The organism is Streptomyces fragilis (assembly GCF_003112515.1).
GTDB classification, from domain to species: Bacteria; Actinomycetota; Actinomycetes; order Streptomycetales; family Streptomycetaceae; genus Streptomyces; species Streptomyces fragilis.
Map to the genome: position 1 here is coordinate 398719 of NZ_BEVZ01000005.1, position 57127 is coordinate 455845.

Annotated in this window: 51 protein-coding genes and 2 tRNA genes (2 of these 53 running past the window's edge); 33 read left to right on the plus strand and 20 right to left on the minus strand. The window is 73.3% G+C overall.

All coding sequences use genetic code 11. The features are described 5' to 3' along the window. Nucleotides 1-1164 carry the 3' portion of an SCO2583 family membrane protein gene (locus tag Sfr03f_RS20145; RefSeq protein WP_108955351.1) on the plus strand. 24 nt of this gene lie to the left of the window's left edge, so only the last 1164 of its 1188 coding nucleotides appear in the window; its start codon lies off the left edge, out of view; the stop codon is at nucleotides 1162-1164. A 108-nt stretch (nucleotides 1165-1272) separates the two neighbouring features. On the opposite strand, the gene Sfr03f_RS20150 is transcribed toward Sfr03f_RS20145, so the two are convergent. After that, nucleotides 1273-2286, minus strand: a complete 1014-nt coding sequence (locus tag Sfr03f_RS20150; RefSeq protein WP_108955352.1) for a M48 family metallopeptidase — start codon at nucleotides 2284-2286, stop codon at nucleotides 1273-1275. Nucleotides 2287-2447: 161 nt separating this feature from the next. Between Sfr03f_RS20150 and Sfr03f_RS30675 the strand changes: the two genes are divergently transcribed. The 16 genes from Sfr03f_RS30675 (at nucleotide 2448) to holA (ending at nucleotide 19445) form a co-directional block, all read left to right on the plus strand. Beyond that, nucleotides 2448-2609 carry a hypothetical protein gene (locus Sfr03f_RS30675; RefSeq protein WP_170145120.1) on the plus strand — a complete coding sequence of 54 codons (162 nt, stop codon included), beginning with the start codon at nucleotides 2448-2450 and terminating at the stop codon, nucleotides 2607-2609. Between the two features lie 86 nt (nucleotides 2610-2695). Next, nucleotides 2696-3349, plus strand: a complete 654-nt coding sequence (gene nadD / locus Sfr03f_RS20155) for a nicotinate-nucleotide adenylyltransferase (RefSeq protein ID WP_108955353.1) — start codon at nucleotides 2696-2698, stop codon at nucleotides 3347-3349. Between the two features lie 16 nt (nucleotides 3350-3365). Beyond that, complete coding sequence (locus Sfr03f_RS20160) at nucleotides 3366-5312, plus strand: LCP family protein (protein ID WP_108955354.1); 1947 nt, start codon at nucleotides 3366-3368, stop codon at nucleotides 5310-5312. 269 nt (nucleotides 5313-5581) lie between these two features. Next, nucleotides 5582-6034 (plus strand): ribosome silencing factor, encoded by a 453-nt coding sequence (gene rsfS, locus Sfr03f_RS20165; RefSeq protein WP_108955355.1) that lies wholly within the window; start codon nucleotides 5582-5584, stop codon nucleotides 6032-6034. Beyond that, nucleotides 6031-6705, plus strand: coding sequence for a histidine phosphatase family protein (locus tag Sfr03f_RS20170; RefSeq protein WP_108955356.1), 675 nt, complete (start codon nucleotides 6031-6033; stop codon nucleotides 6703-6705). Before rsfS ends, Sfr03f_RS20170 begins: the two co-directional genes overlap by 4 nt. A gap of 111 nt (nucleotides 6706-6816) precedes the next feature. Next, nucleotides 6817-6889 (plus strand) — tRNA-Ala (locus Sfr03f_RS20175). 262 nt (nucleotides 6890-7151) lie between these two features. Continuing rightward, nucleotides 7152-7385 carry a hypothetical protein gene (locus Sfr03f_RS20180; protein WP_108955357.1) on the plus strand — a complete coding sequence of 78 codons (234 nt, stop codon included), beginning with the start codon at nucleotides 7152-7154 and terminating at the stop codon, nucleotides 7383-7385. Between the two features lie 125 nt (nucleotides 7386-7510). Further along, nucleotides 7511-7583: transfer RNA gene (locus tag Sfr03f_RS20185), tRNA-Ala, on the plus strand. Between the two features lie 285 nt (nucleotides 7584-7868). After that, nucleotides 7869-10757 carry a leucine--tRNA ligase gene (gene leuS / locus Sfr03f_RS20195; RefSeq protein ID WP_108955358.1) on the plus strand — a complete coding sequence of 963 codons (2889 nt, stop codon included), beginning with the start codon at nucleotides 7869-7871 and terminating at the stop codon, nucleotides 10755-10757. Nucleotides 10758-10950: 193 nt separating this feature from the next. Next, nucleotides 10951-11706, plus strand: coding sequence for a hypothetical protein (locus Sfr03f_RS20200; RefSeq protein WP_108955359.1), 756 nt, complete (start codon nucleotides 10951-10953; stop codon nucleotides 11704-11706). Between the two features lie 78 nt (nucleotides 11707-11784). Continuing rightward, a complete protein-coding gene (locus Sfr03f_RS20205; RefSeq protein WP_108955360.1) occupies nucleotides 11785-12630 on the plus strand; it encodes a DegV family protein in 846 nt (281 codons plus the stop codon). A 575-nt stretch (nucleotides 12631-13205) separates the two neighbouring features. Then, a complete protein-coding gene (locus Sfr03f_RS20210; protein WP_435841963.1) occupies nucleotides 13206-14231 on the plus strand; it encodes a ComEA family DNA-binding protein in 1026 nt (341 codons plus the stop codon). After that, nucleotides 14228-17002 carry a ComEC/Rec2 family competence protein gene (locus Sfr03f_RS20215; RefSeq protein ID WP_108955361.1) on the plus strand — a complete coding sequence of 925 codons (2775 nt, stop codon included), beginning with the start codon at nucleotides 14228-14230 and terminating at the stop codon, nucleotides 17000-17002. Before Sfr03f_RS20210 ends, Sfr03f_RS20215 begins: the two co-directional genes overlap by 4 nt. Nucleotides 17003-17167: 165 nt before the next feature. Next, nucleotides 17168-18046, plus strand: a complete 879-nt coding sequence (locus Sfr03f_RS20220) for a YceI family protein (RefSeq protein WP_108955362.1) — start codon at nucleotides 17168-17170, stop codon at nucleotides 18044-18046. A 95-nt stretch (nucleotides 18047-18141) separates the two neighbouring features. After that, nucleotides 18142-18387 (plus strand): hypothetical protein, encoded by a 246-nt coding sequence (locus Sfr03f_RS20225; protein ID WP_108955363.1) that lies wholly within the window; start codon nucleotides 18142-18144, stop codon nucleotides 18385-18387. 62 nt (nucleotides 18388-18449) lie between these two features. Continuing rightward, nucleotides 18450-19445, plus strand: coding sequence for a DNA polymerase III subunit delta (gene holA, locus Sfr03f_RS20230; protein ID WP_108955504.1), 996 nt, complete (start codon nucleotides 18450-18452; stop codon nucleotides 19443-19445). 122 nt (nucleotides 19446-19567) lie between these two features. On the opposite strand, the gene Sfr03f_RS20235 is transcribed toward holA, so the two are convergent. Both Sfr03f_RS20235 and lepA read right to left on the minus strand, forming a co-directional pair. After that, nucleotides 19568-21439: an AMP-dependent synthetase/ligase gene (locus Sfr03f_RS20235; protein WP_108955364.1), complete on the minus strand. Its 1872-nt coding sequence runs from the start codon at nucleotides 21437-21439 to the stop codon at nucleotides 19568-19570. A 314-nt stretch (nucleotides 21440-21753) separates the two neighbouring features. Further along, nucleotides 21754-23628, minus strand: coding sequence for a translation elongation factor 4 (gene lepA, locus Sfr03f_RS20240; protein ID WP_108955365.1), 1875 nt, complete (start codon nucleotides 23626-23628; stop codon nucleotides 21754-21756). Nucleotides 23629-23851: 223 nt separating this feature from the next. Here lepA and rpsT point away from each other — a divergent pair, with 223 nt between their 5' ends. The 3 genes from rpsT (at nucleotide 23852) to Sfr03f_RS20255 (ending at nucleotide 26168) form a co-directional block, all read left to right on the plus strand. Next, entirely contained in the window at nucleotides 23852-24118 is a 267-nt protein-coding gene (rpsT, locus tag Sfr03f_RS20245) for a 30S ribosomal protein S20 (RefSeq protein ID WP_108955366.1), read from the plus strand. A gap of 335 nt (nucleotides 24119-24453) precedes the next feature. Then, nucleotides 24454-25686, plus strand: a complete 1233-nt coding sequence (gene hemW / locus Sfr03f_RS20250) for a radical SAM family heme chaperone HemW (RefSeq protein ID WP_108955367.1) — start codon at nucleotides 24454-24456, stop codon at nucleotides 25684-25686. 29 nt (nucleotides 25687-25715) lie between these two features. Next, nucleotides 25716-26168, plus strand: coding sequence for a Uma2 family endonuclease (locus Sfr03f_RS20255; protein WP_245967656.1), 453 nt, complete (start codon nucleotides 25716-25718; stop codon nucleotides 26166-26168). A 15-nt stretch (nucleotides 26169-26183) separates the two neighbouring features. On the opposite strand, the gene Sfr03f_RS20260 is transcribed toward Sfr03f_RS20255, so the two are convergent. Both Sfr03f_RS20260 and Sfr03f_RS20265 read right to left on the minus strand, forming a co-directional pair. Then, nucleotides 26184-26987: a DUF3097 domain-containing protein gene (locus Sfr03f_RS20260; RefSeq protein ID WP_108955368.1), complete on the minus strand. Its 804-nt coding sequence runs from the start codon at nucleotides 26985-26987 to the stop codon at nucleotides 26184-26186. Nucleotides 26988-27045: 58 nt separating this feature from the next. Beyond that, a complete protein-coding gene (locus Sfr03f_RS20265) occupies nucleotides 27046-27801 on the minus strand; it encodes an MBL fold metallo-hydrolase (RefSeq protein WP_108955369.1) in 756 nt (251 codons plus the stop codon). 159 nt (nucleotides 27802-27960) lie between these two features. On the opposite strand from Sfr03f_RS20265, the gene hrcA reads away from it, so the two are divergent. From hrcA to Sfr03f_RS20300, 7 genes are all read left to right on the plus strand, one after another. Continuing rightward, nucleotides 27961-28977, plus strand: coding sequence for a heat-inducible transcriptional repressor HrcA (hrcA, locus tag Sfr03f_RS20270; RefSeq protein WP_108955370.1), 1017 nt, complete (start codon nucleotides 27961-27963; stop codon nucleotides 28975-28977). Continuing rightward, nucleotides 28978-30120 (plus strand): molecular chaperone DnaJ, encoded by a 1143-nt coding sequence (gene dnaJ / locus Sfr03f_RS20275; protein WP_108955371.1) that lies wholly within the window; start codon nucleotides 28978-28980, stop codon nucleotides 30118-30120. A 154-nt stretch (nucleotides 30121-30274) separates the two neighbouring features. Beyond that, nucleotides 30275-31024 (plus strand): 16S rRNA (uracil(1498)-N(3))-methyltransferase, encoded by a 750-nt coding sequence (locus tag Sfr03f_RS20280; protein WP_108955372.1) that lies wholly within the window; start codon nucleotides 30275-30277, stop codon nucleotides 31022-31024. Nucleotides 31025-31107: 83 nt separating this feature from the next. Then, nucleotides 31108-34305, plus strand: coding sequence for a S41 family peptidase (locus tag Sfr03f_RS20285; RefSeq protein WP_108955373.1), 3198 nt, complete (start codon nucleotides 31108-31110; stop codon nucleotides 34303-34305). Nucleotides 34306-34423: 118 nt separating this feature from the next. After that, the gene (locus tag Sfr03f_RS20290) at nucleotides 34424-34777 is read left to right on the plus strand and encodes a histidine triad nucleotide-binding protein (protein ID WP_108955374.1); all 354 of its coding nucleotides are present in this window, start codon (nucleotides 34424-34426) and stop codon (nucleotides 34775-34777) included. 36 nt (nucleotides 34778-34813) lie between these two features. Then, complete coding sequence (locus Sfr03f_RS20295; RefSeq protein WP_108955375.1) at nucleotides 34814-35719, plus strand: ribonuclease Z; 906 nt, start codon at nucleotides 34814-34816, stop codon at nucleotides 35717-35719. Between the two features lie 97 nt (nucleotides 35720-35816). Beyond that, entirely contained in the window at nucleotides 35817-36815 is a 999-nt protein-coding gene (locus Sfr03f_RS20300) for an adenosine deaminase (protein WP_108955376.1), read from the plus strand. A 114-nt stretch (nucleotides 36816-36929) separates the two neighbouring features. Here the strand turns inward: Sfr03f_RS20300 and era are convergent, their stop codons facing one another. From era to Sfr03f_RS20360, 12 genes are all read right to left on the minus strand, one after another. Further along, entirely contained in the window at nucleotides 36930-37883 is a 954-nt protein-coding gene (gene era / locus Sfr03f_RS20305; protein ID WP_170145121.1) for a GTPase Era, read from the minus strand. A 139-nt stretch (nucleotides 37884-38022) separates the two neighbouring features. Beyond that, the gene (locus Sfr03f_RS20310) at nucleotides 38023-38376 is read right to left on the minus strand and encodes a cytidine deaminase-like protein (protein ID WP_108955378.1); all 354 of its coding nucleotides are present in this window, start codon (nucleotides 38374-38376) and stop codon (nucleotides 38023-38025) included. Between the two features lie 37 nt (nucleotides 38377-38413). After that, nucleotides 38414-39451, minus strand: a complete 1038-nt coding sequence (locus Sfr03f_RS20315; RefSeq protein WP_108955379.1) for a S66 family peptidase — start codon at nucleotides 39449-39451, stop codon at nucleotides 38414-38416. Nucleotides 39452-39494: 43 nt separating this feature from the next. Beyond that, a complete protein-coding gene (locus Sfr03f_RS20320; protein ID WP_108955380.1) occupies nucleotides 39495-39854 on the minus strand; it encodes an MmcQ/YjbR family DNA-binding protein in 360 nt (119 codons plus the stop codon). Then, nucleotides 39851-41161: a hemolysin family protein gene (locus tag Sfr03f_RS20325; protein WP_108955381.1), complete on the minus strand. Its 1311-nt coding sequence runs from the start codon at nucleotides 41159-41161 to the stop codon at nucleotides 39851-39853. Before Sfr03f_RS20325 ends, Sfr03f_RS20320 begins: the two co-directional genes overlap by 4 nt. After that, nucleotides 41158-41655, minus strand: coding sequence for an rRNA maturation RNase YbeY (gene ybeY, locus Sfr03f_RS20330; protein WP_108955382.1), 498 nt, complete (start codon nucleotides 41653-41655; stop codon nucleotides 41158-41160). The genes Sfr03f_RS20325 and ybeY overlap by 4 nt, the downstream gene beginning before the upstream one ends. 12 nt (nucleotides 41656-41667) lie before the next feature. Next, nucleotides 41668-42744, minus strand: coding sequence for a PhoH family protein (locus Sfr03f_RS20335; protein WP_108955383.1), 1077 nt, complete (start codon nucleotides 42742-42744; stop codon nucleotides 41668-41670). Between the two features lie 228 nt (nucleotides 42745-42972). After that, nucleotides 42973-44139, minus strand: coding sequence for a carbohydrate kinase family protein (locus tag Sfr03f_RS20340; protein WP_108955384.1), 1167 nt, complete (start codon nucleotides 44137-44139; stop codon nucleotides 42973-42975). Between the two features lie 76 nt (nucleotides 44140-44215). Then, on the minus strand, nucleotides 44216-45520 hold the full coding sequence (locus Sfr03f_RS20345) for an MFS transporter (protein ID WP_372514258.1): 1305 nt from the start codon (nucleotides 45518-45520) through the stop codon (nucleotides 44216-44218). Nucleotides 45521-45624: 104 nt separating this feature from the next. Then, entirely contained in the window at nucleotides 45625-46947 is a 1323-nt protein-coding gene (locus Sfr03f_RS20350; protein ID WP_108955385.1) for a family 1 glycosylhydrolase, read from the minus strand. Between the two features lie 92 nt (nucleotides 46948-47039). Then, on the minus strand, nucleotides 47040-47321 hold the full coding sequence (locus Sfr03f_RS20355) for a protealysin inhibitor emfourin (RefSeq protein ID WP_108955386.1): 282 nt from the start codon (nucleotides 47319-47321) through the stop codon (nucleotides 47040-47042). Nucleotides 47322-47520: 199 nt separating this feature from the next. Further along, nucleotides 47521-48585 (minus strand): M4 family metallopeptidase, encoded by a 1065-nt coding sequence (locus Sfr03f_RS20360; RefSeq protein ID WP_108955387.1) that lies wholly within the window; start codon nucleotides 48583-48585, stop codon nucleotides 47521-47523. A gap of 345 nt (nucleotides 48586-48930) precedes the next feature. On the opposite strand from Sfr03f_RS20360, the gene leuA reads away from it, so the two are divergent. Beyond that, nucleotides 48931-50652, plus strand: a complete 1722-nt coding sequence (leuA, locus tag Sfr03f_RS20365) for a 2-isopropylmalate synthase (RefSeq protein ID WP_108955388.1) — start codon at nucleotides 48931-48933, stop codon at nucleotides 50650-50652. A gap of 205 nt (nucleotides 50653-50857) precedes the next feature. Continuing rightward, complete coding sequence (locus tag Sfr03f_RS20370; protein WP_108955389.1) at nucleotides 50858-51562, plus strand: TerB family tellurite resistance protein; 705 nt, start codon at nucleotides 50858-50860, stop codon at nucleotides 51560-51562. A 10-nt stretch (nucleotides 51563-51572) separates the two neighbouring features. Here the strand turns inward: Sfr03f_RS20370 and Sfr03f_RS20375 are convergent, their stop codons facing one another. Continuing rightward, nucleotides 51573-52562 (minus strand): hypothetical protein, encoded by a 990-nt coding sequence (locus Sfr03f_RS20375; protein WP_108955390.1) that lies wholly within the window; start codon nucleotides 52560-52562, stop codon nucleotides 51573-51575. Next, a complete protein-coding gene (locus Sfr03f_RS20380; RefSeq protein ID WP_108955391.1) occupies nucleotides 52559-53116 on the minus strand; it encodes a SigE family RNA polymerase sigma factor in 558 nt (185 codons plus the stop codon). Before Sfr03f_RS20380 ends, Sfr03f_RS20375 begins: the two co-directional genes overlap by 4 nt. A 79-nt stretch (nucleotides 53117-53195) precedes the next feature. Between Sfr03f_RS20380 and Sfr03f_RS20385 the strand changes: the two genes are divergently transcribed. Next, nucleotides 53196-53651 (plus strand): protein-tyrosine phosphatase family protein, encoded by a 456-nt coding sequence (locus tag Sfr03f_RS20385; RefSeq protein WP_108955507.1) that lies wholly within the window; start codon nucleotides 53196-53198, stop codon nucleotides 53649-53651. Here the strand turns inward: Sfr03f_RS20385 and Sfr03f_RS20390 are convergent. Further along, nucleotides 53626-54144: a GNAT family N-acetyltransferase gene (locus tag Sfr03f_RS20390; protein ID WP_108955392.1), complete on the minus strand. Its 519-nt coding sequence runs from the start codon at nucleotides 54142-54144 to the stop codon at nucleotides 53626-53628. The two genes, Sfr03f_RS20385 and Sfr03f_RS20390, sit on opposite strands and share 26 nt — an antisense overlap. A gap of 203 nt (nucleotides 54145-54347) precedes the next feature. Between Sfr03f_RS20390 and Sfr03f_RS20395 the strand changes: the two genes are divergently transcribed. The 3 genes from Sfr03f_RS20395 to Sfr03f_RS20405 all read left to right on the plus strand — a co-directional run. Beyond that, nucleotides 54348-55094: an SCO2525 family SAM-dependent methyltransferase gene (locus Sfr03f_RS20395; RefSeq protein ID WP_108955393.1), complete on the plus strand. Its 747-nt coding sequence runs from the start codon at nucleotides 54348-54350 to the stop codon at nucleotides 55092-55094. A gap of 68 nt (nucleotides 55095-55162) precedes the next feature. After that, a complete protein-coding gene (locus Sfr03f_RS20400) occupies nucleotides 55163-57013 on the plus strand; it encodes an SCO2524 family protein (protein ID WP_108955394.1) in 1851 nt (616 codons plus the stop codon). A 3-nt stretch (nucleotides 57014-57016) separates the two neighbouring features. Further along, nucleotides 57017-57127, plus strand: partial view of an SCO2523 family variant P-loop protein gene (locus Sfr03f_RS20405; RefSeq protein ID WP_108955395.1) — the 5' portion only. Its footprint extends 807 nt past the window's final position; only the first 111 of its 918 coding nucleotides appear in the window; the start codon lies at nucleotides 57017-57019; its stop codon lies off the right edge, out of view.

Genomic DNA, 57127 nt, shown 5'->3' on the forward strand with positions numbered 1-57127 from the left:
GACGGCACACCCGACGGCGCCGCGGGCGGCAGCGATGACGAGTACCGATCCGTCGTCTTCGACGAATCGTTCGTCAAGGCTGCCCGCCTCCAGGAGTACAGCGCGCAGGAACGTCTCGCCGACCACTCGCCGCCGGTGCGGACCCGGCCCACCGGCATCCGCCGTCTCTCCCGGCAGGCCATGGTGCTGGCCCTGCTCGTCATGATCGCCTTCGTCACCGCCGTCTACCTGGGCGTGCGCACCCCCCACCTGCCGTCCTCCGCCCGGCGGGTCGCCGACCCGGTGCGGGTCACCGTCGTCCCGCTGGCCCCACCGCAGGCCGTGCCGGGCGCCGGCGACGCCGACCGGCTCTACGAGGCGAGCCCGGCACGCGCCTACGAGACCGGGGAGAAGGGCGTCACCATGCCGCCCGCCCGGCGCACCGAGCACTTCTCCGACGGCCAGGTCATCGCCGCGCTCGCCGCGGCCCGGGACTACGTCATCGGCTCGTCGCTCGACCCGAAGGTGCTGATGGGGGACGCCACCCGCTCGGTGCGGGTGCTGCTCGACCCCGACCAGTTCGACCAGTTCGACCGGAGCATGGGCGAGACCGCGAAGGGCGCGGCCGCAGAGGCCGGCCAGGCCGCCGCGGACGCCGGGGAGGCCGCCGCTGAGGCCTCCGCCCCGCTGGGCTGGCTGGTCCGCTTCGACCCCACCCGGGTGCGGCTGGCCGACCCGGGGATCCGGGTGCACGGCACCTTCAAGGTCGTCGAGCGGGGCGCGGCCACCCTGGAGGTGGTCGCCGACCACGTCTTCGTCTACGCCCTGACCAAGGCCGGCGACGACCGCGCCGCCCGGGCGGACGGCGCCGACCGGGCCCAGGGGCCGGGCAGCGCCGACGAGGGGAGGAAGAAGGGGGAGCGGGTCTCCCTGTTCACCGTGCGGCGCGAGGTGCGGATGCGGTTCGACCCGGACAACCTGCGGCTGCGGCAGGTGCGGGTGGTCGCCGCCTCCGTGCAGGCGGGACCGCTGTCCTGCACCGGGGACCCCGACCAGGTGCTGCGGCCGCTGCTGGCCGGTCAGCGGGCCGACGACGCCGCGCCGCCGGGCACCGACCCGTACCGGGCCGCCAGTCCGTCCGGGCTGTGCGGCGTGCTCTCCCCGGCGGCCATGCCCAGGCTCTGACCCGGCCGCCGCCCCGCCCGCGGCCCGGGGTGGGCCCGGCCCGCCGACCGGCGGTGGTGGGCGTCCACGGCCCGGTGAGCGTCGGGCGGTGGTGGGCGTCCGCGGGCGTCACTCCCCGCCGAAGCCCCGGCGTATGCGGTCGGTGGCGCCGCCGACCAGCTTCATCAGCGGGTCGGCGGAGGTGCGGACGGTCTCCGCGTAGCTGGCCGCCGACTCACGGAAGGCGTCCGTCACCGAGGCGTCCTTGTCCTCCTCGCGCCGCGGGTAGTGGCCGTCCATCAGCCGCTGGAAGTCCCGCGACTGTGACCAGCGCTTGAGCTCGGCGGCCCGCACCGTGGTGAACGGGTGGGAGCGCGGCAGCACGTTGAGGATCTTCAGCACCGAGTCGCGCAGGTCGCCGCCCGCCTCGTACTCCTCGGCCTGGCGCAGGAAGGCGTCCACGTTCATCTCGTGCAGGTGGTTGCCGCCGGCCAGCTTCATCAGGCCGCGCATCGACGCGTGGACGTCCTGGCCGACCAGCAGGCCCGCGCGGTCCGCGGACAGCTCGGACTTGCGGAACCACTCGCGCAGCGCCGTCACGATCGCCATCACCGCGACGCTGCCCAGCGGGATCCACGAGACGCGGACCGCCAGGGTGGTGAGGAAGAGCAGCACCGTGCGGTAGACCGCGTGGCCGGAGAGCGCGTGCCCGGCCTCGTGGCCGACGACCGCGCGCATCTCCTCCTCGTCGAGCAGCTCCACCAGGCCCGTGGTCAGCACGATGACCGGCTCGTCCAGACCCACGCACATCGCGTTGGGCTTCGGGTCCTGGGTCACGTACATCGCCGGGACCTTGGGCATGTCGAGGATGTAGCAGGCGTCCCGCAGCATGTCGTGCAGGTGGGGGAACTGCTCGTCGCTCACCCGGACGGAGTCGGACAGGAAGAGCAGGCGCAGGCTGCGCTCGGGGATCAGGCCGCTGAGGGCCTTGAAGACCGTGTCGAAGCCGCTGAGCTTGCGCAGCGCCACCAGGGCGGAGCGGTCCGCCGGGTGCTCGTAGGCCCGGGACGACAGCCCCGGGAAGCGCCGCCGGCTGCGCGCCGCCGTGTGCTGCTCCTGCTCGGTGTTCTCCTCGCCCGGCATCAGGCCCCCCGCCCGTGTCGCCCACCCCTACGCCACCGGCCGGTGCGGCCGGTGCTGCTGTGGGTAGGACGAGCGGGCGGGGCCGATGGTTCCCGCGACCGACCGGCGCATACGATGAGCCGACGTCCTTATCCAGCCCATACGGATTGGTCCAGCCGAAGATGAGCATTCAGCAGAGCGCCGCGCAGTTGGTCACCCTCGCCTCCGAAGGCGGCGAGGGCGGCCACCACATGAACCTCAACCCCCTGCTGCCGGGCCTCGGCGCCTTCGTGATCCTCATGCTGCTGCTCTTCATCACCGTGAGCTTCAACCGCGACCGGTGAACCGGAACGGCTGATCCCGTGACCCGCCCGCAGGCGGGAGAGGTCGAGGTCAAGGTTCCGCTACCGGGCCGGTAGGGTCTGCACGCATGGAAGAGCAGGACATGCCTGCCGGTCCGGGCGGCGTCCCGGCCGCCGGCCCGGCCGACACGGGAAGACGGCGCCGTCTGGGCGTGATGGGCGGCACGTTCGACCCGATCCACCACGGGCACCTGGTGGCGGCCAGCGAGGTCGCCGCCGCCTTCGGACTCGACGAGGTCGTGTTCGTGCCCACCGGCCGGCCCTGGCAGAAGAGCCACCGGACGGTCACGCCGGCGGAGGACCGCTATCTGATGACGGTCATCGCCACCGCCGAGAACCCGCAGTTCTCGGTGAGCCGCATCGACATCGACCGCGGCGGTCCGACCTACACCACGGACACGCTGCGCGACCTGCGCGAGCTCAACCCGGACACCGATCTCTTCTTCATCACGGGCGCGGACGCGCTCGCCCAGATCCTCACCTGGCGGGACGCGGACGAGCTCTTCTCCCTCGCGCACTTCATCGGCGTGACGCGACCGGGACACATACTGCACGACCCCGGGCTCCCCGAGGGCGGTGTCTCGCTCGTCGAGGTGCCCGCACTCGCCATCTCCTCCACGGACTGCCGTGCGAGAGTCGCCAAGGGCGCCCCCGTCTGGTATCTGGTGCCGGACGGAGTCGTGCGCTACATCGACAAGCGCCAGCTGTACCGCGGCGAGTGAGCCGAGAGGGGCACCGGTGAACGACCGATACGACGCGGGACACGCGGGACACGCGGACGGCCAGTACGAACTGGTCGGCTACGACGAGTACGGACAGCCCGTGTACCGGCAGGCTCCGCGCCAGGCCGGCCCGCAGGGCTACCCGCCCCCGCGGCAGGGCGGCCAGGAGCAGCAGCCGCAGGGCTACGGCTACGACCCGTACGCCTCCGGCGGCGGGCAGCAGCAGCCGCCCGCGACCGGGTACGACGCCTACGGGGCGGGCCCGGGCACCGGGCAGCAGGCCCCCGTGCCGCCGGCCGGCCCTGCCTACGGCGGTCACCGCGGCGGTCCGCCGCCCGGCCCCCGGCAGGCCCCGGGCCGTCCGGGCCCCGGCGCGCACCCCGGACAACAGGGGTACCCCGGACCGCAGGGGCAGCCTGGACCGCAGGGGCAGCCTGGACCGCAGGGGCAGGCTGGACAGCCGGGGCAGCCCGGGCAGCCCGGGCAGTCGGGGCAGTCAGGGCAGCAGATCCGGCAGGGACAGCAGGGGCAGGCGCAGCACGGGCAGCCCTACGGCGGCCCCGGCGGCCCCGGCGGCCCCGGCGCGCCCCTGGGCCGTCCGGGCGTCGCCGAGCAGGCCGCCCGCATCCCCCAGCAGGGACCTCCCGGCCGGCCCCCGCGCCGCGACCAGGAACCGGGCTACGACACCGAGCAGTTCGCCTTCGTCGAGGAGCAGGACGGCGAGTCCGAGGACGTCATCGACTGGCTGCAGTTCACCGAGAACCGCACCGAGCGCCGCGAGGAGGCCAAGCGCCGCGCCCGCGCCCGGATGACGGCCGTCCTGGTGGTGCTGGCACTGGTCGTGGTCTGCGGCGGCGGCTACCTCTGGTACGCGGGCAAGCTGCCCTTCCTGTCCTCCTCGGACACCGCCCAGGGCGCGAACGTCGCCGCGGGCGCGCAGAAGCGCGACGTGATCGTCGTCCACCTGCACAGCACCAAGGGGTCGGACACCTCCACCCTGCTGCTGGTGGACAACGCCACCACCGAGCAGGGCAGTGCCGTGCTGCTGCCCAACTCGCTGGCCCTGACCGACCAGGACGGCAACACCACCACGCTCGGCCAGTCCGTCGGCGACGACGGCTCCTCGGGCACCCGCGAGTCCCTGGACACCGTCCTGGGCACGCGGATCGAGGGCACCTGGCGACTGGACACCCCGTTCCTCCAGATCCTCGTCGACATGGTCGGCCACATCGAGGTGGACACCGACACCGACGTGCCTGACCCGAAGGCCCCGGACGAGGACCCGCTGGTGCACAAGGGCGAGCAGCAGACCCTCAGCGGCAGGATGGCCTCCGCGTACGCCACCTACCGGGGCGCCGGCGAGCCGCAGAGCGCGCAGCTCGAGCGGTTCGGCCAGGTGATGCAGGGCGTCCTGCGCAAGCTCTCCTCGGACAAGGAGGGCGCCACCCGCACCGTGCAGACGATGGGCCAGATCATCGAGCCGCCGCTGACCGACGAGGACCTCGGCAGCTTCCTCGCCGGGCTCGCCGACCGCGCCAAGGGCGGCGACTACCGCAGCACGGTGCTGCCGGTGGAGCCGGACGGCACGCTCGGCGAGAAGGCCGGACAGGAGATCGTCGGCAAGATCCTCGGCGGCCAGGCCAAGAGTCCCGCGGAGGAGGGCGACGGCGTCCGCGTCAGCGTGCGCAACGCCACCGGCGGCAAGACCGACGCCAAGAAGCACCCGCTGGCCGACCTGGCCCGCGTGGCGCTGGTCAACGGCGGTTACACCTACGTCGCCGCGGGCAGCGCCGGGACGGCCGCCACCTCCGAGGTGCGGTACGCCGAAGCCGGGGACAAGGACGAGGCGGTCGAGGTGGCCCGCACCCTGGGCCTGCCGGAGTCGGCCGTCGTCGAGGGGAAGACGGCCGCCAACGCCGATGTCACGGTGGTGCTGGGCCAGGACTACGCGCCGGCCTCCTGACCCGCGGCCGTGTTGTCGCACGGAGCCGGCCCCGCAGCACCGCGGGGCCGGCTCCGGCCGTTCGCGGCGGCGGCAGCGGCAGCGGCAGCGGCGGTGGCTGCGGGGGCGACAGCGGTGGCGGCGGCGGTCGGCGGTCCGCGACGGGCGGCGGACCCGGGCGGACGTGTGGCACGGGTGGTGTGGCCATGGCCTCGTGGTGATCCGTGGGGAGGCGTGGGCGGTCCGTGAGACCCTGGACGGGTAGAAGTCCGACGACGGAAAGTCAGGCAGTGACCGCCACCGACCGATCCATCGAGCTCATCACCACCGCCGCGCAGGCCGCGGCAGACAAGCTCGCGCACGACATCATCGCCTACGACGTCAGCGACGTGCTGTCGATCACGGATGCCTTCCTGCTCGCCTCCGCGCCCAACGACCGCCAGGTCAAGTCGATCGTCGACGAGATCGAGGAGCGGCTGAACAAGGAGCTCGGCGCCAAGCCGGTGCGCCGTGAGGGCGACCGCGACGCCCGCTGGATCCTGCTCGACTACGTCGACATCGTCGTGCACGTCCAGCACAGCGAGGAGCGCGTCTTCTACGCCCTGGAGCGGCTGTGGAAGGACTGCCCCGAGCTGGACCTCCCGGAGGACGCCAAGGCGACCCGCGGCAAGGGCGAGGAGCACGCCAAGGCGAAGGCCGCGCAGGAGGAGGCCGGCATCGACGACGACGGTGACCTCTGGTGACGGCGGGCGGGGGAGAGACCGCCGCGGGCAGGACCGGCCGCGGCCGGCGCCTGATCCTGTGGCGGCACGGCCAGACCTCGTGGAACCTGGAGCGCCGCTTCCAGGGCACCACGGACGTCGACCTCACCGACACCGGCCGCGCCCAGGCCAGGCGCGCCGCCAGGCTGCTCGCCGGGCTGGCGCCGGACGCGATCGTCGCCTCCGACCTGCGGCGCGCGGTGGACACCGCCTCCGAGCTGGCCGCGCTGACAGGCCTGGACGTCGTCCAGGAGGAGGGCCTGCGGGAGACCTACGCGGGCGTCTGGCAGGGCCTGACCCACGACGAGATCCTCGCCCGGCACGGTGAGGAGTACCTGGCGTGGAAGCGGGGCGAGCCCGTCCGGCGCGGCGGCGGCGAGCTGGAGACCGAGGTGGCCGACCGCGCAGCCCCGGTCGTGCTGCGGCACGCCGACAAGCTCCCGGCCGGCGGCACCCTGGTCGTCGTCAGCCACGGCGGCACGATCCGCACCACCATCGGCCGGCTGCTGGGCCTGGACGCCCACCTCTGGGAGGGCCTGGGCGGCCTGTCCAACTGCTCCTGGTCGGTGCTGGGCGAGGGCGCCCGCGGCTGGCGTCTGCTCGAGCACAACGCGGGCTCCCTGCCGGAGCCGGTGCTCGGCGACGACACCTGACCGCCTCCCCGGGCCCCGGCCGGGGCCCGGGACCGGCCGATTTCACTTTTCGGCTGGTCACAGGCTAGAGTTCTACTCGTTCGCCCCGCCGAGCGGCGGAGAGAACAGCAAGGGGCTATAGCTCAGTTGGTAGAGCGCCTGCATGGCATGCAGGAGGTCAGGAGTTCAATTCTCCTTAGCTCCACAGTCGGAGGATCCCGTCCGGTCGAGAGACCGGGCGGGATCTTCGTTTTACGAGCCGTCGGTTCGTCGACCTGGACCACGGTGAAGAAGGTCTACCGGGGCGTGCGGCAGGGAAGGGATCCCGTCCGGAAGGGCGGGATCTTTTCGTATCAGCATGGCCGTCTGCCCGCCGCCCCCGGCGTCGTCCCCGTCCGGCCACCGGCCCACGTGGCAGAATCGGACGGCCGGAAGGGGAGCACGGTCCGACGGGAGGGAGCTGGCGCGTGGGGGCACACCGCAGAAAGTGCGACTGGTGCGGCAGCGGCACGCCGATCGTGCGGGACATGGAGCCGGTCAACGAGGAGTACCAGTACTGGTGCGAGGAGTGCGCCAGGGCGCTGATCATAAAAGGCGACCCCATCGAGACCTACCGTGAGCTCGAGGGGGAGCCGATCTACGGCCGGCTGCTCGACGAGCTGTGCACGCTGAAGCGCTTCTACTCGTTCGAAACCGCCTGAGGGGCGCGACTTTCCGGGTGATCCGGACAGACCGGAAACGATTTGGTGTCCGACCCCCACGGTCATGTAATGTTCTCTGTGTCGCCGGGGGAACCGCAGAGGAAAGCCCGGACGGCACACCGCAAGGGGCTATAGCTCAGTTGGTAGAGCGCCTGCATGGCATGCAGGAGGTCAGGAGTTCAATTCTCCTTAGCTCCACAGTGAAGAGGGCGGGTCATCCGGAAGGATGGCCCGCCTTCGTCGTTCCCGGTCCGATTCCGGCCCGTTCCCGGGGGCCGGAAGTCCGTCGCAGCGTCTGTGAGGGCTGCGGTACCCTGACGCCATGCGTGCCGTACGCCTTCTGCTTAGCGAGCCGCGCTGATCAGTCCCGGCCACCACGAGATCGTGGCCGGCATCGGCGCGGCGCCCCCTCCTGTGCGAGGGGCTTTTTCATTTCCCGGCCACGCCAAGCAGAGACGACGTCGATCAGGAGCTTTGAGGATCATGAGCGAGACGAACCCCGCTTCCGCCGCCGAGTCGGCGGAGGTCGCGCCGCACCGCTACACGGCCGCCCTGGCGGCCGAGATCGAGGCACGCTGGCAGGACTTCTGGGACGCCGAGGGGACCTACGAGGCCCCCAACCCGTCCGGCGACCTGGCGGGCGATCCCGAGGTCGCCGCCCGCCCCAAGAAGTTCATCATGGACATGTTCCCGTACCCCTCGGGTGCGGGTCTGCACGTCGGCCACCCGCTGGGCTACATCGCCACCGACGTCTACGCCCGCCACCAGCGGATGACCGGGCACAACGTCCTGCACACCCTGGGCTTCGACGCGTTCGGCCTGCCGGCCGAGCAGTTCGCCGTACAGACCGGCACCCACCCGCGGGTCTCCACCGAGGCCAACATGGCCAACATGAAGGCGCAGCTGCGCCGCCTGGGCCTGGGGCACGACAAGCGCCGGTCGTTCGCCACGATCGACCCGGAGTACTACCGCTGGACCCAGTGGATCTTCCTGCAGATCTTCAACTCCTGGTACGACGCGGACGCCGGCAAGGCCCGCCCGGTCTCCGAGCTGGTCGCGCAGTTCGAGAGCGGTGAGCGCGAGGTCCCCGGCGGCCGCGCCTGGTCGGAGCTGTCCGCAGTCGAGCGCGCCGACCTGCTGAGCGAGTACCGCCTGGCCTACGCCTCGGACGCGCCGGTCAACTGGTGCCCCGGCCTGGGCACCGTGCTGGCCAACGAGGAGGTCACCGCCGACGGCCGTTCCGAGCGCGGCAACTTCCCCGTCTTCAAGGCCAAGCTGCGCCAGTGGAACATGCGCATCACCGCCTACGCGGACCGCCTGCTGGACGACCTGGACGGGCTGGACTGGCCCGAGGCGATCAAGCTGCAGCAGCGCAATTGGATCGGCCGCTCCGAGGGCGCCCGCGTCGACTTCCCCGTCTCCGCCGACGGTGAGGCCGACGCCATCACCGTCTTCACCACCCGCCAGGACACCCTGTTCGGTGCCACCTACATGGTGCTGGCCCCGGAGCACCCGCTGGTGGAGAAGTTCACCCCCGCCGCCTGGCCGGAGGGCACCCGCGAGGCCTGGACCGGCGGTCACGCCACCCCGGCCGAGGCGGTCGCCGCCTACCGTGCGCAGGCCGCGTCCAAGTCGGACGTCGAGCGCCAGGCCGAGGCGAAGGACAAGACCGGCGTCTTCACCGGCGTCTTCGCCACCAACCCGGTCAACGGCGAGCGGATCCCGGTCTTCATCGCCGACTACGTGCTGATGGGCTACGGCACCGGCGCCATCATGGCGGTGCCGGCCCACGACAGCCGCGACTTCGCCTTCGCCCGCGCCTTCGAGCTGCCCATGCGCTGCGTGGTCGAGCCCACCGACGGCCGGTCCACCGACCCGGCCGACTGGGACGAGGCCTTCGCCTCCTACGACGCGAAGCTGATCAACTCGGCGGGCGAGGACGTCTCCCTGGACGGCCTGGGCGTCGTCGAGGCCAAGGCCCGCGTCACCGCCTGGCTGGCGGAGCGGGGCATCGGCGAGGGCACCGTCAACTACCGCCTGCGCGACTGGCTGTTCAGCCGCCAGCGGTACTGGGGCGAGCCCTTCCCGATCGTCTACGACGAGGACGGCGTGGCGCACCCGCTGCCCGAGTCGATGCTGCCGCTGGAGCTGCCGGAGGTCGACGACTACTCGCCGCGCACCTTCGACCCGGACGACGCGGACACCCAGCCGGAGACCCCGCTGTCCCGCGACGAGGACTGGGTCAACGTCACCCTGGACCTGGGCGACGGGCCGAAGAAGTACCGCCGCGAGACCAACACCATGCCCAACTGGGCCGGCTCCTGCTGGTACGAGCTGCGCTACCTGGACCCGCACAACGACGAGAAGCTGGTCGACCCCGCGATCGAGCAGTACTGGATGGGTCCGCGCGAGGGCATGCCGCACGGCGGCGTCGACCTGTACGTGGGCGGTGCCGAGCACGCGGTGCTGCACCTGCTGTACGCGCGCTTCTGGTCGAAGGTCCTGTTCGACCTGGGCCACGTCTCCTCGGCCGAGCCGTTCCACAAGCTGTTCAACCAGGGCATGATCCAGGCCTTCGTCTACCGCGACAGCCGGGGCATCGCCGTGCCGGCCGCCGAGGTGGAGGAGCGCGACGGCGCCTACTGGTACCAGGGCGAGAAGGTCTCCCGGGTGCTGGGCAAGATGGGCAAGTCGCTGAAGAACGCCGTCACCCCCGACGAGATCTGCGCCGAGTACGGCGCCGACACCCTGCGCCTGTACGAGATGGCGATGGGTCCGCTGGACGTCTCCCGCCCGTGGGACACCCGCGCGGTCGTCGGCCAGTACCGCCTGCTGCAGCGGCTGTGGCGCAACGTCGTCGACGAGGCGACCGGCGAGGTCACCGTGGTCGACGCCGAGCCCGGTGAGGAGACTCTGCGGGCCCTGCACAAGGCCGTCGACGGCGTCCGGCAGGACCTGGAGGGCATGCGGTTCAACACCGCCATCGCCAAGATCACCGAGCTGAACAACCACCTGACCAAGTCCGGCGGCGCGCTGCCGCGGTCGGTGGCCGAGCCGCTGGTGCTGATGATCGCCCCGCTGGCCCCGCACATCGCCGAGGAGCTGTGGCGCCGTCTGGGCCACACCGACTCGGTCGTCCACCAGGACTTCCCGGTGGCCGACCCGGCCTACCTGGTCGACGAGACGGTGACCTGCGTCGTGCAGATCAAGGGCAAGGTCAAGGCCCGCCTGGAGGTCTCGCCGTCCGTCTCCGAGGCGGAGCTGGAGAAGATCGCCCTGGCCGACGAGAAGGTGGTCGCGGCGCTGGGCGGGGCCGGTGTGCGCAAGGTGATCGTCCGCGCTCCGAAGCTGGTGAACATCGTCCCGGCGTGACGGGTGCGACATGAAGCGGGCCCGGGCGGGCAAGCGGTCCCCTAGGGGACGCAGGGCCTGCGGAACCGGGGAACGATCAGGGGCAGGACCGGGGTTCCACGGAACTCGGGGCCTGCCTCTGGCGTTTACCGTGGGAGAGTGGTGGGAGGACGTACTCCCTCACCGGCCGGCCGGGCGCGAAGGAGGAACTGCGGTGGATGTGATCCTTGCCGTGATCGCGGTGATCTTCGTGCTGCTGGTCTCACTGACCGTCTGGGGCACGGTGAAGGCCGTCGGCGCCGCCCGGCGCGGCGTGGACCGCACCATCACCCAGGCGCGCCGCACGGTCGAGGACACCACCCTGCGGGCCCGCTCGCTGGGCCGTCCCGGGCCGGCGGGTGAGGTCGCCGAGCTGCGCCTGAAGCTGCGCACCTCGCTGCGCGCCACCCAGCAGGCGCTGGAGGCCGCCTCCCCGGAGGACGGCTCGCTGGCGGAATCGGTCGCTTTGTTCGACCGGCTGAGCGTCCACGGCCGCGAGCTGGACGCCGACCTCAAGCGGCTGGAGTCCGAGCCCGACCGCGCCACCCTCGCCGAGCGGCTGCCCGGCCTGCGGGAGCGCACCGACCGCATCGTGCGCTCCGCCGACTCCCTGCGCTGGGCCGCCCTGGACCGGGCGCACCGGTTCGCCGCCGACGACCTGGACACGCTGAGCGCCCAGATCGACGTCGAGGCCGGTGCCCTGCGGCACTGGGACCGGGCCGAGGCACCCGAGGCGGCCCCGGAGCCCTCCGCCGGCCGCGAGCGGAGGCAGGCTCCGAAGCCGGACCGTGAGGCGGCGCCGGATCCGCGGGCCGCCCGCCGGACGGCTCCCGACCCGCGGACCGGCCCGGCCGCGCTCGACCCGTCGCGGCCGCGCACCCCCAACCCGTGGGAGAAGCAGCCCCAGGCGCGTCCCGAGAGCACGGCCTGATCGCGACCGGAGCGCCGTAACGGCCGTGTCACCGGGGCGGCATGCCGGGTGGGGAGTACGGCAGGTAACCTCCAAGCCATGTCCCGCCATGTCGCGATCGTCACCGATTCCACGGCCTACCTGCCGCCCAGGACGACGGCCCGGCACGGCATCACCTCCGTCCCGCTGACCGTGGTCCTCGGCAACCGGGCGCTGGAGGAGGGCACCGAGATCTCCGCCCGCTCCCTCGCCGAGTCGCTGCGCAGGAAGCTTCCGGTCACCACCTCGCGGCCCAGCCCGGAGACCTTCGCCGAGACCTACCGGCGGATCGCGGAGACGGGCGTCTCGGCGATCGTCTCGCTCCACCTGTCCGCCGAGTTCTCCGGCACCTACGACGCCGCCGTGCTGGCCGCGCGGCAGGCGCCGGTGCCGGTGCGCGTGGTCGACACCGGGATGGTGGCGATGGCGCTGGGCTTCTGCGCCCTGGCGGCCGCCGAGACGGCGGAGGCGGGCGGCGACGCCGACGAGGTGGTCGCGGCCGCGGAGAAGCGCGCCGAGGCGACGTCGGCCTTCCTGTACGTCGACACACTGGAGTACCTGCGGCGCGGCGGCCGCATCGGCGCCGCCCAGGCCTTCTTCGGGTCGGCGCTGGCGGTCAAGCCGCTGCTGCAGCTGGCCGACGGGCGGATCGAGCCGCTGGAGAAGGTGCGCACGGCGTCCCGGGCCATCGGGCGGCTGGAGGAGATCGCCGCCGAGCGGGCGGGCGCCGCCGAGGTCGACATGGCGGTGCACCACCTGGCGGCCCCCGAGCGGGCCCTCGCCCTCGCCGACCGGCTCCGCGCACGGGTTCCGCGCCTCGCCGACCTGCACGTCAGCGAGGTGGGCGCGGTCATCGGCGCGCACACGGGTCCCGGGCTGCTGGCCGTGGTGATCTCCCCGCGGTGACGGGGTTGTCCACAGCCGGGGTGGTTGTCCACAGGTTTCGACCTTGATCATCGCGATGTGCGGTATCGGCGGATCCTGGGCCCATGAGCACGGGAACCTCACTCCACACGTCACCTTCTTCTCCGGCTTTTCCGGCTTCTCCGGTGCCTGGCGCCGCTTCCGCGGTGCCGCGTACCGCTTCCGCGGCGCCTCGCGCCGCCCGCGCGGTGCCGCGTCCGGGTGCGCCCTCGGCGCCTTCGGTTCACTCTGCGGTGCGACGCCTGTCGGCCCCGACCGATGGGGGACCGGCACCGGGGCCGGGAACCGCGCCGTACCGTGACCGGGGCACTTCACCGCCGCCCGGGCGACGCCCATCGCAGCGGAGGTCGGGAGCCGCCGCGCCTGGTCGCGGTCCTGGTCCCGGTCCCGGGCCCGCGATCGTGACCGCGCCGTCAGGAGCCGCGCCCGCGGGAGGGCCCGCGGCGGGGGCACCTCGGACGCCTTGGTGGGCAGCGCCTGAACCGGGAGCGGGGAGGGCTCCCCACCCGGCCCATGGCGCGCTGCCACCCGGGGGAGGGCATGCCGCCCTCCGTGCGATGCCGCGCACGCCCTCCTGGGCCGGGGCGGCCGGGGCGGTGGCCGGGCCCGCGGCCCCCAGGGTTCCGCCGTCCCCGAGGGCGGCGGCGGCCTCCGGTGTGGCACACGGGACGCCGGCCGGAAGCCCGGCGGGTGCGCGTGTGGTGCCGCTTACGCCCTCCCGCCCCGAGACCGTGGCGGTGGCGGGCGGGAGTCACGGACGGGGGCGGCACCGTCGGGCCCCCGAGGCGGCGGAGGCCACGCGGCATCGGGCGGCGGCGCTGTTCGCGACGGCTCCCGGGACGGTGCCGGTGCCGACTGCAGCGGAACCCCCGCGGGAGGCCGGACCCGAGGCGGGGCGGGCGTTCCCCGACCGGCTGGATGCGCTGCGGGACCGGCTGCCGCCGTGGCTGCGCGCGACCTGTGCGCTGCACCGGCGGGGCGTCGTCGCCCTCGCCGCGCTGCTCGCCCTGGCGGTGGCCCTCGCCCTCCAGCACCACCTGGCGGCCAGGCCACAGCCGGTGGCCGCGCCGGGCAGCGTCACGGGGGCCGAACCGAGCCCGTTCCGGCCCCGGCCCGCCGCAGTGTCCGGACCCACCACGGCCCCGCCGATCGTGGTGGACGTCGGGGGCAAGGTGCGTGACCCAGGGGTGCACAGCCTGCCGGCCGGATCCCGGGTGGCGGACGCGCTGCGGGCCGCCGGCGGGGTGCGGCCGGGAGCGGACACCGACGGGCTGAACCGGGCCCGGTTCTTGGTCGACGGCGAGCAGCTGCTGGTCGGGGTCGACCCGCCACCGGGGGCCGCGCCGCCCGCCGCTGGCCCGGGCCCCGCCGCGGGAGCCGGCGGTCCCACCGCCCCCGTGTCGCTGAACACCGCCACCGTGGAGCAGCTGGACGCGCTGCCCGGGGTGGGTCCCGTACTGGCCCAGCACATCGTCGACCACCGCGCCGGCTCCGGCGGGTTCCGCTCCGTGGAGGAACTGCGCGAGGTCAACGGCATCGGCGACCGGCGCTTCGCCGACCTGCGGGACCTGGTGAGGCCATGACCGGCACGGTCCGGGCGGCGGACCGCGCCCCCGCCCACGCCGAGGCCGGACCCCGGGGCGCCTCCCACCCGCGGCAGGAGGGCCCCGTGGACCTCCGGCTGGTCGGCCCGGCACTGGCCGCCTGGGGGACCGCCGCCGTCACCCTGCCCGCGCCGACGGCGGTCGCCGCGGCGGTCGCCCTGGCCGGACTGGTGACCGCCCTGACCCTGCTCCGCACCCGGGGCAGCCCTCGGACCGCCGCGCCGCGGTCCGCGCCGTCGTCGGCCGCGCGGACCGCGCAGGCGCGGGCCACGCGGTCCGGACAGTCGCGGGCCACGCGGTCCGGACAGTCGCGGGCCACGCGGTCCGGACAGTCGCGGGCCACGCGGTCCGGACAGTCGCGGGCCACGCGGTCCGGGCAGGCGCCGGCCACGGGGTGCGGGCAGGCGCCGGCCACGGGGTCCGGGCAGGCGTCGGCCACGGGGTTCGGGCAGGCCCCGGCCACGCGCACGGGGCAGCCGCCCACGCGGTCCGGCCCGCGGGTGACGCTGGCGGCGGTGCTGCTCTGCGCGGCCGGGGCCGCCGCCTCCGCGGGGCTGCACGGCGCGCAACTGCGCAGCGGCCCCGTCCCGGCCCTCGCTGCCCGCGAGGCCACCGTGACCGCCGAAGTGCTGCTCACCTCCGACCCGCGCCTCGCCCGCCCCCGGGTGACCGGGGACCGCTCGACGCCTCCCACCGTCCTCGTCGACGCGGAGATCCGCCGCCTGGACGGGCCGTCGGGGCAGGCGGCCCTGCACACCCCCGTGCTGCTGATCGCCGACCCGGGTGAGGCGCGCACCCGGTGGCTCGCCCTGCTGCCGTCCACCCGCCTGTCCGTCACCGGGCGCCTGGCACCCGCCCGCTCCGGCGGCGACCGGTTCGCGGCGGTGCTCAAGAGCCGCGGCGGTCGCGCCCCGCGCGTGGTCGCCGGCCCCGACCGGGCCCAGCGGACCGCCGGCCGCCTGCGGGCCGGGCTCCGGGAGGCGACCGACGGTCTCGAACCGGACGCCCGCGCCCTGCTGCCGGGTCTGGTCGTCGGGGACACCTCCCGCATCACCCCGGAGCTCGACCACGCCTTCCAGGAGACCGACCTCGCCCACGTCCTCGCCGTCAGCGGCTCCAACCTGACCATCCTGCTGGCCCTGTTGCTCGGTCCGCCCGGTACCGCCCAGCGCGCCGAACGCCGTGGACTGGCGCCCCGGCTGGGCCTCACCCTGCGGTCCACCGCCGTCCTCGGCGGCGCGCTCACCCTCGGGTTCGTCGTGGTCTGCCGTCCCGACCCCAGCGTGCTGCGGGCCGCCGCCTGCGGGGCGGTGGTGCTGCTCGCCCTGGCGACGGGGCGGCGCAGGGCGATGGTCCCGGCGCTGGCCGCGGCCGTGCTGCTGCTGGTGCTGTACGACCCCTGGCTCGCCCGCAGCCCGGGCTTCCTGCTGTCCGTGCTGGCCACCGGCTCGCTGCTGCTCCTAGCCCCCCGCTGGAGCCGGGCGCTGCGCCGCCGCGGCGTCCCGCCCCGGCTCGCCGAGGCGCTCGGCGCGGCCGCCGCCGCCCAGGCGGTGTGCGCCCCGGTGGTCGTGGTGTTCTCCGGGCGGGTCAGCCTGGTCGCGGTGCCCTGCAACCTGCTCTCCGAGTTCGCGATCGCCCCCGCCACCGTCCTCGGCTTCGCCACGCTGCTCACCGCGCCGTTCGCGATACCGGTGGCGCGGCTGCTGGCCCGGTGCGCGGGGTGGCCCGCCGGGTGGGTGGTGGACGTGGCGCGGGCCGGGGCGGGGCTGCCGGGCGCCGGGGTGGACTGGCCCGACGGCTGGGGCGGTGCCGCGCTGCTGGCCGCCGTCACCCTGGCCCTGCTGCCGGTGGCACGCCGGCTGCCCGGACGCCCGCTGCTGTGCGCGGGGTGCGGTCTGCTGCTGGTGCTCGCGGTGCTGCGGCCGCCCCAGGTGACCCGCCTGGTCACCGGATGGCCGCCGCCGCACTGGCGGATGGTGGTCTGCGACGTCGGGCAGGGCGACGCCCTGGTCCTGAACGCCGGCGCCGGCGACGCCGTGGTGGTCGACGCGGGCCCGGAGCCCGAACCGGTCGACCGGTGCCTGCGGACGCTCGGCGTGCGGCGGATCCCGCTGGTGGTGCTCACCCACTTCCACGCCGACCACGTGGCGGGCCTCCCGGGGGTGCTGCGCGGCCGTGCGGTGGGGGAGATCGCGGTCACCGGGCTCCCGGACCCCGTCGACCAGGCGGCCTTCGTCCACCGGACCGCCGGCCGGGCTGCGATCCCCGTCACACAGGCGGTCGCGGGTCAGGAACGGCATACGGGCCGGCTCAGGTGGCGAGTAGTCTGGCCCGCGGCCGCCCCCCACCCCTTGGCGGCGGACTCCGGGGCGCTCACCCCGAACGACGCCAGCGTCACCCTGCTGGTGCGGACCGCCGGCCTGCGACTGCTGCTGCTCGGGGACCTGGAACCCCCGGCCCAGCGCGCACTGGCCGACTCGCCCCTCCTCGCCGGAGGGGGCGGGGTGGACGTCCTCAAGGTCGCCCACCACGGATCACCGCATCAGGACGCCGGACTGATGAGCCGTCTGACGCCGCGCCTGGCCCTGATCAGCTGCGGCCGGGACAACTCCTACGGGCATCCCGCGCCGTCCACCGTGGCGGCGTTGCGTGCCCGCGGAGCCCTGGTGCTGCGGACCGACCGGGACGGGGCGCTGGCGGTCGTCGGCGGGAAGGGCGCCCTCCGCACCGCCACGTCCGGACCCGGCTGACCTCGGATCCGGACCGAGGTCCCCGCGCCATCCGCGGGAGTCCTCCGACCAGCACCGACCCGATCGGCACCGGCACCGACCCGATCGGCACCAGCCCGACCACCACAGGAGGAACCGCATGTTACCGAGAAGCACCCGCCCCGCAGCGCAGAGAGGCCGACGCCCATGATCCGCTGGCTGACCGGCAGGACCCACCGGACGACCGGCACCGGCGTCCTGTCCGCCCTGCGCATACCCTCCCGGGCCGGCGTCGTGGTCGGCCGGGTGATCGACCCGGTCAACGACGTGATCGCCGGCGCCGAGTTCACCCTCACCGACGCGCTCGGCCGCAAGGCGGTGGGCGGCGGCACCGACCCCTTCGGAAGCTTCCTCGCCGCGGTACCGCCGGGCGAATACCGGGTCGCCGTGTCCGCCGAGGGGTTCCTGCCCCACCGGTCGACGGTGCGGGTGCTCGAGGACCAGCTCGCCGCGCTGGGCGACATCCGGCTCGAGGTGGCCCCGCCCCCCGAGCTGCCGCACCCCGGCGAATGGGAGCTGGACCCGGGGCACAGCACGATCGCCTTCACCGCCCGCCACATCGGTCTGGCGCGGGTGCACGGCCGCTTCGACTCCTTCGCCGGAGCGCTGCGGATCGGCGAGACCATGGACACGTCGGCCATGCACGTCGTGATCAACGCGGCCTCCATCAACACCGCGGTGCGGATGCGCGACGACCACCTGCGTTCGGCGGACTTCCTGGACGTGGCCAACTACCCGACGATGGAGTTCTACAGCGACCGGTTCGTCCACCGGGGCGGTTCCCGGTGGCACGTGACCGGGGCCCTGTCGCTGCACGGCGTCACCCGCACCGTCACCCTCGACACCGAGTACCTGGGCGTCGGGACCGGGGTGGAGGGCGAGACCCGGGCCGCCTGCCGGGCCACCACCGAGCTGCACCGGGACGACTTCACGATCACCTGGCAGGCCATGCTGGCCCGGGGCATCGCGGCGGTCGGCCCGAGCATCCGGATCGAGATGGACATCCAGGTCGTCCCCAAGGGCTGAGTCGCGGGCGCGGAGCCGGGCCGGGCGCGGAGCGGGGCCGCGCCAGGGCCGGGGGCGGGAGCGGGGGGCGGCGGGGCATGTCGCAAAATGTCCGTGTGAGCGATGTGAGACACGTGCTGGTGCTGCCCGACCGTGACGCGGCACAGGAGGCGGCCGAGGCCCTCGTCGACCGCTTCGGGGTCGACGAGGAACCGCGCATGGTGCGGGATGCCCTGGCCGGCGAGGACGACGCCGAGGACGCCCAGTGGCTGCTCGTGCTGGCCGACGAGAACGAGGAGCTGGACCCCGCCGCCCTCGACGAGTTCGCCGCCGAGTGGGACGGCTGGCGCGAGGAACCCTGACCGGACGGGCGGCCACGGCCGCCCGGCCCGGGCTGTCGGCGGCGCGTGGGATGCTGGAGCCGATGGCCAGGAAAACAGCTCACAACGATCTCCTCGCGCCGGTCACCCTGGCCGTGGGCCAGGAGGATCTCCTCCTCGACCGCGCCGTGCGGGAGGTGGTCGCCGCGGCCCGCGCCGCCGACGAGGACACCGACGTCCGCGACCTCACCCCGGACCAGCTCCAGCCCGGCACCCTCGCCGAGCTGACCAGCCCTTCGCTGTTCGCCGAGCGCAAGGTCGTGGTGGTCCGCAACTCCCAGGACCTGTCCGCGGACACCGTCAAGGACGTCAAGGCGTACATCTCCTCGCCCGCCGAGGAGATCACCCTGGTGCTGGTCCACGCGGGCGGCGCCAAGGGCAAGGGCCTGCTCGACGCGGCCCGCAAGGCGGGGGCCCGCGAGGTCGCCTGCCCCAAGATGACCAAGGCGGCCGACCGGCTCTCCTTCGTCCGTGGTGAGTTCCGCGCCGCCGGGCGCTCCGCCACCCCCGAGGCATGCCAGGCGTTGGTCGACGCGCTCGGCAGCGACCTGCGGGAGCTGGCCTCCGCCGTCTCCCAGCTGGTCGCCGACATCGACGGCCCCGTGGACGAGGAGGTCGTGGGCCGCTACTACACGGGCCGCGCCGAGGCCTCCAGCTTCACCGTGGCCGACCGCGCCGTCGAGGGGCGGGCCGCCGAGGCGCTGGAGGCGCTGCGGTGGTCGCTGTCCACCGGCGTCGCGCCCGTGCTCATCACCAGCGCGCTGGCCCAGGGCGTGCGGGGCATCGGGCGGTTCCTCGGCGCTCCGCGCGGCGCCCGCCCGAACGACCTCGCGCGGGAACTGGGCATGCCGCCGTGGAAGGTCGACGTGGTGAAGCGGCAGGCCCGGACCTGGTCCCAGGACGGGGTGTCGGTGGCGCTGCGCGCCGTCGCCGAGGCGGACGCCGCCGTGAAGGGGGCGGGGGACGATCCGGCGTACGCCCTGGAGAAGGCGGTGCGCGTCATCGCCCGCGCGGCGCGGCCGCAGGGTCCCCGGCCGTAGCGCCGGCCCGGCCGGTCGTGGGCCGACAGGGCGGAAACGGCGGCGGGCCACTGCGACGCGAACGGCGGCGGGCCACCGGGAGGAGATCCCGGTGGCCCGCCGCCGTTCGCGCGTCACGTGCGTCACGCCTCGCGCGCGCCCTCGTACATCTCCTCGATGAGGTGCGCGTACTCCCGCTCCACCACCGGGCGCTTCAGCTTCAGGCTCGGGGTGATCTCGCCGTGCTCCACGTCGAGGTCACGCGGCAGGAGCCGGAACTGCTTGACGGTCTGCCAGCGCTGCAGGCCCGCGTTGAGCTGCTTGACGTAGCCCTCGACCATGGCGACGGTCTCCGGCGCGGCGACGACCTCCGCGTAGGACTTGCCGGCCAGCCCGTTCTCCGCGGCCCAGCCCATCAGGGCGGCCTCCTCCAGGGCGATCAGCGCCGTGCAGTAGTTCCGCGAGGCGCCGTGGACCAGGATGTTGGAGACGTACGGGCAGATCGCCTTGAACTGGCCCTCGATCTCGGCCGGGGCGACGTACTTGCCGCCCGAAGTCTTGATCAGGTCCTTCTTGCGGTCGGTGATCCGCAGGTACCCGTCGGTGGACAGCTCGCCGATGTCGCCGGTGTGGAACCAGCCGTCCTCCTCCAGGACCTCGGCGGTCTTGTCCGGCAGGTTGTGGTAGCCCTGCATGATGCCCGGGCCGCGCAGCAGGATCTCGCCGTCGTCGGCGATGCGCACCTCGGTGCCGGGCAGCGGCTTGCCCACCGTGCCGGTGCGGTAGGCCTCGCCCGGGTTCACGAAGGAGGCCGCGGAGGACTCGGTGAGGCCGTAACCCTCCAGGATGTGCACGCCGGCGCCGGAGAAGAAGTAGCCGATCTCCGGGGCGAGCGCCGCCGAGCCGGAGATGCAGGCGCGCAGGTTGCCGCCGAAGGCCTCGCGGATCTTCTTGTAGACCAGCAGGTCGGCGAGCTCGTGCTTGAGGGAGAGGCCGAACGGGGCGGTCGCGTTGCCGGTGCGGCGGTAGTTCTCCTGGGTGACCTTGCCGTACTCGCGGGCGATCCCGGCCGCCCACTGGAAGATCTTGTACTTGGCGCCGCCGCCCGCGCGGGCCTTGGCGGCCACGCCGTTGTAGACCTTCTCGAAGATGCGGGGGACGGCCGCCATGTAGGTCGGCCGCACCACCGGCAGGTTCTCGATGATCTTGTCGACCCGGCCGTCGACCGCGGTGACGTGACCGACCTCGATCTGGCTGGACAGCAGCACCTTGCCGAAGACGTGCGCCAGCGGCAGCCACAGGTACTGCACGTCCTCCGTGGAGACCAGGCCGGTGGCGGAGATCGCCTTCGCCATGTACGCCCAGCAGTCGTGCGGCAGGCGCACGCCCTTGGGGCGGCCGGTGGTGCCGGAGGTGTAGATCAGCGTGGCCAGCTGGTCCTTGGTGATCGCGGAGACCCGCTCCTTGACCAGCTCGGGGGACTTCTCCAGACGGGCCGCGCCGCGCCGCTCGAGCTCCTCCAGGGTCAGGACGGTGTCGTTCGTCTCCACGCCCGCCGGGTCGACCACCACGATGTGGGTGAGCGAGGGCAGCTCGTCCCTCTTCTCCAGCGCCTTGGCGACCTGCGAGGCGTCCTCGGCGATCAGCACCCTGCTGCCGGAGTCGGAGAGGATGAACGCCGACTCCTCGGCGTTGGTCGAGGGGTAGACCGTCGTGGTGGCCGCGCCCGCACAGAGGATGCCGAGGTCGGCGAGGATCCACTCGACCCGGGTCGACGCCGCCAGCGCCACCCGCTCCTCCGGGGCCACGCCCAGGTCGATCAGGCCCGCCGCGATGGCGAACACGCGGTCGGCGGACTGCTTCCAGCTGAGCGACTTCCACTCGTCGGGGCCCTGCCCGGAGGACGGCACCGGGTAGCGGTACGCCTCGGTGTCGGGCGTCGCCTCCACGCGCTCCAGGAACAGGTTCGCCACACTCGGCGGACGGCTATCGATCAGGGTCTGTGTGTCGCTCACGACAATCCTCCGGGGCCCGCCCGCAGTACGTGCGGCCGGCTCGGCCACTACTGACGGCTGCTGGTGCGGCTGGCTGGTTTGCTGCTGGCTGATGAACGGCTGAACGGCCTCGCGTGTCCCTGCTTAACTCGCGAGTAACTGAGGAGCAGGCATCAGGGTAAGGGCCGACCCTGCGGTATGTAAGAGGCTACGGGCAGGCATTTGCGCAGTTCTTCCGGCCGCGCGACGCCGAAGGGCCCGCCGCGGCGACGCGACGGGCCCTTCCGGCGGACGCCGGGATCCGCAACTCGGCGGACTCCCGGTCTACTTCCGGCCTACTTCTTCCCCTTGCCGGACGACGCGCTCTCGTCGCTGGAGAGCACGGCGATGAAGGCCTCCTGGGGGACCTCCACGGAACCCACCATCTTCATCCGCTTCTTGCCCTCCTTCTGCTTCTCCAGCAGCTTCCGCTTCCGGGAGATGTCACCGCCGTAGCACTTGGCGAGGACGTCCTTGCGGATGGCGCGGATGGTCTCGCGGGCGATCACCCGGGAGCCGACGGCGGCCTGGATCGGCACCTCGAAGGCCTGCCGGGGGATGAGCTCGCGCAGCTTGGCGACCAGCCGCACGCCGTAGGCGTACGCCGCGTCCTTGTGGGTGATCGCCGAGAAGGCGTCCACCTTGTCGCCGTGCAGCAGGATGTCCACCTTGACCAGGCTGGACGTCTGCTCGCCGGTGGGCTCGTAGTCCAGCGAGGCGTAGCCGCGGGTCTTGGACTTCAGCTGGTCGAAGAAGTCGAAGACGATCTCGGCGAGCGGCAGCGTGTACCGGATCTCCACGCGGTCCTCGGACAGGTAGTCCATGCCCAGCAGCGTGCCGCGACGCGTCTGGCACAGCTCCATGATCGCGCCGATGAACTCCGACGGCGCGAGGATCGTGGCGCGCACGACCGGCTCGTACACGTCGTTGATCTTGCCCTCGGGGAACTCGCTCGGGTTGGTGACGACGTGCTCGCTGCCGTCCTCCATGACCACGCGGTAGACCACGTTGGGGGCGGTGGCGATCAGGTCGAGGCCGAACTCGCGCTCCAGGCGCTCGCGGATCACGTCGAGGTGGAGCAGCCCGAGGAAGCCGACGCGGAAGCCGAAGCCCAGGGCCGCGGACGTCTCCGGCTCGTAGACCAGCGCCGCGTCGTTGAGCTGCAGCTTGTCCAGCGCGTCGCGCAGCAGCGGGTAGTCCGAGCCGTCCAGCGGGTACAGGCCCGAGAACACCATCGGCTTGGGGTCCTTGTAGCCGCCCAGCGCCTCGGTGGCGCCCTTGTTCAGGGTGGTGACCGTGTCACCGACCTTGGACTGGCGGACGTCCTTCACGCCGGTGATCAGGTAGCCCACCTCGCCGACGCCCAGGCCGTCGGCCGGCAGCATCTCGGGCGAGTTGGTGCCGATCTCCAGCAGCTCGTGCGTGGCGCCGGTCGACATCATCCGGATGCGCTCGCGCTTGGTGAGCTGGCCGTCGATCACCCGGACGTAGGTGACCACGCCGCGGTACGAGTCGTAGACCGAGTCGAAGATCATCGCGCGGGCCGGGGCGTCCTTGACGCCGACCGGGGCCGGGATGCGCTCGACCACGCGGTCCAGCAGGTCCTCGACGCCGATGCCGGTCTTCGCCGAGACCTTCAGCACGTCGGAGGGGTCGCAGCCGATCAGGTTGGCGAGCTCCTCGGAGAACTTCTCGGGCTGCGCGGCCGGCAGGTCGATCTTGTTCAGCACCGGGATGATCGCGAGGTCGTTCTCCATCGCCAGGTACAGGTTGGCGAGCGTCTGCGCCTCGATGCCCTGGGCGGCGTCGACGAGCAGGATGGTGCCCTCGCAGGCCGCCAGGGACCGGGACACCTCGTAGGTGAAGTCGACGTGCCCGGGGGTGTCGATCATGTTCAGGATGTGCGTGGTGCCCTGCTGGTCCCCGGTGTTCGGGGCCCACGGCAGACGCACCGCCTGGGACTTGATCGTGATGCCGCGCTCACGCTCGATGTCCATGCGGTCGAGGTACTGGGCGCGCATCTGCCGCTGCTCGACGACGCCGGTCAGCTGGAGCATCCGGTCGGCGAGCGTGGACTTGCCGTGGTCGATGTGCGCGATGATGCAGAAGTTGCGGATCAGAGCCGGGTCGGTACGGCTCGGCTCGGGCACATTGTTAGGGGTCGCGGGCACGCAGGGTCCTGTCTCTTGAGGCGCCTTATGCCTCGGGTCGGATCTGTACGCAGCCTCCATCGTCCCATGGCCCGGCCCCTGTGACGGGTTTGGGCCGCTCGTCGGGCGACTGGTAGCCTGGGTGGCTGTGTCTCCACGCCCTGTGTGCGGAGGCTCACCCAAGAAAATCACACGGCCCGCGAGGCCTCGCCCTCGTGTGCCAAGAACCTGAAAAGGCTCCTTCGTGGCGAACATCAAGTCCCAGATCAAGCGGAACAAGACCAACGAGAAGGCCCGGCTGCGCAACAAGGCCGTCAAGTCCTCTCTGAAGACCGCGATCCGCAAGGCCCGCGAGGCCGCCGCCGCGGGTGACGTCGAGAAGGCGACCGAGTACCAGCGCGCCGCTGCGCGTCAGCTGGACAAGGCCGTCTCCAAGGGCGTCATCCACAAGAACCAGGCCGCCAACAAGAAGTCGGCGCTTGCTTCCAAGGTCGCCGGCCTCCAGGGCTGAATCGCCTCGGTCCGTCTGTGATCTGAACGACTGAACGACCGCCGGAAGGACCCAGAGCGGGCCCTCTCTCATCCGCTCCCGACCGGCACCAAGGGTCCGTACGCGGCCTGCGTTCGCCACGCGGGTACGGACCCGGCACCCTTTTCAGCGCCCCGGCCCCCGTGCCGCCTTCCCCAGGCGGTCCGGAGGCCGGGGCGTCGGTGTTTCCGGGGCGGTCCTCCAAGGCGCCGGTGCTCCCTGTCCGCCCTCCCCGGGGCGCCGGTGTTCCCGGGCCGCGGTCCTCCGGGTCCGGCCGTCCTCCCGGGCAACGGCGCGGGTGGGGGACAATGGTCCCCATGCCTTCCGCACTCCCCGACGGCGAGCCCGTCCCCGCCGACGGCGCGCTGCCGGCCTCCGCCCTCGAGGGCGCCCCGGAGCGCCCCCTCGGGTTCTACCTGCACGTCCCGTACTGCGCGACCCGCTGCGGGTACTGCGACTTCAACACCTACACCGCCACCGAGCTGCGCGGCAGCGGCGGCGTGCTCGCCTCCCGCGACAACTACGCGGACACCCTCGCCGAGGAGGTCCGCCTGGCCCGCAAGGTGCTGGGCGACGACCCCCGCCCGGTGCGCACCGTCTTCGTCGGCGGCGGCACCCCCACCCTGCTGGCCGCCGGCGACCTGGTGCGGATGCTGGACGCGGTCCGCCAGGAGTTCGGCCTCGCCGAGGACGCGGAGGTCACCACCGAGGCCAACCCGGAGACCGTGGACCCGGCCTACCTCGCCGAGCTGCGCGAGGGCGGCTACAACCGGATCTCCTTCGGCATGCAGTCCGCCCGCCCCCACGTGCTGCGGATCCTCGACCGCACCCACACCCCCGGCCGCCCCGAGCAGTGCGTCGCCGAGGCGCGCGCCGCCGGGTTCGAACACGTCAACCTGGACCTGATCTACGGCACGCCGGGGGAGTCCGACGACGACTGGCGCGCCTCGCTGGAGGCCGCGCTGGGCGCCGGTCCCGACCACGTCTCGGCGTACGCGCTGATCGTCGAGGAGGGCACCGGGCTGGCCCGCCGGATCAAGCGCGGCGAGGTCCCCATGACCGACGACGACGTGCACGCCGACCGCTACCTGATCGCCGAGGAGATGCTCACGGCGGCCGGGCTCGACTGGTACGAGGTCTCCAACTGGGCCGCCTCCGACGCGGCCCGCTGCCTGCACAACGAGCTGTACTGGCGCGGCGCCGACTGGTGGGGCGCCGGACCGGGCGCGCACAGCCACGTCGGGGGCGTGCGGTGGTGGAACGTCAAGCACCCCGGCGCCTACGCGGCGGCCCTCGCCGAGGGGCGCTCCCCGGGCGCGGGGCGCGAACTGCTCTCCGTAGAGGACCGGCGCGTCGAGCGGATCCTGCTGGAGCTGCGGCTGGTGGACGGCGTCCCCCTGGACCTCCTGCTCCCGGCCGGCCGCGCCGCCGCCGACCGCGCCCTCGCCGACGGCCTGCTGCGCCCCGAGTCCTTCACCGCCGGCCGCGCCGCGCTGACCCTCCGCGGCCGCCTGCTGGCCGACGCCGTGGTCCGGGACCTGGTGGACTGATCACACGAACCACCCCCACAGGTGAACCCGTGCGGAACGAGGCGGTGCAGGATCAGATCCCCCGCAGTCGCTGGCGCCGTCTTCAGACGCAGAACGTCACGATCCTCGCGGAGGCAAGTCAGCCGCAGCCCGACCTGGTCGTGATCGAGCGCGGCATCGGGCCGCGGCACGGCAGCCTGATGCCCTGCGAGATCATCACGATGGTCGTGGAAGTCGTCTCACGAACGAGCGTGGAGCGCGACTGCGGGGTCAAACGATCCGTCTACGCCGCCGCGCGCATCCCGGCCTACTTCGTCATCGATCCGATCATGGGGCGGTGCGTGCTGCTCACCGAGCCGACCGGTGATGCCGAGCGGGCGGACTACCGCGGCCAGCGGATCACCAAGTTCGGAGACCGCACGCCCTTGGACCCGCTCGGCCTCGAGCTGGAGACGGAGGAGTTCGAGGTCTACGGGACCGCCCGGCCGCATCGCTTGCCGTGAACGCGGTCAGGTGCGTCAGGGTGCCGTGACGAAGTCGATCAGTTCCTCGACGCGGCCCAGCAGCTCCGGCTCCAGATCCTTCCAGTCGCGGACGCGGGAGAGGATGTGGCGCCAGGCGGCGCCGGTGTTGTCGGGCCAGCCGAGGGCGCGGCAGACGCCGGTCTTCCAGTCCTGGCCGCGGGGGATCACCGGCCAGGCCTCGATGCCCAGGGCGGCGGGCTTCACGGCCTGCCAGATGTCGATGTAGGGGTGGCCGACCGCCAGGGCGTGGTCGCTGGTGACCGCCTCGGCGATGCGCCACTCCTTGGAGCCGGGCACCAGGTGGTCGACCAGGACGCCCAGCCGGGCGTCGGGGCCGGGGGCGAACTCCTCGACCACGGCCGGCAGGTCGTCCACGCCCTCCAGGTACTCCACGACCACGCCCTCGATGCGCAGGTCGTCGCCCCACACCTTCTCGACCAGCTCCGCGTCGTGCCGTCCCTCGACGTAGATGCGCCCCGCGCGGGCCACCCGCGCCCGCGCGCCGGGGACCGCGACCGAGCCCGAGGCGGTGCGCGAGGGGCGCTTCGGGGCGGCCGCGGCGGCGCGGACCAGGGTCACCGGGCGGCCCTCCAGCAGGAAGGCGGCCGGGGCCAGCGGGAAGACGCGGTGCTTGCCGTGCCGGTCCTCCAGGGTGACCGTGCCGGCCTCGCAGCCCACCACGGCCCCGCAGAACCCGGTGGCGGGGTCCTCCACGACCAGGCCGGGCTCCGCGGGGACCTCGGGCACCGGCTTGGGCTTCTTCCACGGCGGCGTGAGGTCGGGGGAGTACTGGCGCATTCGGCTGACGATAGGAGAAACGGCGACCCGTGTGGAGGCGACACGCCCTCGCGCCGCCTCACCAGGCCGTGCCGAACCTCCGGGACAGCTCCTCGCGCTGCCGCCGCACGAAGGCGGCGTCGACCACCGCTCCGTGCCCCGGCACGTAGAGCGCGTCCTCGCCGCCCAGCTCCAGCAGCCGGGTGAGGGCCGCCGCCCAGCGCGAGGGCACCGCGTCCTGACCGGCCTGGGGTTCACCGGACTCCTCGACCAGGTCGCCGCAGAACACCACCGGGCGCGCCCCCGGCACCAGGACCGCCAGGTCGTGCGCGGTGTGACCCGGCCCCATCGCGGCGAGCACCGGGCGGACGCCGCCGCCCAGCTCCAGCACGTGGTCGTCGTGCACCTCGTGCCGCGGCACGGTCAGCGCCTCCAGCGCCGTGTCCGCGGCCCCGGCGGTCAGCCCGTTCGCCACCGCGTCGGCCCGCAGGGCCTCCCGTCCCTCGGCGGAGGCCAGCAGCGCGCCGCAGCCGACCGCGGCGTGCGCCTCCGCGCCGGCGAACACACCGGCGCCGAACACGTGGTCGAAGTGAGGATGGGTGAGGGCCACGTGTGTGATCCTCCTCCCCGCCCCCAGCAGCTCCTCGGCCTCCTGGCGGATCCGTGTTCCCTCCGCCACACTCGAGCCCGCGTCCACCAGCAACGCACCGTCGGGGCCGGTCACCAGGCCCACCGTGCAGTCCCAGACGGGCAGCCGCAGCCGCCGCACGCCGGGGGCCAGGGCCTCCCAGCCGAGACTTTCCCCTCCACCAGGGGCTTCCCAGGTCACGCTCATGGGGCGACGCTATCGGGACCGCACGGCGACCGCCCTTGCCCGCGCCGTACCCTCCGGCCGTACACTGACAGGTGATGACTGGCACTCGCGCAAGCAGAGTGCCAGTCGACGCAAGGGGCAGAAGCGGTGAGGCCGAGCCGACATCCGGAGGTGTGCGCGATGCTGAGTGAACGCAGGCTGCAGGTGTTGCGCGCCATCGTCCAGGACTACGTCGGGACCGAGGAGCCGGTGGGCTCCAAGGCCCTCACCGAGCGGCACAACCTCGGTGTGTCCCCCGCGACGGTGCGCAACGACATGTCCGCGCTGGAGGAGGAGGGCTACATCGCCCAGCCCCACACCAGCGCGGGGCGGATCCCCACCGACAAGGGGTACCGGCTCTTCGTCGACCGGCTGGCCGACGTGAAGCCGATGACCCAGCCCGAGCGGCGGGCCATCCAGAACTTCCTGGACGGCGCCGTCGACCTCGACGACGTGGTGGCCCGCACGGTGCGGCTGCTGGCGCAGCTGACCCGGCAGGTCGCGGTCGTCCAGTATCCGTCGCTCACGCGTTCGGCGGTGCGGCACGTGGAGCTGCTGGCGCTCGCGCCGGCCCGGGTGATGCTGGTGCTGATCACCGACACCGGCCGGGTCGAGCAGCGCCTGATCGACTGCCCCGCCCCGATCGGTGAGAACACCCTCGCCGACCTCCGCGCCCGGCTCAACAGCCGGGTCACCGGACGCCGGTTCACCGACGTGCCGCTGCTGGTGCAGGACCTGCCGGAGGCCTTCGAGCAGGAGGACCGCTCCACGGTGGCCTCGGTGCTCTCCACCCTGCTGGAGACGCTCGTCGAGCGGACCGAGGAGCGGCTGATGATCGGCGGCACCGCCAACCTGACCCGCTTCACACATGATTTTCCCCTCACCATCCAGCCCGTCCTGGAGGCGCTCGAGGAGCAGGTCGTGCTCCTCAAACTCCTTGGGGAGGCGCAGGATTCGGCCATGACCGTCCGTATCGGTCATGAGAACGAGTACGAGGGGCTCAACTCCACGTCCGTCGTGTCGGTGGGCTACGGTTCGGGCGGCGAGGCAGTCGCCAAGCTCGGCGTGGTCGGACCGACCCGCATGGATTACCCGGGAACGATGGGAGCAGTACGCGCAGTGGCACGGTACGTCGGACAGATCCTGGCGGAGTCGTAAGTGGCCACGGACTACTACGCCGTACTCGGCGTGCGCCGCGACGCGTCCCAGGACGAGATCAAGAAGGCGTTCCGGAGGCTCGCGCGCGAGCTGCACCCGGACGTCAATCCCGATCCGAAGACGCAGGAGCGGTTCAAGGAGATCAACGCCGCCTACGAGGTGCTCTCGGATCCGCAGAAGAAGCAGGTCTACGACCTCGGCGGCGACCCGCTCTCCCAGGCCGGCGGCGCCGGCGCGGGTGCGGGCGGCTTCGGGGCCGGCGGCTTCGGCAACTTCTCCGACATCATGGACGCCTTCTTCGGCACGGCCTCCCAGCGCGGACCGCGCTCGCGGACCCGCCGCGGCCAGGACGCCATGATCCGGCTGGACGTCGAGCTGACCGAGGCGGCCTTCGGGACCACCAAGGAACTCCAGGTCGACACGGCCGTGGTCTGCAAGACCTGTCACGGCGAGGGCGCCGCCCCCGGCACCTCCGCGCAGACCTGTGACATGTGCCGCGGCCGCGGCGAGGTGTCCCAGGTGACGCGGTCCTTCCTCGGCCAGGTCATGACCTCCAGGCCCTGCCCCCAGTGCCAGGGCTTCGGCACCGTCGTGCCCAATCCGTGCCCCGAGTGCGCGGGCGACGGCCGGGTGCGCTCGCGCCGGACGCTGACCGTGAAGATCCCCGCCGGCGTCGACAACGGCACCCGGATCCAGCTGGCCGGCGAGGGCGAGGTCGGCCCGGGCGGAGGGCCGGCCGGCGACCTGTACGTCGAGATCCACGAGCTGCCGCACGAGACGTTCCAGCGGCGCGGGGACGACCTGCACTGCACGGTGACGATCCCGATGACGGCGGCGGCGCTCGGCACCAAGGTGCCGCTGGAGACGCTCGACGGCAGCGAGGAGGTCGACATCCGCCCCGGCACGCAGTCCGGGCAGTCGATCCCGCTGCACGGGCGCGGCGTCACCCACCTGCGCGGCGGCGGTCGCGGCGACCTCATCGTGCACGTCGAGGTGCTGACGCCGACGAAGCTGGACCCGGAGCAGGAGCGGGTGCTGCGCGAACTGGCCAAGCTGCGCGGGGAGGAGCGGCCCACCGGGCAGTTCCAGCCCGGTCAGCAGGGGCTGTTCTCCCGGCTGAAGGACGCCTTCAACGGGCGCTGAGGCGCCCGCGGGAGCCGCCCCGGGCCCTGCCGGGTCCGGGGCGGCTCCCGTTTTCCCGTTCCCGAGCCGCCGCCGTTGCGCACCGCCGCTGTTCCCGGACCACCGCTGTTCCCGCACCATCGCCGTTTCCGAACCACCGCGCCAGGAGGCGTAGTTGACCGCCCCCGTCTTCGTCGTCGACGAGCTCGTGCCGCACGGGTCCACGTACCTCCTGGAGGGTCCGGAGGGCCGGCACGCGGTGTCGGTCAAGCGGCTCCAGCCGGGTGAGGCGGTGGTGCTCACCGACGGCCGGGGCCACTGGGCCGAGGGCGTCGTCGAGGCCGCCGAGGGCAAGGACCGGCTCGTCGTCGGCGGGCTCGCGGAGGTCCGCGAGGAGCCCGTGCCGAACCCGCGCATCACGGTGGTGCAGGCGCTGCCCAAGGGCGACCGGGGCGAGCTGGCGGTGGAGACCATGACCGAGACCGGGGTGGACGCGATCGTCCCCTGGTCCGCGGCGCGGTGCATCACGCAGTGGAAGGGCGAGCGGGGGGCCAAGGCGCTGGCCAAGTGGCGGGCCACCGCGCGGGAGGCGGGCAAGCAGTCGCGGCGGACGCGGTTCCCCGAGGTCGCGGAGCTCGCGAGCGGCAAGCAGGTCGCGGCGCTGCTGGCGCGGGCGGACTTCGCGGCGGTGCTGCACGAGGACCGTGACTTCCCCGGTGAGGCGCTGGCCACCTGCGAGCTGCCGCCGTCGGGGGAGATCGTGCTGGTCGTGGGGCCCGAGGGCGGAGTCGCGCCGCAGGAGCTGGAGCTGTTCGCCCAGGCGGGGGCGGGGGCGTACCGGCTGGGGCGGAGCGTGCTGCGGACCTCCACGGCGGGGACGGCGGCCGTCGCGCTCCTGCTCGGCCGCACGGGCCGCTGGTCGTGACCGGGCTCGCGCCCCGGTGGACCCCGTGCCGTGATCGGTGGAAAGGCTGTTGGGGGACGGGGGTCGCTGCTTAGGCTGACCGGGTGACGAAGTCTGCCTCGACGCTCGCTCCCGCGTATCTCCGCTTCCCGCACCTGCACGGCGACCTGATCGCCTTCACCGCCGAGGACGACGTCTGGGTCGCCCCGGTCGACGGCGGCCGAGCCTGGCGGGTCAGCGCGGACAACATGCCGGTCAACCACCCCCGCATCTCCCCGGACGGCACCCACGTCGCCTGGACCTCGGTCCGCGACGGCGCCCCCGAGGCGTACGCCGCCCCCGTGGACGGCGGGCCCGCGCGGCGCCTGACGCACTGGGGCGCGCCCACCACCCGGGTCCGCGGCTGGACCCCGGACGGGCGGGTCCTGGTGACCTCCGCCCACGGTGAGGCCACCCTGCGCCGGTCCTGGGCCCGTGCCGTGCCGCTGGACGGCGGACCCGCCGAGCGGCTGCCGTACGGCCCGGTCGGCGACGTGGCCTTCGGCCCGCGCACCGTGCTGCTGTCCGCGCCGATGGGCCGCGAGGCGGCCTGGTGGAAGCGCTACCGGGGCGGCACCGCGGGCAAGCTGTGGATCGAGTCCGAGGAGACGCCCGGCGAGTTCGCCCGCCTCCACGCCGGCCTCGACGGGAACATCGAGTACCCGCTGTGGGTGGGGGACCGCATCGCCTTCCTCTCCGACCACGAGGGCGTCGGCGCGCTCCACTCCTCCCTCGCCGACGGCTCCGACCTGCGCCGCCACACCCCCGTCGAGGACGACGCCTTCTACGCCCGGCACGCCGCCACCGACGGCGGGCGCGTCGTGTACAGCTCGGCCGGCGAGCTGTGGCTGCTCGACGACCTGGACGGCGCCGAGCCGCGCCGCCTGGAGGTCCGCCTCGGCGGCCAGCGGGCCGACCTGCAGCCCTACCCCGTGACCCCCTCGCGGTGGCTCGGCGGCTTCTCGCCCGACCACACCGCCCGCGGCAGCGCCGTCACCGTCCGCGGCGGCGTCCACTGGGTCACCCACCGCTCCGGCCCGGCGCGCGCCCTGGCCGCCGAGCCGGGCGTGCGCAACCGGCTGGCCCGCGCCTTCCGGGTGGACGGCGAGGAATGGGCGGTCTGGGTCACCGACGCCGAGGGCGAGGACGCCCTGGAGTTCGCCCCGGCGACCGGCCCCGCCGCGGGCGGCGGCCCGCGCCGGATCGCCGCCGGACGGCTCGGCCGGGTGCTCGGCCTGACCGTGGCGCCCGACGGCGGACGGTTCGCCGTCGCCTCCCACGACGGGCGGGTGCTGCTCGTCGAGCGGGAGAGCGGCGAGCTCCGCGAGGTGGACCGCAGCGAGAACGGCGACTGCTCCGGGCTGGTCTTCTCGCCCGACTCGGCCTGGCTGGCCTGGTCCCACCCGGGCGTCGGCGAGCTCGCCCAGCTGAAGCTGGCGCACACCGCCGACGGGTCGGTGGTCGAGGCGACCCCGCTGCGGTTCCGGGACTTCTCGCCCGCCTTCACCCCCGACGGCAAGCACCTCGCCTTCCTGTCGGCGCGCGCCTTCGACCCGGTCTACGACGAGCACTCCTTCGACCTGGCCTTCGTCGGCGCCAACCGCCCCTACCTGATCACCCTCGCCGCCACCACGCCCTCCCCGTTCGGCCCGCAGCGGCACGGGCGGCCGGTGGACGCCCCCGACAAGGACGAGACGCCGGAGAGCGAGGGCACCCCCGCCACCCGCATCGACCCCGAGGGCCTCGCCGACCGGATCGTGCCCTTCCCGGTGGAGGCCGCCCGCTACACCACGCTGCGCACCGCGAAGGACGGCGTGCTGTGGCTGCGGCACCCCGTCGAGGGCGTGCTCGGCGCCTCGCGGGCCACCCCCGACGACTCCGGTCCCAAGAGCGACCTCGAGCGCTACGACCTGGCCCAGCTGCGGCTGGACACCCTGGGTGAGGACGTCGACGCCTACGCGGTCAGCGGCGACGGCAAGCGGCTGGCGGTGTGGGGCGGCGGCCGGCTCCGGGTGGTGCCGAGCGACCGGCGGGCCTCCGGCGACGACGAGGTCGCCGTGGACCTCGGCCGGATCCACCACCTCGTCGACCCGGCCGCCGAGTGGCGGCAGATGTTCGACGAGGCCGGCCGCCTGATGCGGGACAACTTCTGGCGCCCCGACCTCGGCGGCGTCGACTGGCAGGCCGTCCTGGACCGCTACCGCCCGGTCGTCGACCGGCTCGCCACCCACGACGACCTGGTCGACCTGCTCTGGGAGGTGCAGGGCGAACTCGGCACCTCGCACGCCTACGTCACGCCCGCCGGCCACGGCGCCGACGAGCGGCAGGGGCTGCTCGGCGCGGACGTCTCCCGGCACGAGGACGGGGCCTGGCGGGTCGACCGGGTGCTGCCCTCGGAGACCTCCGACCCCAAGGCCCGCTCCCCGCTGGCCGCCCCGGGCGTCGCGGTCCGGCCCGGCGACGCGATCGTCGCCGTCGGCGGGCGGCCCGTCGACCCGGTGCGCGGCCCCTGGCCGCTGCTGGCCGGCACGGCGGGCAAGCCGGTCGAGCTGACGGTGGCCCCGGCGGCCGGCGGCGACCCCCGGCACACCGTGGTGGTGCCCACCGACGACGAGGAGGCGCTGCGCTACCACGCCTGGGTCGCCGACCGCCGGGCCCACGTGCACGAACTGAGCGGCGGCCGGCTCGGCTACCTGCACGTGCCCGACATGATGGGCGCCGGCTGGGCGCAGATCCACCGCGACCTGGTCGTCGAGGTGGCCCGGGAGGGGCTGATCGTCGACGTCCGGGAGAACCGGGGCGGCCACACCTCGCAGCTGGTCGTGGAGAAGCTGGCCCGGCGGATCGTCGGCTGGGACGTGCCGCGCGGCAAGCGCCCCATGAGCTACCCGCTGGACGCGCCGCGGGGCCCGGTGGTCGCGGTGGCCAACGAGTTCTCCGGCTCCGACGGCGACATCGTCAACGCCGCGGTCAAGGCGCTGGGCATCGGCCCGGTGGTCGGCACCCGCACCTGGGGCGGCGTCGTCGGCATCGACAGCCGGTACCGGCTGGTCGACGGCACCCTGGTGACCCAGCCGAAGTACGCCTTCTGGTTCGAGGAGCTCGGCTGGGGCGTCGAGAACCACGGCGTCGACCCGGACGTCGAGGTGGTGCAGACCCCGCAGGACCACGCCGCCGGCCGCGACCCGCAGCTGGACGAGGCGGTCCGGATCGCCCTGGAGGCCCTGTCCCGCACGCCCGCGAAGACGCCGCCGTCGCTGTGAGGCGACCGCTTCCGGCGCGGTCCCGCCCCGTGCGGGGCCGCGCCGGAAGCACCGTCCCCGCCGTCGGTGCGGGGCGCTACGATGACCGGGCGTGAACGATCACGAACGAGGAGGGCCCATGGCAGGGGAGCCGCAGGACGACTGCCTGTTCTGCAAGATCGTCGCGGGAGAGATCCCGGCCACCGTCGTGCGCGAGACGGACACCACGCTCGCGTTCCGGGACATAAACCCGCAGGCCCCCACCCACGTCCTGGTGATCCCCAAGGCCCACCACGCGGACGCCGCCACGCTCGCCGCCGAGGCGCCCGAGCTCGCCGCCGACGTGCTGCGCGAGACCCGGGCCGTCGCCGAGGAGGAGAAGCTGGACAGCTACCGCACGATCTTCAACACCGGCTCCGGCGCCGGGCAGACGGTCTTCCACGCGCACGCCCACGTCCTCGGCGGGCGCGGCCTGCAGTGGCCGCCCGGCTGACGCGGCCGCAGCGGCGAGGGAAGGGCGAGAGCGAGCGTGTCCGTGCGTGAACTGGTGGTGCTCGGCACCGCCAGCCAGGTTCCGACCCGGCACCGCAACCACAACGGCTACCTGCTGCGGTGGGACGGCGAGGGCATCCTGTTCGACCCCGGTGAGGGGACGCAGCGGCAGATGCTTCGCGCCGGGGTGGCCGCGCACGACCTCAACCGGCTCTGCGTCACCCACTTCCACGGAGACCACTCGCTGGGGCTGGCCGGCGTCATCCAGCGGATCAACCTGGACCGCGTCCCGCACCCGGTCACCGCCCACTACCCGCGTTCCGGGCAGCGCTTCTTCGACCGGCTGCGGTACGCCACCGCCTACCGCGAGACGGTGAAGCTGGCCGAGGAGCCGGTCGACTCCGACGGGCCGGTCGGCCGGGTGGCCGGCTGCACGCTGGAGGCCCACCGGCTCGACCACCCCGTCGAGTCCTACGGCTACCGGCTGGTGGAGCCCGACGGCCGCCGGATACTCCCCGAGCGGCTGGCCGCGCACGGCATCCAGGGCCCCGACGTCGGCCGTCTCCAGCGCGACGGCGAGCTGAACGGCGTCACCCTGGACGAGGTCAGCGAGGTGCGGCGCGGACAGCGGTTCGCGTTCGTCATGGACACCCGGCTCTGCGACGGCGTCCACCGCCTCGCCGAGGGCTGCGACCTGCTGACCGTCGAGTCCACCTTCCTCGACGAGGACGTCGCCCTGGCCGAGGATCACGGCCACCTCACCGCCGGCCAGGCGGCCCGCGTGGCCCGCGACGCGGGCGTGCGCCACCTGGTGCTCACCCACTTCAGCCAGCGCTACTCCGACCCGGAGGAGTTCGCCCGGCAGGCCCGCGCGGCCGGCTTCGAGGGCGAGCTGACCATCGCCCGCGACCTGCAGCGGATCCCCGTCCCGCGGCGGGTCTGACCAGGGCCGGAGCCGGGCCCGGAGCGGGTTCGCAGCCGCGCCCGCAGCCGGCCCGGCCCATTTCGGGCAGGACGGGGCGTATGCGTATCATCTTCTGATGCCCCTCCCGAAAGCAGAACTGCACCTCCACATAGAAGGCACCCTGGAGCCGGAGCTCGCCTTCGAGCTCGCCGCGCGCAACGGCGTGACGCTGCCGTACGCGTCCGTCGACGAGCTGCGCGCCGCCCAGGCCTTCGAGGACCTGCAGTCCTTCCTCGACCTGTACTACGCCTGCATGGCAGTGCTGCGCACCGAGCGGGACTTCGAGGACCTCGCCGACGCCTACCTGCGCCGGGCCGCCGCCCAGGGCGTGCGGCACGCCGAGATCTTCTTCGACCCGCAGGCCCACCTGGCCCGCGGCGTGGAGATGGGCACCGTGGTGGAGGGCCTGGGGCGGGCACTGGCCGCGAGCGAGGAGAACCACGGCGTCTCCACCCGGCTGATCATGTGCTTCCTGCGCGACGAGTCCGCCGGGTCCGCCATGGAGACCCTGGAGCTCGCCCGGCCGTACCTGGACCGGATCACCGGGATCGGGCTGGACTCTGCCGAGGTGGGCCACCCGCCGGTGAAGTTTCGGGAGGTCTACGAAGCGGCCGCCGCCCTCGGCCTGCGCCGCGTCGCCCACGCCGGCGAGGAGGGCCCCGCCTCCTACGTCACCGAAGCCCTGGACGTGCTCGGCGTCGAGCGCGTGGACCACGGTCTGCGCTGCATGGAGGACCCGGCGCTGGTGGAGCGGCTGGTGCGGGAGCGGATCCCGCTCACCCTGTGCCCGCTGTCCAACGTGCGGCTGCGGGCCGTCGACGTCCTGGAGGACCACCCGCTCCCGGCGATGATGGAGGCCGGGCTGCTGTGCACGGTCAACTCCGACGACCCCGCCTACTTCGGCGGCTACGCCGGCGACAACTTCGACGCCGTCCGCGACCGGCTCGGCCTGGACGAGGACCGGCTGCGCGAGCTCGCCCGCAACTCCTTCCTCGCCTCCTTCCTCGAGGACGACGAGGAGCGCCGCGCCCGCTACCTCGCCGAGGTCGAGGCGTACGAATTCCCCCGCCGCTGAGCCGCACGGCACGCACGACGGCTCCGGCACGACGCACGACGGCCCCGGCACGACGCACGACGGCCCCGGTACCGAGGAGCGGTACCGGGGCCGTCGTCGCGTCCGCGGGAGCTGTCAGAAGCCCAGCTTGCGCAGCTGCTTGGGGTCGCGCTGCCAGTCCTTGGCGACCTTGACGTGCAGGTCGAGGAAGACCGGGGTGCCCAGCAGCGCCTCGATCTGCTTGCGGGACTTGATCCCGACGTCCTTCAGGCGCTGGCCCTTGGGGCCGATGACGATGCCCTTCTGGCTGGAGCGCTCGATGTACAGGTTGGCGTGGATGTCCAGCAGCGGCTTGTCGGCCGGCCGGTCCTCGCGCGGCAGCATCTCCTCGACGACCACGGCGATGGAGTGCGGCAGTTCGTCGCGCACGCCCTCCAGGGCGGCCTCGCGGATCAGCTCCGCGATCATCACCTGCTCGGGCTCGTCGGTGAGGTCGCCCTCCGGGTACAGCGCCGGGCCCTCGGGCATCAGCGGGATCAGCAGGTCGGCGAGCAGGTCGACCTGCTTGCCGGCGGTCGCCGACACGGGGATGATCTCCGCCCAGGTGATGCCCAGCTCCTTGCCGAGCTGGTCCACCGCGATCAGCTGCTCGGCGAGCTGCTTGGAGTCGACCAGGTCGGTCTTGGTGACGATCGCCACCTTCGGGGCCTTCTTGATCGCCGCGAGCTCCTTGGCGATGAACCGGTCGCCCGGCCCGATCTTCTGGTCGGCGGGCAGGCAGAAGCCGATCACGTCGACCTCGGCCCAAGTGGTGCGCACCACGTCGTTGAGCCGCTCGCCGAGCAGGGTGCGCGGCTTGTGGAGGCCGGGGGTGTCCACCAGGATCAGCTGGGCGTCCGGGCGGTGCACGATGCCGCGCACGGTGTGCCGGGTGGTCTGGGGGCGGTTGGAGGTGATCGCCACCTTCTGGCCCACCAGAGCGTTCGTGAGGGTGGACTTGCCCGCGTTGGGGCGGCCCACGAAGCAGGCGAAGCCGGCCCGGTGGAGGTGGTCCTCGGACGGCTGCGGTGACTGTGTACGAACGCTCATGCCGCCCATTCTCCCCGATCGCGGGGCGCCCTCGTACCGGCGGGCGCTCCCGGATCCCGCCCGGGCGGGTGACCCGCCCCACAGCGGGCCGCTCCCTCCGCCCAGAGCGGGGGCGGAGGGAACCGCCGGCACCGGCCGGTCAGACCGTCCGGGTCTCGCGGACCGAGCCGTCGGGGCCCGCGACCAGCACGGGGGTGCCGGCGCCACCGAGGTCGAGGACGGCGGCGAGGTCCTCGGCGGGCAGGTCCGCCTCGGTCACCACGGCCGCCGCCTCCAGCGACTTCGCCCCGGAGGCCACGGCCATCGCCACCGCCGTGCGCAGCGCGCTCAGCCGCAGCGACTCCAGGGCCACCGTCCCGGCGACGTACGTCCGTCCCGTCTCGTCCCGTACGGCCGCGCCCTCCGGCACGCCGTTGCGGGCCCGCGCGGAGCGGGCCAGGGTCACGATCTTGCGGTCCTCGGGGTCGAGGTCGAGCGCGCTGCTGTCGGTCATGGTCCGAGCATACGAAGCCCCGGCCGGGCCGCGGGCGTCAGGCCAGCGTCTGGACGACCTCGCCGCGCTCCGCGGTGTGCGTCACCCGGGCGAGTGCCCCGTTCACCAGCGGCAGCCAGGGACGCACGTGCCCGCACTCGACGTCGGCGAGGATCGGCACCCCGAGGCCGCCGAGCGCGTCCAGCACCGCCTCGTGCTGGGACATGGTCGGGGTGTCCGGGGCGGCGGTGCGGCCGACCAGGACCGCGGTGGCCGCGTCGAAGGCGCCGGACAGCCGCATGCCGTGCAGCTGGCGGGCGATGGAGTAGGCGTTGTCCTCGCAGGCCTCGACGTACACCAGCAGTCCCTCGGGGGCGTGCTCGCGGGCGAAGGCGTTCAGGTCCAGGTAAGGGCTGCCGGCGAGCGGGCCCACGATCTCGGTGCAGCCGCCGATCAGGCGGCCCTCGACGGTGACGTCGCCGTCGCCGTCCAGACGCGTCCAGCGGCCCTCGGTGTTCAGGCCCTGGGCGCTCAGGCCCGGGTCGGACTCCCAGTCGTCGAAGCCCTCGGCGACCCGGTACCGGCCCGGCGGCACCTGGGTCAGCGGGTGGTCCGGGCCCTGCGGGGCGGCCACCACGTCCAGCCAGGACAGCAGGCCCTCGGGCGTCTCGTACGGCGTGTCCATCAGGTTGTTGCCGTGCACCGTCGCCCAGCCGGTGAGCAGGGTCAGCGGCGTCATCCAGGCGGTGGTGTCGGAGTAGCCGACCACCCAGGTCGGCTCGGCGGCGCGGATCGCCTCCCAGTCCAGGTGGGGGAGCAGGTCGATCGCCGTCTCCCCGCCCCACGGCGGCACCACGGCGCGGATCTCCGGGTCGGTGAGCATCGCGGTCAGTTCGGCGGCCCGCTCGGCGACCGGCGCGCTGACGTGGGTGGGCGTGCCGATGCACTCACCGACCACCACCTCGTAGCCGTGGTCGCGCACGACCTGGACGGCGCGGTCGAGCCGGGGCAGCAGCGGCTTCTGCACGCCGCTGGACGGGGCGGTGACCCCGATCCGGTCGCCGGGGCGCAGCGGGCGGGGGAAACGTATCGTCATGCGCCGTGAGTCTGCCGCGACGCCGGTCCGGCGGACAACGCGATTACGGCCGGTCCAGCCGCAGCCGCTCCGCCCGCGGCAGCCCGGCGACCACCAGGTCGTAGGAGTCCTCCACCAGCTCGCGCACCAGCGCGTCCGGCAGCGCCCCGTCGACGGTCACCGTGTTCCAGTGACGCTTGTTCATGTGCCAGCCCGGCACGACCAGCCCCTCGTACTCCTCGCGCAGGCGCACCGCGTCGTCCGGGTCGCACTTGAGGTTGGCCTTCAGGGGCCGCGCGTCGAGCGCCGAGAGGGCGAAGAGCTTGCCGCCCACCTTGAACACGGAGGTCTCCGGCCCGAACGGGAAGTCCTCGACGGTCCCGTTGAACGAGAGGCAGAGCGCGCGCAGCTCCTGCGGGGTCACCGGTCCTGCCGTTCCCCGTCCTGCGACGGCTCGGGCGGCGCCACCGGCTCCACCAGCACGGTGACGATCTTGTTGCGGCGGCCGGCCGCGGACTCCGCGGTTAGCTTGAGGCGGCGTCCGTCGGGGAGCTCCACCTGCGAGGAGGCGCCGGCGATGGGGACCCGCCCCAGCGCCTTGGCGAGCAGACCGCCCACCGTCTCGACGTCCTCGTCGTCGTACTCCTCGACCCCGTAGAGCGCGCCGAGGTCGCCGATGTCCAGGCGCGCGGTGACCCGGTGGCAGCCGTCGTCCAGCTCCTCCACCGGGGGCAGCTCGCGGTCGTACTCGTCGGTGATCTCGCCGACGATCTCCTCGAGGATGTCCTCGATGGTGACGATGCCGGCCGTGCCGCCGTACTCGTCGATGACGACCGCGACGTGGTTGCGGTCCCGCTGCATCTCCCGCAGCAGGTCGCCGGCGTTCTTGGTGTCCGGCACGAACGCCGCCGGACGCATCGCCGTGGTGACCAGCTCGCTCTCCGCCTCCCGGCTGATGTGCGTGCGCCGCACCAGGTCCTTGAGGTAGACGACGCCGACGACGTCGTCCTCGCTCTCGCCGGTGACCGGGATGCGGGAGAAACCGGACCGCAGCGCCAGGGTGAGCGCCTGACGGATCGTCTTGAACCGCTCGATGACCACCAGGTCGGTGCGCGGCACCATCACCTCGCGCACCAGGGTGTCGCCCAGCTCGAAGACCGAGTGCACCATGCGGCGCTCCTCGTCCTCGATCAGCGACTCCTTCTCCGCCAGGTCCACCATGGCGCGCAGCTCGGCCTCGGAGGCGAAGGGGCCGCGTCGGAAGCCCTTGCCCGGGGTCAGGGCGTTGCCCAGCAGGATCAGCAGGGAGGGGATGGGACCCATGATCCGCGCCAGCGGCAGCAGCACGTACGCGGCGACCGTCGAGGTGTTGAGCGGGTGCTGGCGGCCGATGGTGCGCGGCGAGACGCCGACGGCCACGTAGGAGACCAGCACCATCACGGCGATGGCGGTCAGCAGCGCCTGCCAGGTCTTCTCGAACGAGTCGAGGCAGGCGTAGGTCACCAGGGCCGCGGCCGCCATCTCGCAGGCCACCCGGACCAGCAGCGCCACGTTGAGGTAACGGGTGGGGTCGGCTGCCACCTGGGCGAGCTTGGCGCTGCCGCGGCGGCCGGTGCGTATGGCCTCCTCGGCGCGGAAGCTCGACACCCGCGCCAGACCTGCCTCGGCGCAGGCGGCGAGCCAGGCGAGGACCAGCAGGGCGACGACGCCCACGATCAGCTGGACGCTCATGAGACGGTCGGGGCGGGGGACGGACCGGTGAGGCCCTTCTCCGCACGCCAGCCGTCGACGATGGCGGCCTGCAGGCCGAACATCTCGGCCTTCTCGTCCGGCTCCTCGTGGTCGTAACCCAGCAGGTGGAGGACGCCGTGCACGGTGAGCAGCTGCAGCTCCTCGTCCATGGAGTGCCCGGTCGGCGCCTCCTTGCCCTGCTTCTCGGCGACCTCCGGGCACAGCACGATGTCGCCGAGCAGCCCCTGCGGGGGCTCCTCGTCGTCCTTGGACGGCGGGCGCAGCTCGTCCATCGGGAAGGACATCACGTCGGTCGGACCCGGCAGGTCCATCCACTGGATGTGCAGCTGCTCCATGGCGTCGGCGTCCACCACGATCACCGACAGCTCGGCGAGGGGGTGGATGCGCATCCGTGCGAGGGCGTAACGGGCGATGTCCAGGATCGCCTCTTCGTCGACCTCGGTGCCCGATTCGTTGTTGACGTCGATCGCCATGGTGCGGCTGTTCTACTTCCCCTTGTGCGCGGTCCGGCCGCGGCCGCCCTTGTGGGCGCCGTTCTCGGTGCCGTGCGTGCTGTCGTACTTCTCGTAGGCATCGACGATACGTCCGACGAGCTTGTGCCGGACGACGTCCTGCGACGACAGCCGGGAGAAGTGGACGTCCTCGACGCCCTCCAGGATGTGCTGCACCTGACGCAGACCCGACTTCGTGCCGTCCGGCAGGTCGACCTGGGTCACGTCACCGGTGATCACGATCTTGGAGTCGAAGCCGAGACGGGTGAGGAACATCTTCATCTGTTCGGGCGAGGTGTTCTGGGCCTCGTCGAGGATGATGAAGGCGTCGTTCAGCGTCCGGCCGCGCATGTAGGCCAGCGGCGCCACCTCGATCGTCCCGGCCGCCATCAGGCGGGGGATCGAGTCGGGGTCGAGCATGTCGTGCAGCGCGTCGTACAGCGGGCGCAGGTACGGGTCGATCTTCTCGTACAGCGTTCCGGGCAGGAAGCCGAGCCGCTCGCCGGCCTCGACCGCCGGTCGGGTCAGGATGATCCGGTTGACCTGCTTGGACTGCAGGGCCTGCACGGCCTTCGCCATCGCCAGGTACGTCTTGCCGGTACCGGCCGGTCCGATGCCGAACACGACGGTGTGCTTGTCGATGGCGTCGACGTAGCGCTTCTGGTTGAGCGTCTTCGGCCGGATGGTGCGGCCGCGCGAGGACAGGATGTTCTGCGTGAGCACCTGCGCCGGGGTCTCCTGGCCGCCGCCCTCGCCGTTGCCGCCTCCGCCTGCCTTCAGCATGGCGATCGATCGTTCCACCGCGTCCTCCGTCATCGGTTGCCCGGTGCGGAGCACCAGCATCATCTCTGCGAACAGGCGCTGGATGAGCGCCACGTCCACCGGGTCGCCCACCGCGCTGATCTCGTTGCCCCGGACATGGATGTCGGCCCCGGGGAAGGCCGTCTCGATCACGCGCAGGAGGGAGTCTCCGGACCCGAGCACCGTCACCATGGGGTGCTTGGCGGGGACGGCGATCTGGGCGCGTGCAGGTCCCTCAGCGGGACCGGGGGCTTGGGGTGTCTGCGTCATGGGCCGGCTCGAGGCCTGCACATCCTCCTCGCTGGAGTTCGCCCGTCACAGGGGGCCTTCCGTGTCCCAGGGTACGACGGGCCACGGTCAAGCCCCCAAGCCTTTTGCCACGTCCACGCGCCCTCACACCACGTGCCCTCCGACCCGGCGGGCGGGGGCTCACTCCATGCCCTCGCACCCGGCGGGCGACGGGTCGCCCTCATGCCCTCGCACCGGGCGGGCGGCCGGTCAGCCGGAGCGGCGGAAGCCGATGGTGGGGACGGCGCGGCGGCGGGGCCAGGGCGCGGTGGCCCGGCGCAGCGGGGCGGGGATCAGGGCGTCGAGGAAGGCGTAGCGGCGCAGGCCCTCGGGATCCTGGCCCTCCAGCGACTGCACCGTCCGCCACCAGGCGGCGATCTCCGCCCAGCCCGGCGCGGACAGCGAGCCGCCGAAGTCCTGCACGGAGAGCGCCGCCGTCAGCCCCGCGAACGCCAGCCGGTCCGCGAGCGGCCAGCCGGCCAGCGTCCCCGTGACGAACCCGGCCACGAAGACGTCGCCCGCACCGGTGGGGTCCAGCGCCTCCACCGCGATGGCCGGCACCTCCGCCGCCTCGCCGGTCCGTCCGTCGACGGCGTAGGCGCCCTCCGCGCCGAGCGTCACCACCGCGACGGGGACGTGCCCGGTCAGCGCGTGGGCGGCACGGCGCGGGCAGTCGGTGCGCGTGTAGCGCATCGCCTCGGCCGCGTTCGGCAGGAACGCCTCGCAGTGCGCCAGGTCCGGCAGCGCGGCCAGGTCCCACGCGCCGGTGTCGTCCCAGCCGACGTCGCCGAAGATCAGCGCGCCCGCCTCTGCGGCGTGCGCCACCCACGGCTCGCGGCGGCCCGGTGCGAGCGAGGCGACCGCGGCCCGCGAACGTGGCGGCAGGTCCGGCGACGGCTGCTCCCGCTGAGGCGGCTCGTGACCGTGCGAGACCATCGTGCGCTCGCCCTCGTAGGCCATCGAGACGGTCACCGGCGAGTGCCAGCCGGGCACCGTGCGGGACGGGGAGAGGTCGATGTGCTCGCCCTGCTCCAGCGCGTCCCAGCAGTACTCGCCGTAGTGGTCGTCGCCGAAGGAGGCGGCCAGCGAGGTGCGCAGCCCCAGCCGGGCCAGCGCGGTGGCCATGTTCGCGACCCCGCCGGGGCTGGAGCCCATGCCCCGGGCCCAGGACTCGGTGCCGCGGACCGGGGCCTGGTCCAGCCCGGTGAAGATGATGTCCAGGAAGACGGTCCCGGTCAGGAAGACGTCGCAGGGAGGCTCGTCCGGGGCACGGAGGGCTGCCAGGGGGTCGACCTGCGGGCCGGACCGGTCCTGGGCGGGGTCGTCGTCGGCGGGGTCGTCGGGGGCCGGGTCGTCTCGGAACGTGGGCGCTGTCACGGGCGGGGCCTTCTTGCCGGTGGTGCGGTTTCCGCCAGTCTGCCCCAGGCCGCGGCCCGGTACGCGGCGGCACGGGTCACTCGACGCCGCGGATCCGGTGGACGAGGAGGGCGCCGGCCAGGGCCAGCAGGCCCGCGACGACGTACAGCGTGGTGTACCCGCCCAGGCCCGTGACCAGCGGCGCGGCCAGCGCGGGCGCCATCACCTGGGGCAGCGAGTTGGCGACGTTGATCACGCCGAGGTCCTTGCCGCGGGCGGCCGCGTCCGGCAGCACCTCCGTCATCAGCGCGAAGTCCACCGACGTGAACACGCCGAACCCGACGCCCAGCAGCGCCGCGGCGACCAGCGCCGACGCCCAGGTCTGCCACCCGGCGAGCATCAGCGTGGCCCCCGCCATCAGCACCCCCGACCACAGCACGTACGGCTTGCGGCGGCCGGAGCGGTCGGAGCGCACCCCGCTGAGCACCACCGTCGCCAGCAGCATGGCGGCGTTGACCACGGTCAGCACCAGCACGCCCTGCTCCGGGTCGGGGTGAGCGACCCGGTCGCGCAGGTAGTAGAGGAGGTAGAGAAGGACCAGGGCGTTGGACAGGTTGATCAGGAACCGGGTCAGCCACGCCCAGCCGAGGTCCGGATGGCGGCGCGGGTCGAACCCCAGCCCGGCCAGGAACCGGCGCGCCGTCACGGGAGCGGGCCGCTCCGCCTCGGTCAGCGGCGGCTCGTGGTGCAGCAGCAGCGGGACCACGCCGAGCAGGCTGAGCACCGCGCAGGCCGCGTACCCGGCGCCGATGCCGCCCGCCGCGGCGGCCAGCCCGGTGCCGGCCACCACGCCGACGATCTGGACGCCGCCCAGCCACCCGCCGACCGTGCCCCGCTGCGGCCGGGGCACCCGGTCGGGGACGGCCGCGGTGACGGCGGCGAACGAGGCGTTCAGCGTCAGCTGCACCAGGCACCAGCCGATCAGCAGCGTCCACGGCCCGGGCGCGTGGCCGAGCAGCACCAGGAACACCGCGCCGCTCGCCGAACCGGCCAGGATCCACGGCCGCCGCCTGCCCCACCGGGAGGCGGTGCGGTCCGACAGTGCGCCGAACACCGGGCTGGCGACCAGCGCCACCACCGCGCCGACGCCGGTCACCCAGGCGAGCATCGTCTCCTTGGTCGTGCCGGCCAGGCCGAACGCCCCGGCCGCGCCGCCACCGGCGGCGAACGCGGCGGTCTGCGAGGCCAGCAGGATCTGCATCGGGCCGTACCAGCCCACCCAGACCGCCCCGTTGGCCAGCGACAGCGAGGCCGTCCAGCCGCCGCTCACCCGCTCGGCGGGCTCCGGCGGGCCCGGCGAGGCCTTGCCGGGCGGGCCCCCGCCCGGTGGGCCCCCGGCCAGGGGACGGCCGGAGACCGGCGCGCCGGGCGCCACGCCGGAGCCGGTCGCACCCGCCCCGGCCAGGTCTCCGCCCGCCGGCTCCGCGTCCGCGCCGGACGCCGTGGTCACCGCCGCGCCCGGAGAGCGTCGCGCAAGCGGTCGCGCAGCCAGGCGTAGGAGGCCTTCGGGGTGCGGGTCCGCTCCGGGGAGTCGAAGTCGACGTGCACCAGGCCGAAGCGCTGCTGATAGCCCTCGGCCCACTCGTAGTTGTCCAGCAGCGACCAGACGAAGTACCCGCGCACGTCCACGCCCGCCTCCAGCGCCCGGTGCAGGGCGCGCAGGTGGGAGTCCAGGTAGGCGATCCGGTCCTGGTCGTCGAGGCCGGGGTAGGAGCAGCCGTTCTCGGTGATCGTCACGGGCGGGAGGCGGTCGCCGTAACGGTCGCGCAGACCGGTGAGGACCTCGGTCAGCCCTTCCGGGACCACCGGCCAGCCGAACGCCGTCCGCGGGCGGCCCTCGATGTCGTGCAGGGAGAACGGCAGTCGGGCCGGCACCTCCAGGGTGCCGTAGGCGCTGTCCTCCCCGGTGGGGGCGCCGACCAGGGAGGGCGCGTAGTAGTTGACGCCGTAGCGGTCGATCGGCTCGGAGATCACCTTCAGGTCGGCCTCCACGTCCCCGGGCATCAGCTCGGCCAGACCGTCCGGGTAGCTGCCCAGCAGGACCGGGTCGGAGAACGCCCGGTTCATCACGGCGTCGTAGAGGTCCGCGGCGGCCAGGTCCTCCTCCCGGTCGGAGAGCGGCCAGGTCGGGCCGTGCGAATTGGCGATGCCGATGTCCGCGGCCCCGGCGGCGCGCAGGGCGCGGACGGCGAGGCCGTGGGCCAGCAGCTGGTGGTGGGCGGCGGGCAGCGCGTCGAACATCAGCGTGCGGCCCGGCGCGTGCACGCCGAGGGCGTGGCCGAGGATGGTGTGCTCGGCGGGCTCGTTGAGGGTGAGCCAGCTGTGCACCCGGTCGCCCAGCCGGCCCGCCACGCGCTCCACGTACCCGGCGAACCGGGCGGCGGTGTCCCGCTCCAGCCAGTCCAGCGAGGCGGGCAGGTCCCAGTGGAACAGCGTCGGCACGGGGCGGACGCCGGCCGCGAGCAGGTCGTCCACCAGGCGGTCGTAGTGGTCGAGCCCGCCGGGGGAGTCGACGCGCGGCCAGGAGACGGAGAACCGGTAGGCGTCGACGCCGAGACCGGCGAGGAGCTCCACGTCCTCGCGGTGACGGTGGAAGCTGTCGCAGGCGACGGCGGCGGTGGAGCCGTCCGCGATGCTGCCGGGGCGCGCCTCGAAGACGTCCCAGACGGACCGCTCGCGCAGGTCCGCGGCGCCCTCGATCTGGTGTGCGGAAGTGGCCACGCCCCAGAGGAAACCGGGCGGGAACGACGGAAGCGGGTCGGCTGCCATGGGCGGATCCTCCTCACCCGGCGGTGAGGAGGTCAACACCCTTGCGCGGCACGGTACTTGCCGAAGGCTCCGGGGTGGAGGGGCCCGGGGGGTCAGGCCCGTGCGCCTTCGGCGAGGGCGCGTGAGGCGAGGGTGCGCTGGGCAGGGGTCAGGTCCTGTTCGCCGGCCTCCACGCCACGGGAGCCGTCCACCGTGAACTCGTAGCGGAAGCCGTCCCGGACGGGCGATGCGGCCTGGGACGGCCCCGCCCCGCCGGCGAGGGCCTCCTCGGCCAGCCGGTGCCACTCTTCCGCGTCGGCCAGTCCGTCCGTGTCCACCACCGCGCGGCGGACCGACCCGGCGAACCCGCCCGAACGTGTCACTTCGATACGCATGGCACCTGTCTAGCGCATCCGGGCCCGCGCCGCGGCCGCTCACGACGACCGTTCGAGGCGAGCTGCTCAAGGCGAACCGGTCAAGGCAGCCGCTCACGGCGCACCAGTCACGGCGGCCGCTCACGGCGCACAGTCACGGCGCACCGGTCACGGCGAACCGGTCACGGCGAACCGGTCACGGCGGCCCCGCGTGGGGCCGTCACGCCTCGCGGCTGAGGACGCCGACCTCCTGCCAGGCCTTCTCGACCGCCTGGGCCTCCGCCCCCTCGCCGAACCGCGTCGCCGCGGCCTTCAGCGTGAGGCGCGCGAAGTCCGCGAACTCCGCGTCCGCCTTGAGGTCGCCGCCGGTGAGGACGTCGTACCAGACCTGCCCCGCCTTCTCCCAGGCGTGGCCGCCCAGTGCCGTCGCGGCGAGGTAGAACGCCCGGTTGGGGATGCCGGAGTTGATGTGCACCCCGCCGTTGTCCTGGCGGGTGTCGACGTAGTCGTCCATGGACCCCGGCTGCGGGTCCTTGCCGAGGACGTCGTCGTCGTACGCGGTGCCCGGCTCCTTCATGGAGCGCAGCGCCTTGCCGGTCACCCGCGGCGCGAGCAGTCCCGCGCCCACCAGCCAGTCGGCCTCCGCCGCCGTCTCGCTCTTCGTGTACTGCTTGATCAGCGAGCCGAACACGTCGGAGAGCGACTCGTTGAGCGCCCCGGACTGGCCGTAGTACTCCAGGTTGGCGGTGTACTGGGTGACGCCGTGGGTGAGCTCGTGGCCGATCACGTCGACGGGGATGGTGAAGTCCAGGAACACCTCGCCGTCGCCGTCGCCGAAGACCATCTGCTCGCCGTTCCAGAAGGCGTTGTCGTACTCCACGCCGTAGTGGACGGTGGCGTCGAGGGGCAGGCCGCCGCCGTCGATGGAGTCGCGGCCGTACACCTTCAGGAACAGGTCGAAGGTGGCGCCCAGCCCCGCGTAGGCGCGGTTGACGCTGGCGTCCTGGCCGGGCTCCTGGCCCTCGCCGCGGACCTTGGTGCCGGGGAGGGTCTCGCGCCTCTTCGCGTCGTAGATCGTGCGGTGCGGCCTCCCCTCCTCGGCGGCCTCCGGGCGGGCGAGGGTCCGCACGCCGGCCACCGTGTTGAGCCGGCGGCGGGTGCGCTCCAGGGAGTCCCGCTCCCTCGTGCGGCGGGCGCGTCCGGAGACGCGCTCGTCGGAGTGCCGGGAGAGGGTGTCGAGGATGTGCGGGGGGACGATCGTGCAGAAGACCCGGTTCGTGCTCATACCTCCCCATGGTCGCGGGGAGTGACGGGAAAGTCACTAGCAGTGATGGCAAGTGATCCAACATCGCCGCCGATGACCGGCTCTGTCGCTTGTCTTGTGGTCTCGGGCACCTTTTGCCCGATTGATCGCGGGAGTCCCGCATACTGATACGCGACCGCGCATCGTGGCGTGGCTCGGTTAGGCTGCGGCACATCATGCGGTACTGGCTGCTCCTCCTTAGCTGCCGCGGCGAGGGTCTGTAAGTCGCAAGGCCGACCCCCTCCCCGCGGTGTCCGGCGTTGCTGCCGACAGTCGGCCGTCCTCCAGGACCTACGTCCACCGGACACCCAAGGAGCCGAATCCGTCATGGTGAACCGCCAGAAGCCCTCCTCGATGCCGATCAGCAAGTACGGGCGCTACGAGCAGGTCGACATCCCCGACCGCACCTGGCCCGACCAGCGCATCACCGTCGCCCCCCGCTGGCTCTCCACGGACCTGCGCGACGGCAACCAGGCCCTGATCGACCCGATGTCCCCCGCGCGCAAGCGCGCCATGTTCGACCTGCTGGTCCGCCTGGGCTACAAGGAGATCGAGGTCGGCTTCCCCGCCTCCGGCCAGACGGACTTCGACTTCGTCCGCTCCATCGTCGAGGACGAGGACGCCATCCCCGAGGACGTCACCATCTCGGTGCTGACCCAGGCCCGCGAGGACCTGATCGAGCGCACCGTGGAGTCCCTGAAGGGCGCCCGCCGGGCCACCGTCCACCTGTACAACGCCACCGCGCCGGTCTTCCGCCGGGTGGTCTTCCGGGGGTCCAGGGACGACATCAAGCAGATCGCCGTCGACGGCACCCGGCTGGTGATGGAGTACGCCGAGAAGCTGCTGGGCGACGAGACCGCGTTCGGCTACCAGTACAGCCCGGAGATCTTCACCGACACCGAGCTGGACTTCGCGCTGGAGGTCTGCGAGTCCGTCATGGACGTCTGGCAGCCCGGCCCGGACCGCGAGATCATCCTCAACCTGCCCGCCACCGTGGAGCGTTCGACGCCCTCCACGCACGCGGACCGGTTCGAGTGGATGCACCGCAACCTGTCCCGCCGCGAGTACGTCTGCCTGTCCGCCCACCCGCACAACGACCGCGGCACCGCCGTCGCGGCCGCCGAACTGGCCGTGATGGCCGGCGCCGACCGCGTCGAGGGCTGCCTGTTCGGCCAGGGCGAGCGCACCGGCAACGTCGACCTGGTGACGCTGGGCATGAACCTCTTCTCGCAGGGCGTCGACCCGCAGATCGACTTCTCGGACATCGACGAGATCCGCCGCACCTGGGAGTACTGCAACCAGATGGAGGTCCACCCGCGCCACCCGTACGTGGGCGACCTGGTCTACACGTCCTTCTCCGGCTCCCACCAGGACGCCATCAAGAAGGGCTTCGACGCCATGGAGGCCGACGCCGCGGCCAAGGGCGTCACGGTGGACGACCTGGAGTGGGCGGTCCCGTACCTGCCGATCGACCCCAAGGACGTCGGCCGCTCCTACGAGGCGGTCATCCGGGTCAACTCGCAGTCCGGCAAGGGCGGCGTGGCGTACGTCCTGAAGAACGACCACAAGCTGGACCTGCCGCGCCGGATGCAGATCGAGTTCTCGAAGATCATCCAGGCGAAGACCGACGCCGAGGGCGGCGAGATCACGCCGAAGAACATCTGGGAGATCTTCCAGGACGAGTACCTGCCCAACCCGCAGAACCCGTGGGGCCGCATCCAGGTGGAGACCGGCCAGTCCACCACCGACCAGGACGGCGTCGACACCCTCACCGTGCGGTGCACCGTCGACGGCGAGCCGACGGTGCTGACCGGTACCGGCAACGGTCCGATCTCGGCCTTCTTCGACGCCCTGCAGAACATCGGCGTCGACGTACGCCTGCTGGACTACCAGGAGCACACGATGAGCGAGGGCGCCTCCGCGCAGGCCGCCTCGTACATCGAGTGCGCCGTCGGCGACAAGGTCCTGTGGGGCATCGGCATCGACCCCAACACGACGCGTGCCTCGCTGAAGGCGGTCGTCTCCGCCGTCAACCGCGCGGCCCGCTGATCACTCCGCCCGGCCCGTCCGGCCGGGCGGCTTCCCGGGGCCCGTCCGCCGTCCACCGGCGGGCGGGCCCCGGCGCATTCCGGCCACTTGGCACGGATGATCACGGATTGGTCTCCTCCAGGGTGCTGACGCGGCCCAGCTGGTGTGGCTAACATCACGCCGAGCGCGACGATGTTGCCGCGGCTTACCCGTACGGAGGTGCGACGTGCTGCCAGGGAGCGGACGAGACGGCGGACGGCGCCCCGCGCGCGCACTGCGGATGGTGGGCCTGCGCACCAGCTGGACCGACGCCGGCGAGGGCGAGTTCTTCTGCCCCGGCTGCGGCGGGGACCGCAACTACCGGCGCCTGCACGGCCAGGTGCGCCTCACCGTGCTCGGCGTCCCGCTGGCCGGCCGCGGGGAGACCGGCCCCATCGTCGAGTGCTCCTCCTGCGCCGCGCGGTACGGCGCCGAGGTCCTGGACCACCCCACCACCGCGCGCTTCTCGACGATGCTCCGGGACGCCGTGCGGACGGTCGCGCTGGCGGTCCTGGCGACCGGCGGCGCCGGCTCCCGGACCGCCCTGGAGACGGCCGCCGAGGGCGTGCGGGCCGCGGGCTTCGACGACTGCACCGCGGACGAACTCGCCCTGCTGGCCCGCGTCGTCGACGACGAGGACGCCTCCCGCGCCCTGGGCCGCCCCTGCGAGGCGGCGATCGCCCTCGAACTGCACGAGGCGCTCGGGCCGCTGGCCCCCCACCTCGCGCCGCTCGGACGCGAATCGATTCTCCTGCAGGCCGCCCGCATCGCCCTGGCGGACGGCCCCTACCGGCCCGCCGAGCGCGAGGCGCTGACCGCGGTGGGCGCGGCGCTGGCCCTCCCCGAGGCGGACGTCCCCCGCCTGCTGGAGTCCGCCCGCACGCCGTCCTGAAGGCCCGGTGCTACGGCAGCGTCCGGGAGTGGTACCTGTCCCGGTCGGAGTCGTAGACCAGCTTGCCGCCGGCGTCGTAGCCCCGGACGCGGGGCGACAGGGTGACCTGCCGGTCGAGTTCCCCCGCCGCCACGAACCAGCCGTCGTCGAGCACCGCCTCCTCGCTCTCGCCGCCGTACTCGACGGTGACCCGGGCGACCGCCGGCTCCGCCGTGCCGATCACCCCCCACCTGAAGGGCAGCTTCCAGGCCCCCCGGTCCATCACCGACTGGCTGTGGAGCTTGGACGCGTTGATGTCCATGACCACCGGACCGGCGTCCGGGGGCGCCGGGTCGCCGGAGCTCACGTTGACGCCGGGAACCTGACCGTTCTTGAGCGTGCAGATGAGGCGGGTGGCGCGGGCCGGATCGGCCGGGCTGTCCACCGCGACGACGAAGAAGCCGTCACCCGTGGCGTTGCTGTCCCCGGTGGCCCGCATCGCCAGCAGCAGCCGGAAGTCCTCGGCCGGGGGCAGCGGCCGGTCCCCGCTCACGCCGTTGGAGGGCATGCGCTGTCCGGGCGGGGCGGGTGCGCCCTTCGCCGGATCGTCGTTCCAGAGGCGGTCGCCGTCGATGCACTCCCGCAGACCCCGGGAGGCCTGCTCGTAGGTGATCTTGTCGAGCAGCTGCCCCTCGGACGCCGGACGGGCCGGGCCCTTGTCCCGTGCCGGAGCGGCCCCGGGGCCCGCTTGCGCTCGTGTCGCGGGGGCGGACGCCGCCGTGTCCGCCGGTGCCGCGGCGGGCGCGGTGAGCCAGTGGGCGCCGAGGGGCGCCGCGGCGAGGACGGCCAGCGAGGCCCCCAGTACGGCCGCCCGGCGACGCCGGGCGGCACGGCCGCGGCGGCGGATCGTCTCCAGCGGCGCCGGGGCAGGCGTCAGCGCCTCCGCGTCCTCGGCCAGCAGCGTGCGCAGCGCCTCGTCCCGGGGCGCCCTCGGGCCGCCGCCGCTCGTGTACTCGTTCATCGTTCCCCTCCGTGGTCCGCGCCCATGGACGCGGTCGTCATCCGTGCGGTGGCGCCGTTCAGCGCCTCGGCCAGCCCCGGCGTCGCCCGCAGCTTCGCCAGCCCCTTGGCGGCCTGGCTCTTGACCGTGCCCGCCGAGCAGCCGAGGGCCGCGGCCGTCTCGGTCTCGGACAGGTCCTCCCAGTAGCGGAGCACGATCACCGCCCGCTGCCGGGCCGGCAGCGCGGCCAGCGCCTCCACCAGCGTTCCGCGGGTGTCCGCCCTTTCCCCCTCGTCCCGGCCGGCCCGCTCGGGCACCGACGCGGTCAGCGACTCCGGCACGCGGCGCTTGCGGAACCGGTCGCTGTTGCAGCTGACCAGGATCCGCCGGACGTACGCCTCCGGGCTGTCGGCCCGCAGCACCCGCCGCCAGGAGCGGTACGCCTTGGTGAGCGCGGTCTGCGTCAGGTCCTCGGCCAGGTGCCGGTCACCGGTCAGCAGGTACGCGGTCCGCACCAGACGGGTCCACCGGGCCTGGACGAATTCCTGGAACCGGTCCTCCAGTTCGGTCTGCATCAAGACCTCCTCGCCCCACCTGACCGCGTCTTCGCCCGAACAGGTTGCCCGGCGGGCCGGCCGTGGTTCGATGGGCGGCATGACCGACGACTGGGAGAGCTGGGCGGAGGACGCCCCCGGGGTGGTGCGGCTTCCGTCGGGGCGGCTGGTGCGCGGGCGGGGGCTGCGGGATCCGCTGCCGCCGGGGCCCGCGCCGGAGGTCGGGCTGTACCTGCAGGCCCGGCGCGCGCCGCAGGTGCCGTGGGAGGCGCGGCTGCTGCGGTGGCCGGACTTCCGGCTGCCGGCCGACCGGGAGGAGGCGCGGGCGGCGCTGGCCGAGGTGTGGCGGGAGGCCGCCCGCCGCCGGGTGGAGGTGGCCTGCAGCGGCGGGCGCGGACGCACCGGGACGGCGCTGGCCTGCCTGGCCGTCCTCGACGGGGTGAACCCCGCCGAGGCGGTGACCTGGGTGCGGCGCCACTACCACCCCCGTGCCGTGGAGACCCCGTGGCAGCGGCGCTACGTGCGGCGGTTCAGCGCCGCCGGGACGGCGGCGTGAGGTCCAGCCGCATCACCAGGCGGTCCTGGCCGGGGCCGAAGTAGTCCGGCCGCAGGCCGCCGTCCGGCTCCTCGCAGACGAAGCCGAGCGAGCGGTAGAGCAGGACGGCCGCGCTGTTGGCCGGCTCCACGGTGAGCCGGACCACGCCGATCCCGTCGTCCTCCAGCAGCAGGAGGACCTCGCGCATCAGGTCGCGGCCCAGGCCCCGCCCGCGCCGGTCGCGGGTGACGCACAGGCCGAGGATCCAGCAGTCCCGGCTGAGCGTGTCGGTCCCGGCCAGCACGTAGCCGTGCAGGCGGCCCGAACCGTCGTCCAGGACCAGGAAGTGCCGCTGGTAGAGATCGAAGAGCTGGCGGAGGAGAAACGCGGGGTAGGCGAACTGGCCGAAGATCTCGTGGTCGAGACGGCGCAGTTCGGGAAGATCGGTTTCCTCCGCGCGTCGGAGGACCAGCTCCGTGGGGGTGGAGGGAAGGGCCTCCGTGTATGCGGTCATGCGGGCGCACCACCTTCGATCGGGTGAATCCGGTGCGCGGGCAGCCGGCTCTCGCCGGTGGGGGTGTGAGAAGCCTTCCCCTCAAGTCCCGTTCCATGCACGCTCGTTGACCAAGGGGTGGGGGCGCGCGGGGGAGGCCAACTTTGCTATCTTGACGAGGCGTTGGGGGTTCGTCATGGGTCTGGCGTTGGTATTTTCTAGAAATGGCCCTCAATTCTGAAGCACCATGGGACCAGTTCTGCCCAAATGATTATGTGAAGCGGAACTATGCCTCCCCACTTGACGTCGACAAGCAGATCGTCCGCCTGGTCGGCCGGCATTTCACCGATCATTTCGGCGGGCGGAACCAGGGGCCGGTGAAGGGGGTCGACGTGGGCGCGGGCGCCAATCTCTACCCGGCGCTGTGCATGCTGCCCTGGTGCTCGGAGATCACCCTCCTGGAGAAGGGCCCGAAGAACCTCGACTACCTGCGCGGACAGGCCGAGGACGGCTTCGACACCGCCTGGGACGCCTTCTGGGACGAGCTGGCCTACTCCCACCCCCGCTACAAGGCGGTGCACGGAGAGCGGCACGAGCGGCTGCGCCAGGTGGCGGAGCCCCGTCCCGGGGACCTGCTGGAGCTCGGCGGCTCCGCCGAACGCTGGGGCGTGGGCGCGATGTTCTTCGTCGCGGAGTCCATGTCCAGCTCGGGCGAGGAGTTCCGCACCGCGGTCGACCACTTCCTGGGCGTGCTCGAGCCCGGCGCCCCGTTCGCCGCCGCCTTCATGCTGCAGTCCGAGGGCTACGAGGTCGGCGCCTACGAGTACCCGGCGTACGCGGTCGACCAGCCCGCGGTCGCCGAGGCGCTCGAGCCGCTGGCGCAGAACGTCACCTACCACGAGCTGGACTTCATCCTGCGGGAGGGCCACGAGGGGATGCTCCTGGCGCTCGGGTTCCGCAGGACCGGGTGAACCGCAGGACCGACTGAACGAGCCGGGCGGGACACCGCCCGGTTGATCTGTTGTGAGGGGTACGGGGAATGCAGATCAAACCGCGCCAGCACCTGCTGGACATCTGGCGGGCCATCGCCCGCCACTCGTTCCGCGACGGGGGCAAGTTCGCCTGGGGCGAGCTCGGCGGAGTCAGCTCCGTCGCGGACGCCGAGCGGCTGCTGTGCCTGCTCTACCCCGCGACGGAGATCCCCTCCTTCCGCCTCGACCAGCCCGACACCACCGAACGGGACGTCCTGCGGGCGCTGGAGCCGGTCGGCACCCGCCTGGAGATCCCGGCCAACATCGTCGGCCTCCTCGCCGACTTCATGCAGAAGCACACCGGGCCCGACGGCGCGCCCAGCTTCGCCGGGGGGCACTACTTCCGGCCCCGCCGGCCCGAGGACAAGGTCACCGAGGAGCAGCGCCAGTGGGGCGTCGTGGACTCCTACTCCATGTCCATCACGCTCTGCCTGGCCGCGCTCGGCTTCCTCAAGGTCTACGAGGACACCACCGCCCGCAGCGACGTGCGCCAGGCCGTGGAGGACCTCAGAGAGGCCACCCGCGCCCGGCTGACCGCCGCCATGGTCAGCCTGCTGCGGTCCTTCAGCGTCAACGTCTTCCAGCCGGAGTCCGACCAGGGCAAGCGGCTGATCCAGCTGATCGGCCAGGGCCGCCAGTCCGACCGCGCGGTCATCCAGCAGTTCTCCCGCCGCTTCAAGGCGCTGCGGGCCACCATCGGCGAGAGCCTGGTCCTCGGCATCGATGTCGAGGAGATGCTGCGCGACGACAACCAGCTCTTCGAGTGCGGCTGGGCCTGGGGCATCGTCCGCGACGCCCCCGGGGTCGTCGACCTCGCCGAGCCGCCGGTCAGCCAGCCCCAGGGCTCCGCGGACAACCTGCCCTACGTGTACTTCACCGTCATCGCCCTCGACGGTATCCAGGACCTCTTCTCCGAGCGCACCCTCACCCTCGGCCTGCTCGACGCCGACCAGCAGAAGCTCGCCGAGGCGCTGCGCCTGCGGTGGGAGATCAGCCAGCAGTACTGGTCCGGCATCGCCCGCTTCGGCGAGAACCGCTGGCCGCTGGAGGACCTGCCCTGGCGGACCACCGGCCTGCAGCTGGAGTCCGAGTACTTCTCCCTCACCGTCGCCGCCATCCTTGTGCACGACCTGGTGCGCCGCCGCGCCACCGACGACGACCTCACCCGCACCGTCACCATCATGGAGCGGCTCGCCGAACGCGGCCGCGTCACCAGCCGGCTGTCCTTCGACGACCCGTACGTCCACCTGCACAGCCCCGGCGCCACGCTCCCCCTCTCCGGGGCGGGCAAGAACGGCCTGCCGCCGCTGCTGTGGCGGATGACCGACTTCTCCGCCCACCTCCTCAAGCGGACCGTGCAGCTGGCCGAGCTCTCCCGCAACCTCGGCAGCCAGGACCGGCTGCTGCGGCTCGCCGAGCAGATCTACGAGCACCTGTGGGCCCGCCGCATCGAGGACGGCGAGGGCACCGGCCTCTGGGACGACGTCAAGGGCGCCTACCCGGAGCTGGAGGGCATCCCCTCCCGGCTCTCCTGGTCGGTCACCGAGCGCGTCACCGAGTGCCTGGTCGCCGCCCGCCAGCTCTACCACCAGGACCCCATCCGCAGTGCCGACCTCGCCGAGCTCGCCCGGCACCTGCTCAGCGAGGCCACCCACCTCTTCGGCAAGGAGCAGCTGGAGGCCGCGCCGACCGACGACGGCGGCCGCGGCCGGGCCATGCGCTCCATCGAGGCCCGCCTCGACCGGGCGCGCGACCTGGTCGACCGGCAGCCCGCCACCGCCTTCGCACTGGCCCTGCCGGTGCTCCAGGAACTCGACACGCTGGCCCAGGCCAGGGGCGCCGCCGCCCAGGAGGTGTGAGCCGTGCTCGTCTTCGCCGCCTCCGACAAGGGAGGCACCGGCCGCTCGGTGACCAGCGCCAACCTGGCCTACCAGCGCGCCCTGCTCGGCGACCACGTCGCGTACGTGGACTTC

Coding starts and splice junctions, on each gene's coding strand:
- Sfr03f_RS20150 (WP_108955352.1), bottom strand. CDS start 2,286: ATGCCGGGCGAGGAGAACACCGAGCAGGAGCAGCACACGGCGGCGCGC.
- Sfr03f_RS30675 (WP_170145120.1), top strand. CDS start 2,448: ATGAGCATTCAGCAGAGCGCCGCGCAGTTGGTCACCCTCGCCTCCGAA.
- nadD (WP_108955353.1), top strand. CDS start 2,696: ATGGAAGAGCAGGACATGCCTGCCGGTCCGGGCGGCGTCCCGGCCGCC.
- leuS (WP_108955358.1), top strand. CDS start 7,869: ATGAGCGAGACGAACCCCGCTTCCGCCGCCGAGTCGGCGGAGGTCGCG.
- Sfr03f_RS20205 (WP_108955360.1), top strand. CDS start 11,785: ATGTCCCGCCATGTCGCGATCGTCACCGATTCCACGGCCTACCTGCCG.
- Sfr03f_RS20210 (WP_435841963.1), top strand. CDS start 13,206: ATGCCGCGCACGCCCTCCTGGGCCGGGGCGGCCGGGGCGGTGGCCGGG.
- Sfr03f_RS20215 (WP_108955361.1), top strand. CDS start 14,228: ATGACCGGCACGGTCCGGGCGGCGGACCGCGCCCCCGCCCACGCCGAG.
- Sfr03f_RS20220 (WP_108955362.1), top strand. CDS start 17,168: ATGATCCGCTGGCTGACCGGCAGGACCCACCGGACGACCGGCACCGGC.
- holA (WP_108955504.1), top strand. CDS start 18,450: ATGGCCAGGAAAACAGCTCACAACGATCTCCTCGCGCCGGTCACCCTG.
- hemW (WP_108955367.1), top strand. CDS start 24,454: ATGCCTTCCGCACTCCCCGACGGCGAGCCCGTCCCCGCCGACGGCGCG.
- Sfr03f_RS20260 (WP_108955368.1), bottom strand. CDS start 26,987: ATGCGCCAGTACTCCCCCGACCTCACGCCGCCGTGGAAGAAGCCCAAG.
- Sfr03f_RS20265 (WP_108955369.1), bottom strand. CDS start 27,801: ATGAGCGTGACCTGGGAAGCCCCTGGTGGAGGGGAAAGTCTCGGCTGG.
- hrcA (WP_108955370.1), top strand. CDS start 27,961: ATGCTGAGTGAACGCAGGCTGCAGGTGTTGCGCGCCATCGTCCAGGAC.
- Sfr03f_RS20290 (WP_108955374.1), top strand. CDS start 34,424: ATGGCAGGGGAGCCGCAGGACGACTGCCTGTTCTGCAAGATCGTCGCG.
- Sfr03f_RS20300 (WP_108955376.1), top strand. CDS start 35,817: ATGCCCCTCCCGAAAGCAGAACTGCACCTCCACATAGAAGGCACCCTG.
- era (WP_170145121.1), bottom strand. CDS start 37,883: ATGAGCGTTCGTACACAGTCACCGCAGCCGTCCGAGGACCACCTCCAC.
- Sfr03f_RS20310 (WP_108955378.1), bottom strand. CDS start 38,376: ATGACCGACAGCAGCGCGCTCGACCTCGACCCCGAGGACCGCAAGATC.
- Sfr03f_RS20315 (WP_108955379.1), bottom strand. CDS start 39,451: ATGACGATACGTTTCCCCCGCCCGCTGCGCCCCGGCGACCGGATCGGG.
- Sfr03f_RS20325 (WP_108955381.1), bottom strand. CDS start 41,161: ATGAGCGTCCAGCTGATCGTGGGCGTCGTCGCCCTGCTGGTCCTCGCC.
- ybeY (WP_108955382.1), bottom strand. CDS start 41,655: ATGGCGATCGACGTCAACAACGAATCGGGCACCGAGGTCGACGAAGAG.
- Sfr03f_RS20335 (WP_108955383.1), bottom strand. CDS start 42,744: ATGACGCAGACACCCCAAGCCCCCGGTCCCGCTGAGGGACCTGCACGC.
- Sfr03f_RS20350 (WP_108955385.1), bottom strand. CDS start 46,947: ATGGCAGCCGACCCGCTTCCGTCGTTCCCGCCCGGTTTCCTCTGGGGC.
- Sfr03f_RS20355 (WP_108955386.1), bottom strand. CDS start 47,321: ATGCGTATCGAAGTGACACGTTCGGGCGGGTTCGCCGGGTCGGTCCGC.
- Sfr03f_RS20360 (WP_108955387.1), bottom strand. CDS start 48,585: ATGAGCACGAACCGGGTCTTCTGCACGATCGTCCCCCCGCACATCCTC.
- leuA (WP_108955388.1), top strand. CDS start 48,931: ATGGTGAACCGCCAGAAGCCCTCCTCGATGCCGATCAGCAAGTACGGG.
- Sfr03f_RS20375 (WP_108955390.1), bottom strand. CDS start 52,562: ATGAACGAGTACACGAGCGGCGGCGGCCCGAGGGCGCCCCGGGACGAG.
- Sfr03f_RS20380 (WP_108955391.1), bottom strand. CDS start 53,116: ATGCAGACCGAACTGGAGGACCGGTTCCAGGAATTCGTCCAGGCCCGG.
- Sfr03f_RS20385 (WP_108955507.1), top strand. CDS start 53,196: ATGACCGACGACTGGGAGAGCTGGGCGGAGGACGCCCCCGGGGTGGTG.
- Sfr03f_RS20390 (WP_108955392.1), bottom strand. CDS start 54,144: ATGACCGCATACACGGAGGCCCTTCCCTCCACCCCCACGGAGCTGGTC.
- Sfr03f_RS20395 (WP_108955393.1), top strand. CDS start 54,348: ATGGCCCTCAATTCTGAAGCACCATGGGACCAGTTCTGCCCAAATGAT.
- Sfr03f_RS20400 (WP_108955394.1), top strand. CDS start 55,163: ATGCAGATCAAACCGCGCCAGCACCTGCTGGACATCTGGCGGGCCATC.